The following is a 57671-nucleotide window of genomic DNA, read 5'->3' on the forward strand; positions in this document are numbered from 1 at the left end:
GCGCAGGCTGTCGCGCTGGGCCAGCAGCAACTCGCGCTGCTCGGTATCCACCGCCATGCTGTCGAGGGCTTCCTGCAATTGCAGGCGCGCTTCGCCGATGTTTTCGTGTTCCAGGGCGCGCTGTTCGCTGAGCTCGGTGAGTTCTTCATCGAGACGGCTGCGGCGCAGGGTCAACTGTTCGACCTTGGCTTTACCAGCCGACAACTGGGCTTTCAACTCACCCTGCTGACGCGCTTCGTCTTGCAGCAGACGGCGTAAATGTTCGCGGCCGTTTTCCTGCTGACGCTGTTGCGCCCTGAGATTCTGAAGCTGGGTTTCCAGAGTTTCAACCGTGGCTTCGCGCTCTTCGCGCTCAAGCCCCAGCCGCTGGATTTCCTGGCCACGGGCGAGCACGCCGCTTTCTGCCTCGCTGGCCCGACGCACGCGTAAAAAGTGCCTGCCGACCCAGTAACCGTCGCGGCTGATCAGGCTTTGGCCGGCAGCCAATTGCCCGCGCAAGGCCAAGGCCTGTTCAAGGCTGTCGACCGGCTTGACCTGCCCCAGCCAAGGCGACAGATCGATCTGCGCCTCGACCTTGTCGAGCAAACTGCCGGGCATGCGCACGCCATCGCTGGCCGGGCTGAGCAGGCGCAGATCGCCTTGGGCAAACCCGGCCAGATCGAAATCACCGAAGTCGTCCACCAGCACCGCTTGCAGGTCGGCGCCGAGCACGGTTTCCACCGCCAGCTCCCAACCCGCTTCAACTTTCAGGCCTTCGGCCAAACGCGGACGATCCGCCAGATGCTGTTCGCGCAGCCATTCGGCGGTGCCGGTGCCCGGATCGAGCGCGGCTTGCTGCAAGGCTTCCAAAGATGCCAGCCGACCGTTGAGCCGCTGCAAATCACCTTGGGCTTGTTGCTGTGCCGACAGCGCTTGCTGCAATTCCTGACGCAGTTGCTCGAGGCGTTCAACTTGCGCTTCTTCACTGGCCTGCAAGTCTTCCAGCGTCGCCTCGGATGCGGCCAACTGCTCGCTGAGTTCCATGATCGCCGCGTCTTCCGGGTCTGCCGAGAGCAGCGCGCGCTCTTCGGCCAGACGCTTCTGGCGATCGGCCAATCGCTCCATGCTGGTTTCCAGCTGCTGGATCCGCGACTGCTGAACTTCAGCCTGGCGACGCGGCTCGGCGGCGGTGAGGTTGAAAGTGTCCCACTGCTCCTGCCAGCCGTGCATGGTGGTTTCGGATTCTTCCAGTGCGGCGGCGGCTTCTTCGGCGGCGGCGCTGGTGACTTCCTGTTCCGGCGTGAGCATGTCCAGCTCTTCGCCCAGGGTCAGCAGCAAGGTGCGGTCATGGCCCAAGTGCGATTCGGTTTCCAACCGCGCGCGCTCGGCTTCTTTCAGATCGTCCTGCAATTGACGCAAGCGCTGCTGGCCGTGCTGGATGCTCTGCTCGACCCGGGCGATGTCGCCGCCGACCGAATAGAAGCGCCCCTGCACCAGATTGAAGCGCTCGGACAGGTCGTGATGCCCGTCACGCAGGCGTTCGATGGCCGCGTCGGCGTTGCGCTGCTCGGCCACCAGGGCTTCGAAGGTGATTTCCTGGGTGCCGATGATCGCTTCGCGCTGGCCAACCTGCTCGTTCAGCGCCTGCCAGCGCAGGGCTGACAACTGGGCCTTGAGCTGACGCTCTTCGCCCTTGTATTCCTGATACTTCTTGGCCGCCTCGGCCTGGCGGTGCAAGCGTTCAAGCTGACGCTCGAGCTCTTCGCGCAGGTCGGTCAGGCGGGCCAGGTTTTCGTGGGTGCGGCGGATGCGGTTTTCGGTTTCGCGTCGACGCTCCTTGTACTTGGAGATGCCCGCCGCTTCTTCGATGAAATTGCGCAGGTCTTCGGGCTTGGATTCGATCAGCTTGGAGATCATCCCCTGCTCGATAATCGAATAGCTGCGCGGGCCGAGGCCGGTACCCAGAAAAATGTCGGTGATATCGCGGCGGCGGCATTTGGCGCCGTTGAGGTAATAGGTGGTCTGGCTGTCGCGGGTCACTTTGCGGCGAATGGAAATTTCCGCATAGGCCGCCCATTCGCCGAGCAAGGTGCCGTCGGAGTTATCGAACACCAGTTCGATGCTCGCCTGGCTCACCGGCTTACGGCTGGTTGAGCCGTTGAAGATGACGTCGGTCATCGACTCGCCGCGCAAGTTCTTGGCCGAGCTCTCGCCCATCACCCAACGCACGGCGTCGATGATGTTCGACTTGCCACAACCATTGGGCCCGACCACCGCCGCCATGTTACTGGGGAAGTTCACCGTGGTCGGGTCGACGAAGGATTTGAACCCCGCCAGTTTAATGCACTTGAGCCGCACGCTTAAGCGACCGTCAAGGCAGAAACCACCAGATCGCAACTGCGCTGGGCATACGCCGTCAGCACCACGCGGATCTGCGCAAAGTCACGGGCCAGCACGGCGGCCAGCAGGCGTTCGAACAGTTCCAGGAACTCGCTCATCGAGGCCTTGCGCTGCTCCAACGCCAGGAAATACGCACGGCTCATGGCCGGCTGCAGATTCTCGACGGTTTCCTGCAAGTACGGGTTGTTGGCGAACGGATACGCGGCGCGCATCACGCTGAAGCTGTCGTCGACGAACGTGCGGATGTCCTGGCGTTCGTAGCTGGCGGTCAGGCGCTGCTGGATCTGCAGGAATGGCACCATGTCGGCCTGGACTTGCCAACCGCTGGCCACGGCGTTGCCGAGCAATATGTACAACTCGCTCATCAGCGTGCACAGGCTCTGCACCTTGTGCGCCGTCAGTTCGGTCACGTGGGCGCCACGTCGCGGCAAAATCGCGATCAAGTGGCGGCGTTCGAGGATCAGCAAGGCCTCACGGACTGAACCGCGGCTGACATTGAGGGCCAGCGTGACCTTCTGTTCCTGGATGCGCTCCCCCGGCTTCATTTCGCCGCGAATGATACGTTCGGCGAGGTGGTGAGCGATTTGCTCGGCGAGGCTGTCCGGCGCCTTGAACGTCATGGTTGTCCTTCAAACTCTTCGATCTGCACAAGCGGCGCAGTGTAGCGCAATTGAGGGGTCATGGCGGAGTGCCCACCCAGCGGTTTTTGGCACGATTCAAGCAAAAAGCAGGCTATCCCGTGAGGGTCAATAATGAAGGAACGAGTCGTTGATCGACAAAACGCTATTTCCTGACCTTTAAGTCAGAAAATCATTGACCGGAAAGTCAGACCTGATAAATTCGGTTCATGTCGGTTAACAACAATAATGAGTCTGCGAGGCCATCCGTGATCCAGTTTTTACTCAACCAGGAACTCCGTAGCGAGCACGCCCTGGACCCGAACCTGACTGTGCTCAATTACTTGCGCGAACATGTGGGCAAACCCGGCACCAAAGAAGGCTGCGCCAGCGGTGACTGTGGCGCGTGCACTGTGGTGGTCGGCGAGCTGCAGACGGATGACGATGGCCGCGAACACATTCGCTATCGCAGCCTCAACTCGTGCCTGACCTTTGTTTCGTCGCTGCACGGCAAGCAACTGATCAGCGTCGAAGACCTCAAGCACCAAGGCCAACTGCACAGCGTGCAAAAAGCCATGGTCGAGTGCCATGGCTCGCAATGCGGTTTCTGCACCCCGGGCTTTGTCATGTCGCTGTTCGCCCTGCAAAAGAACAGCGATCAACCGGACTCCCACAAGGCCCATGAAGCCCTGGCCGGCAACCTCTGCCGCTGCACTGGTTATCGGCCGATCCTGGCCGCCGCCGAGCAATCCTGCTGCGGCAAGCAACCGGACCAGTTCGATGCCCGTGAGGCTGACACCATCGCTCGCCTGAAAGCCATCGCCCCCACCGACATCGGTGAACTCAACAGTGGCGACAAACGCTGCCTGGTGCCGCTGACCGTGGCCGATCTGGCCGACCTCTACGACGCTTATCCACAGGCCCGCCTGCTGGCCGGCGGTACCGACCTGGCGCTGGAAGTCACGCAATTCCACCGCACCTTGCCGGTGATGATCTACGTCGGCAACGTCGCCGAAATGAAGCGCATAGAACGCTTCGACGAGCGCCTGGAAATCGGCGCCGCCACCGCCCTCTCCGACTGTTACGACGCTTTGAAGGCCGAGTACCCGGACTTCGGCGAATTGCTGCAGCGCTTCGCTTCGTTGCAGATTCGCAACCAGGGCACCCTCGGCGGCAATATCGGCAACGCCTCGCCGATCGGTGACTCGCCACCGCTGCTGATCGCCCTTGGCGCGCAGATCGTGCTGTGCAAAGGCGAGACTCGCCGCACCCTGGCCCTGGAAGATTACTTCATCGATTACCGGGTCACCGCGCGCCAGGAAAGCGAGTTCATCGAGAAGATCATCGTGCCTCGCGCCAGCGTTGAACAACTGTTCCGCGCCTACAAGGTGTCGAAGCGTCTGGACGACGACATTTCCGCAGTCTGCGCAGCATTCAACCTGCGCATCGACAATGGCGTAGTCGCCGACGCCCGCGTTGCTTTCGGCGGCATGGCGGCCATCCCCAAACGTGCGAAAAACTGCGAAGCCGCGCTGGTTGGCGCACCGTTCAACAACGCCACCATTGAACGCGCCTGCGCCGCACTGGCCGAAGATTTCACACCGCTCTCGGACTTCCGCGCCAGCAAGGAATACCGCCTGCTCAGCGCGCAGAACCTGCTGCGCAAATACTTCATCGAACTGCAAACACCGCACATCGAGACTCGGGTGACCGCTTATGTCTAATCATCACGCCGTAGAGAAGACCCAAGCCGAACTGGCTGAATTGTTCGCCAAGGACCTGACCACCGGAGTCGGCCGCAGCGTCAAGCACGACAGCGCCGCCAAGCATGTGTCCGGTGAAGCACAGTACATCGACGATCGGCTGGAATTCCCCAATCAGCTGCACGTTTATGCACGGCTGTCGGACCGCGCCCACGCGAAAATCATCAGCATCGACACCAAGCCCTGCTACGCCTTCGAAGGCGTGCGCATCGCCATCACCCACGAAGACGTGCCGGGCCTGAAAGACATCGGCCCGCTGTTGCCGGGCGATCCGCTGCTGGCCATCGATGACGTGCAATTCGTCGGTCAACCAGTGCTCGCCGTCGCCGCGAAAGACCTGGAAACCGCGCGCAAAGCCGCGATGGCGGCGATCATCGAATATGAAGACCTCGAACCCGTCCTGGACGTGGTCGAAGCCCTGCGCAAACGCCATTTCGTACTCGACAGCCACACCCATCAGCGTGGCGATTCGGCCAATGCCTTGGCCACTGCCGAGCATCGCATTCAAGGCACGCTGCACATCGGCGGCCAGGAACACTTTTATCTGGAAACCCAGATCTCTTCGGTGATGCCGACTGAAGACGGCGGGATGATCGTTTACTGCTCGACCCAGAACCCCACCGAAGTGCAGAAACTGGTGGCGGAAGTGCTGGACGTGTCGATGAACAAGATCGTCGTCGACATGCGCCGCATGGGCGGTGGTTTCGGCGGCAAGGAAACCCAGGCGGCCAGCCCGGCGTGCCTGTGCGCGGTGATCGCGCACCTGACCGGACAACCCACCAAAATGCGTCTGCCGCGTGTTGAAGACATGCTGATGACCGGTAAGCGTCACCCGTTCTACGTCGAGTACGACGTGGGCTTCGACAGCACCGGCCGCCTGCACGGCATCGCCCTGGAGCTGGCCGGTAACTGCGGTTGCTCACCGGATTTGTCGGCCTCGATTGTCGACCGCGCGATGTTCCATGCCGACAACTCGTACTACCTGGGCGATGCGACCATCAATGGTCACCGCTGCAAGACCAACACCGCGTCGAACACCGCTTACCGTGGTTTCGGCGGCCCGCAAGGCATGGTCGCCATCGAAGAAGTGATGGACGCGATTGCCCGCCATCTGGGCCTCGACCCACTGGCGGTGCGCAAGGCCAACTACTACGGCAAGACCGAGCGCAACGTTACCCATTACTACCAGACCGTCGAGCACAACATGCTCGAGGAAATGACCGCCGAACTGGAAGCCAGCAGCCAGTACGCCGAGCGCCGCGAAGCGATCCGTCGCTACAACGCCAACAGCCCGATCCTGAAAAAAGGCCTGGCGCTGACCCCGGTCAAATTCGGTATTTCCTTCACCGCCAGTTTCCTCAACCAGGCCGGTGCGCTGGTGCATGTCTACACCGACGGCAGCATCCACCTGAACCACGGCGGCACCGAAATGGGCCAGGGCCTGAACACCAAGGTTGCGCAAGTCGTGGCTGAAGTATTCCAGGTAGAAATGGACCGGGTGCAGATCACCGCGACCAACACCGACAAAGTGCCGAACACCTCGCCGACCGCCGCTTCCAGCGGCGCCGACCTCAACGGTAAAGCCGCACAGAATGCCGCGGAGATCATCAAGAAACGCCTGGTGGAATTCGCCGCGCGGCAATACAAGGTCAGCGAAGAAGACGTGGAATTCCACAACGGTCATGTGCGGGTTCGCGATCACATCCTGACGTTCGAAGCGCTGATCCAGCAGGCGTATTTCGCCCAGGTATCGCTGTCGAGCACTGGCTTCTACAAGACTCCGAAAATCTACTACGACCGCAGCCAGGCTCGCGGTCGGCCGTTCTACTACTACGCCTTCGGCGCGGCCTGCGCCGAGGTGATCGTCGACACCCTGACGGGCGAGTACAAGATGCTGCGCACCGACATCCTCCACGACGTCGGCGCCTCGTTGAACCCGGCCATCGACATCGGTCAGGTCGAGGGTGGTTTCATCCAGGGCATGGGTTGGCTGACCATGGAAGAACTGGTGTGGAACGACAAAGGCAAACTGATGACCAACGGCCCGGCCAGCTACAAGATCCCGGCCGTGGCGGACATGCCGTTGGACCTGCGGGTGAAGCTGGTGGAAAACCGCAAGAACCCGGAAGACACGGTGTTCCATTCCAAGGCTGTGGGTGAGCCGCCGTTCATGCTTGGCATCGCCGTCTGGTGCGCGATCAAGGACGCCGTGGCGAGTTTGGGCGACTACCGGCATCAACCGAAAATCGACGCGCCGGCGACGCCGGAGCGGGTGTTGTGGGGGTGTGAGCAGATGCGCCGGTTGAAGGCTTTGAAGCCTGTTGAGGCTGAAGCCGAGTTGGCTTCGCTGTAAGACCTAGGCGCGGCCATCGCAAGCAAGCAAGCTCCCACAGGTACGATGCATTCCTTGTGGGAGCGTGGCTTGCCCGCGATGAGGCCCGAACAGACAACAGAGATGTTGAGGTGAACCATGTACAACTGGATCGACGCCCTCGCCGACCTGCAAAACCGGGGTGAACCCTGTGTGTTGGTGACCATTATCGAAGAGCTCGGCTCAACGCCGCGCAATGCCGGCTCGAAGATGGTCATCAGCGCCACGCAAACATTCGACACCATTGGTGGCGGGCATCTGGAATACAAGGCCATGCAGATCGGCCGCGAGATGCTTGCCAGCGGTCGGCAGGACACCCATCTGGAGCGCTTCAGCCTCGGTGCCAGCCTGGGCCAGTGCTGCGGCGGCGTGACCGTGCTGCTGTTCGAACCGATGGGCCAGGTGCAAGCGCAGATTGCTGTATTCGGCGCCGGCCACGTCGGTCGGGCGCTGGTGCCGCTGCTCGCCAGCCTGCCCTGCCGGGTGCGCTGGATCGATTCGCGGGAAGCCGAATTCCCCGAACAGATCCCCCACGGCGTGCGCAAAATCGTCACCGAAGAACCGCTGGATGAAGTCGATGACCTGCCCGCTGGCAGCTACTGCATTGTCATGACTCACAACCACCAACTCGACCTCGAACTCACCGCCGCGATCCTCAAGCGCAACGACTTCGCCTACTTCGGCCTGATCGGTTCGAAGACCAAACGGGTGAAGTTCGAACACCGCCTGCGTGATCGTGGTTTCGACAGCGCCGTGCTGCAACGCATGCGCTGCCCGATGGGGCTGGGCGAAGTCAAAGGCAAGTTGCCTGTGGAAATCGCCATATCCATCGCCGGCGAAATCATCGCCACTTACAACGCGAATTTCGGCCAGCACACCGCCAGCGCCGGATCATCGATCGCCAAACTGCTGCCTGCTTCACGCCGCAGCCAAGCTTCTAACTGAAAAGCTTTGAACTAATTGAGAACCCCATGCCAATGACTCGCAAAGCCTACCGCGCCGCCATTTTGCACAGCATCGCCGACCCTGCCGAAGTGGGTATCGAAGCCTCGTATGAGTATTTCGAAGACGGCCTGCTGGTGGTCGAGAACGGCCAGATCAACGCCATCGGCCACGCCAGCGAATTGCTGCCAACGCTGCCGGCCAACATCGAGATCACCCATTATCAGGACGCACTGATCACCCCCGGCTTCATCGACACCCACATTCACCTGCCGCAAACGGGCATGGTCGGCGCCTACGGCGAGCAACTGCTGGACTGGCTGAACACCTACACCTTTCCGTGCGAAAGCCAGTTCGCCGACAAGGTTCACGCCGATGAAGTGGCAGATATTTTCATCAAGGAACTGCTGCGCAACGGCACCACCACCGCCCTGGTCTTCGGCAGCGTGCATCCGCAATCGGTGAACTCGTTTTTCGAGGCTGCCGAGCAACTGGATCTGCGGATGATCGCCGGCAAGGTAATGATGGATCGCAACGCGCCGGACTACCTGACCGACACCGCCGAATCGAGCTACGTCGAAAGCAAGGCGCTGATCGAGCGCTGGCACGGCAAGGGCCGCCTGCATTACGCCGTCACCCCGCGCTTCGCCCCGACCAGCACCCCGGAGCAACTGACCCTCGCCGGTCAGTTGCTCAGCGAATACCCGGATCTGTACATGCAGACCCACATCAGCGAAAACCTCAAGGAAGTCGAGTGGGTCAAGGCACTGTTCCCGGAGCGCAAGGGCTATCTGGACGTCTACGACCACTACCAACTGCTCGGCGAGCGCTCAGTGTTTGCCCACGGTGTGCACCTGTGCGACGACGAATGCGCGCGCCTGGCACAGACCGGATCGGCGATTGCCTTCTGCCCGACCTCGAACTTCTTCCTCGGCAGCGGCTTGTTCAACCTGCCGATGGCCGAGAAGCACAAACTGAATGTCGGACTGGGCACGGACGTCGGTGGCGGCACCAGTTTCTCGCTGCTGCAAACCCTGAACGAAGCGTACAAGGTCATGCAGCTGCAAGGCGCACGGCTGAGCCCGTTCAAGTCGCTGTACCTCGCCACCCTCGGCGGCGCCCGCGCGCTGCGGCTGGAAGACCAGATCGGCACCCTGCAACCGGGTACCGACGCGGACTTCCTGGTGCTGGACTACAACGCGACGCCGCTGCTGAGCTATCGCCTGAAGCAGGCCAATAACATTGCCGAGACGTTGTTTGTGTTGATGACGCTGGGGGATGACCGGACTGTTCTGCAGACGTACGCGGCGGGGAATCTGGTGCATCAGCGTTAAGGTTTTCAGGGCATAAAAAATCCCCCGCAATGATTGGTTGCGGGGGATTTTTTTTGCCTGTCAGAATGCCAAAAGATCGCAGCCTTCGGCAGCTCCTACGGGTGTACGCATTGCCCCTGTAGGAGCTGCCGAAGGCTGCGATCTTTTCGGCGGCCCCGACAAATCAGAGCTTGGCAGTCGAGCGCCCTGGCTTCTTGGTCTGCAACAGATGCGAGAACACCGCATGCAAATCATCCGACGCGCTTTCTTCGTCGAGGTTGAGTTTGCTGTCGATGTGGTCCATGTGATGCATCATCAGGTCCACTGCCAGCGTCGCGTCCCGCGCTTCGATGGCATCGATCAACTGGGTGTGTTCATCGTAGGAACAGTGCGAACGGTTGCCGCTCTCATACTGGGCGATGATCAGCGATGTCTGGGACACCAGGCTGCGCTGGAAGCTGATCAGCGGCGCGTTCTTCGCCGCTTCGGCCAGTTTCAAGTGAAACTCGCCCGACAGACGAATACCGGCACCGCGATCGCCACGGGAGAAGCTGTCGCGCTCGTCGTTGACCATCTGCCGCAAGTCGGCAATCTGCTCGGCAGTGGCGTGCTGCACCGCCAACTCAGTGATCGCCCGCTCCACCAGACGCCGCGCCATAAACACCTGACGGGCCTCTTCGACACTCGGGCTGGCAACCACAGCGCCGCGATTCGGCCGCAGCAACACCACGCCTTCATGGGCCAGACGCGACAGCGCGCGGCGAATGATGGTGCGACTGACCCCGAAAATTTCCCCCAGCGCTTCTTCGCTCAACTTGGTGCCGGGCGCCAGACGCTGTTCGAGGATGGCCTCGAAGATATGCGCGTAGACAATATCGTCCTGGGTACCGCTGCGGCCGGCTTTGCCTGCTCGCGGTTGTTTCTTGAGGGGTTGCAACTGTTCGTTCATGGGCACTCGAGTCGGGAGAACTGCGGCGAATTGACCGTGACTGTAATACGGCACAGTGGGTCGCTGGCAAGTATCGCGTAAAAAACACTGCAATTGTACACAATGGCGGGTGGCAACACGACTGTACGGCTGTTTGTCGCCTTTGCTGTATCGCAACGACCGGTTACGTTTCAGTTTAGGCTTGAACGCAGAATCCTGTAGGAGCTGTCGAGTGAAACGAGGCTGCGATCTTTGATGTTGATTTTCCAAGATCAAAAGATCGCAGCCTCGTTTCACTCGACAGCTCCTACACATCTTCACCCGTATAAGGAACACCGCTGTCATGACCGACGTCACGCACACGCAGCTTCGTCCCCTGACCGACACGTCGCCCTCGGCCATTGTCGCCGGGTTCATCGCCATGATGACCGGTTACACCAGCTCCCTGGTGCTGATGTTCCAGGCCGGGCAAGCGGCGGGCCTGAGCAGCGGGCAGATTTCGTCGTGGATCTGGGCAATCTCCATCGGCATGGCGGTGTGCTCGATCGGCCTGTCCTTGCGCTATCGCACCCCGATTACCATCGCCTGGTCGACCCCCGGCGCGGCGTTGCTAATCACCAGCCTGGGCGGTGTTTCCTATGGCGAGGCCATCGGCGCCTACATTACTTGCGCAGTGTTGGTGACCGTGTGCGGCCTGACGGGCAGTTTCGAACGGCTGGTGAAAAAGATTCCGGCCTCATTGGCGGCAGCGTTGCTGGCGGGGATTCTGTTCAAGATCGGCAGCGAGATTTTCGTCGCCGCCCAGCACCGCACCGGGCTGGTCCTGGGGATGTTCTTCACGTATTTGCTGGTCAAGCGCCTGTCACCGCGCTACGCCGTGCTCGCGGCGCTATTGATTGGCACCGCACTGGCCGGTTTCATGGGGTTGCTGGATTTCAGTGGCTTTCACCTGGAAGTCGCGACGCCGGTCTGGACCACGCCGCATTTCTCCCTGGCCGCGACCATCAGCATCGGCATCCCGCTGTTCGTGGTGGCGATGACCTCGCAGAACATGCCGGGCATCGCCGTTTTGCGCGCCGACGGCTACAACGTGCCGGCCTCGCCGCTGATCACCACCACCGGGATTGCCTCGTTGCTGTTGGCGCCGTTCGGTTCCCACGGGATCAACCTGGCCGCCATCAGCGCAGCGATCTGCACCGGGCCGCACGCCCATGAGGATCGCAACAAGCGCTACACGGCAGCGGTCTGGTGCGGGATTTTCTACGGGATTGCCGGGGTATTCGGCGCGACGCTGGCGGCGTTGTTTGCCGCGTTGCCTAAAGAACTGGTGCTGTCGATTGCCGCGCTGGCGCTGTTCGGCTCGATCATCAACGGTCTGAGCATTGCCATGGCGCAAGTGCAGGAACGCGAAGCGGCGCTGATTACCTTTATGGTGACGGCATCGGGGCTGACGCTGTTTTCCATCGGCTCGGCGTTCTGGGGGATTGTTGCGGGTGTGCTGACGTTGCTGATTTTGAACTGGCGTAAAAGCTAAAAAGATCGCAGCCTCGTTTCACTCGACAGCTCCTACAGGGCAACGCATCCGATGGTGGGTGCTGCGTAGGAGCTGTCGAGTGAAACGAGGCTGCGATCCTTTGATCTTCACAAAAAAAAACGGCGACCCTCTTGGGTCGCCGTTTTTTAGAACATCAGGCTACCGGATTGATCGGCTTTTCCGGGTACCAGACGTCGATCAGCGGGCTGACTTCAGCGCTGGTCAATTCGCTACGGCCCTTGAGCCAGGCTTCAACAGCGGCACGCTGTGCTTCGGTCACCGAGCCACGCTTCTGCAGGCACACCAGACCGAAGTCATCGCCGCCCACATAACCCAGACCGTTGGCTTCCATGGCTTCTTTCAGGAACGCGTCGAGGAAAGCATCAATGGCTTCATCAGCCAAATCTTCTTTGAAATCCAGGTTCAGTTCGAAACCCAGCTCTTTCGTTTGACTATTTAGCGATGGCTGTCATTATTGTCTTAACCGCTCTAAAACGGGCATTAAAGGCAAAATCCTCAGCTAGAAAAAAATGACAATTATCAAAAGCGCCTCTACTGTCCTCTACCATCCACTTACCGCGATCGACCCAGAGGTCGGCGACCTGATCCTTCAGGCTGGCGAGGTTTACCGACAGTCAACAAAGGCGAGAAGTTTTACAATTCGACCTGCTCTACAGGTACTCGAAGCGTACTGCGATATCACTGGTCAGCGGATCACGATGGAGACGCTTAGAGGCCCCGCGATCGAGACAGTCCTGGAAGGCTACGTAGCCGCCTTGGCTGGCGATGAACTGCTTGACTTGCCAAGTAAAGAATCAGTGAAGTTCTGTCGCCGCATCTATCAGGTGCTAGCCACAGCCCGACTCACGCACCCTGATCTTCATGCCGTTAGCTGGGACTTTGCCCTATTCAAACCTGATGCAGCCGTATGCGCGAAAGTGGCATCGGCGGACGATTTCAAGAGGTGGTACTGGGGAGGTTGGACGATTTTCCGTGAAGGTGGTGGGAGCTCGCACCTGAGACTAGCCCCTCTCGTGGCCGCTTATGGAAGGGCTTTTGTCGAGGGCATGTATGTCCAGCTGGAGAAACATTACCGTGGCCGAGGGGGTGATTATCGTCTCGAATGGGGCTTCATGTTCGACTACCTCCACAAACATCAAGCTCAATGGCCTCTGCGCACATTTGAGAGCGAACAAGGCGTGAAGCGATTCATGCACGCGTTCACCCTTGCTCATTTTTATAAGGCCAAGAAAGACGGCCACGACAGCAAATACAAGATCAAAGCGTGGAACAAGTTCCTCAACGCCGTTGAATCTTGCCTTTGCAAAACAGGCGTATGGGCAAGCCTTACCTCACCGATCCGACGCCCTCCTCCAGCTACCAAACATGGTTCGGAAACGAGGCTGCGTGAAGATGAAGGCGGCCTGCTTATACAAGAAAAGCTAATCACGAGTATTCCACTGCACGTAACCGATGCCGAGGCTATCGACGTGTTGTTCTTTCATATCAAGAACGACCTCGCGACGGTGCGTAACTGGGCTACCAAGCAGGCAGCAGATCTGAAATCCCGCTTTGCTCGTCGAATCTCACTAGCTAAGGAGGGCATCCCGATTATCGAGTACACCGGCCGTGGCATGGTCAAGCGGTATACACAGGCGGACATCTGCGCGACTTTGGAGGATATAACTTCTACGGTGCCACATAATTTTCTTTGCAAAGTTCACGAGCAGATCACGGGTGAGGGTTGCAGCGCCATGCACCTCGCCAGCACCTATGGCTTCCAATTGAAAGGGTGCCTGTATCCATTTCAGTGCCTTCTCGTGCTTGAACACCCAGAGATCACAGCGGACTTTCTCAATGGATTCGAGCTCTATAACCAGGCAGGTCAGTTATCAGGGTTTAACGAAGAGAAACGGCTGCTCATTGGCTACAAAGACCGTAAACAGTCGGATGTCCGGGAGCAGACCATTAAGCTCAATGACACCTCATTTTCCATCGTTAAAGACATCATCGAGATCACTAGCCTCGGTCGGCGAAAACTTAAGGCCCAAGGTAATGATGTCTGGCGCCAGCTATTTGTGAACTCCGCCAGGGGAACAACCGTCTTTGGGGCCGACGTTATTCCCCAATGGAATAAGAGTAGCTTTGCTAACAATAGCGGTCTGCGCGAGCAACTGATCGCTCAATTCACACCACACATCGATCTCCCAGAGACGCAGCTGGTGGACTTTATTCAGAGAGTGCGACTAGGGCGCATCAGAGCTTCTGCGGCGGTCGCAGTTTTCATTGCGAGTAAAAGTACTGAGGAGATGTCCAAGGCTCTTGGCCATGAACACTATTACCCAGACTTGCTCAGCCACTACCTCCCGGAGGCCCTGCTGGCTTTCATCAAGGCTCGATGGATCAGGATCTTCCAGAAGGCGATGGTCTGCGAGGCCATGAAGGACAGCCCGCACCTTCTTCGTGTGACGAAGTTCAACAACATGGATGAACTGGATACCTTCCTGGATAACCACCGGATCAAAGAGATTCCGCCCGAAGCTTCCGATCCTGAACGAAAAGAGCAGCTCAAACCCATTGAAACCAGCGAGGCCGTGCTTTCCATCGGAGTGCCGTTCCTCTCCTCCTTGCTCTCGCTGGAGGCAGCAGTCACGGGATCCAGCAATCGCGAGCGGGTATGCGGCAAGGCTGAGTACTGGGCGTCATTTGCAGGAAAAATCAAAGCCGAGATTTCCAGTGGTTATGACCGGCTGCTGAAGAAGCATCTGGACGCAGCGTTGAAACTGGTCGATGCAAAGAAGATGGAGGCGCTGATCTATGTCCCTGCTCACTGGTCGTGAATCCGGATATGAATTTCTTGATGACTTTGACTTGGTCGAAGCATCACCTCACACAACAGCATCCTGGCTGCGGTGCAAATTCGATGAGAATTCCTGGGCAATACTGACCAACCAGAAAAAACCCTACGAACTTGATTGGGGGGTTCGTCTTTGGGATGGCAGCCTCTTGACCGACGACAAGAATGAGATCTTGCTTCGCTCGCTTAAACATCTACTCATCATTAGCACAAATGGTGTCAACGATGAGTTTGCTACTCTCTCGCCCGACTCTCAAAACATGCGCTTAGCTTGCACATTGAAAGTCATCGACTACTTGCTGATTAATGCTCAAAGCTACGACCTTATCGCCTTCGGCCTAGGTGCTTTGAACGCTGATGACTTGAAGGGGATACTCAATCAACTGGCCTCCTTTGCGCGGTCTGAAGACTCCATTTATGCATGGCATGAGCGCGTGTCTGCGTTTTGCACGCTTCAACTAGGCGGCCTCAGCAACGCTGAGGCCGAGGAGTTTTTTGCCAAGTACCCGAGTATGCTGGAGGTCAGCGATGACGTCTGTGAGGATCTGAGCCTCGACATCAACGCCTCCGACATTCCGAGAGTTCGTGCAGCAATGATGAAAGCGAACCTGTATTACGGAAACAACCACAACGGCTACAAGATAAGCACTAAAGTGCTTTCTGAACGTCTGTACCCAGACACGCTACGAGGACGACAGACTGCAAAATCAGCGTTGGAGGCACTGAGCTTCTACCCTAACGAGCAGAACTACAAACGAGAGTATCCGTCAGTAAGAGTTACCACCGGCGAAGCCGAGCTTCTCCAAGAATCATTGTACTTTTACTACAGGTACACCCTCGTGAGCAGTGCATCGCTCAGTGCGCTAGGGCTACCTGCCCCCTCAGATACGATTACGATCAAAGAGTATACTCCAAAGCTTAATCAACCATCCCGATTTAGAAGCGTGCCCTCTGGAAACCTATTGAAACTGTTCCGTAGCAGCATGGAGTTCCATGTCGATCACGGAAGGAAAATTCTAAATGGATTCATTAGAGTCGCGAGCTACTGCCACGCCCAAAACATTTCGATGATCCGACTTGCTGACGCCGACTTCATGAAAATCATCGGCCCAGAGCTCGTAGATTTTGGCGTCAAAAAACTAGGTCTTTCTAGTCACCGCCAAACCGGGGCGAGATCCCGACGAAAAGGAGACAGGAATCAATACTTCAAGCGGATACGTGCAAATCACGGACTACTTGAATTGGTTTACGTATACCTCGGCAGCATACAACTGACCGTCGGGATGATCATGGCGCGACGCGTTGATGAGTTGGTGACTTTGGAGACTCAAAAGTGCCTGGACAGTACAAAGTCATGGCTTATCTTCAAGCTGGCCAAGTCCACTCGTAACGCCTTGGGCATTCGACAGCGCGAGTCTCGCCCCATCGACGCCATCGCCGTCGAAATGATTGAGGAGCTGCGTCGCTTCCAAAAGCTACTCAAGCGTCTTGGCGTTATCGACGACCTGACCGACCTGTTCGCGACTCCACCTTCTATGGGGCATAAAGTACTCCAGGACTGTTCACTGCACCTTTACAACCGTCACCTGGATTTTGCCTGCGATTATTTCGAAAGCGATGTCACAGAAAGTGGCGAGCGTTATTACGTGCGTCAACATCAGCTGCGGCGTTTCTTTGCCATCATGTTTTTCTACACCAACAGCTTTGGGGAATTGGATACTTTGCGCTGGATGTTTGGCCATCGCGACATCGAACACATTTGGCGGTATCTGACCGAATGCATGGAGCCTAAAGAAATTCGAGGCGCAGGCGCACGTTATTTTGCAGGCTTGGCAAAAAAAGGCCGGCTGGAGAACTACAAAAATTTGCGGGATCTGCTATCTGCACAGTTCGGCACTACGTCATTTGCGCTTGTCGATGAGGGGAAAATTGAAACCTACCTTGCGGCCATGCTGAACGAGGGGAAAGCCAGATTCGAACCGCAATTCTTCAAAGATGAAAATGGTACATCTATGAAAATTCTATTCATTGTGAGCTGAACAAAGATGAGCACAGTATCCAAGCGCGAGCAAATTGATCAGTCCATCGATAGCATTTTCAGATTGCTGGTTGATATCGCACGCTCGCCAGACAGTTACTCGCAAAACGAACAGGTGTTGAATGCACTCAAAAGCCAGGGGGGCCTATGCTCCTTGGATATGGAGTTCTCAATACGAGATGAAAACTTCTCGATCCGGCCTGTCAGCCTGAACACTTTGAAGAAAAGACTCACGCAACCAGATGCGGAGAGAGATTTTCAACATTTAGACCGGCTGCGGTCGCATGCGCAGCAAATGATATACAAATTCGAAGAGCAACAGGCTGCGCCAAAGAAGCGATCTCGAACCGCGCTGGAGGAACAGGTCGACGAACTGAAGGACACTATCTCCTCCCTGCAAGCCGTTAACATGGTGCTTATACAGGCACTGGAGGTTAACAGGAGGGACTTGATCACGATTGCTGACACGGCCAATACAGGATTGCGGCAAAAGCGGATTAAGGACGCCATCAACAGGGTCATCAAAATTCTGGGATTGAACCCTGCACCGTTTGATGACGTGACCATTCTCTCCATGAAGAAGCATTTGCAGCTGGTGCCCCATGATCAAACGACGCGTTGAGTACCCCGAATCCGCTCAATTATTTACACTGATTCCGAAACTGCGACTTTACGACTACATATCGCTGGATAGGCTGCATACGCTCGATGGCAGCAACATGCCTTTTATGACGTGGCCAAATGGAATGCCCTGCCTACAGGCCAATGCTTATATGATCAAGACACGTATGAAACCTGGCCGAGGTGGCAATGGCCCATCCAGAGCCGGAACCAAAGGGGGCACCTTTGGCGAGTACGCTGGGAAGATCAGCCACCTGATCAGATTCTGCTATTACAATAACCTCAGTTTTATCGCTCTATCCGATGACGACTTCTGCGAGTTCATCGACGGACTTCGCAGAGAAATGAAGCGCAATCAACCCAACCAGCGCAAAAGAACTGAGCGTACGATTGTTGGCATTGGTAGAAGGTGCTTAAGCTTTCTTGCTTACGTGGGTGAAATGAGCGGCTTACACAATTTCGTCGGTATAGATGGAACCATATCAATTTACATGGTGGACTCAGTTTACTATCGAAATGGAAAGGCCTTCACACGCTCCAGCGTTCACCACAGGTCGTTCAGGACACCTGAGGCGAAGAAGACTCGTCAGCCGATTGGAGAAGCCACGATCGAAAAATTGCGTAATGCTATTGATGAGATGTCGACGTCGGAATTTTTAAATAATCGTCGACACCTGATGATTTCATTATTCGAGGAATTAGGCGCGCGACGCGGCGAGATTCAACCCATTACAGTTGCCGAAGTGCTTGCCGCCGCCAAAGTAAAACAACCCACTATTTCAGTCACCACTCTAAAACGAGGCGGGATGGGGCTGACACGAGCACTTGAGCTTAGCCCTCCCATGATTGACGAGCTCATGAACTATATTCGCGGCGACCGCTTCATCATCATGAAGCGATTCAAAGGCGTCCCGGATCACGGATTCCTGTTTGTCACCGAGCGTGGTGGTCGCCCGCTTGGGATAGACACTTTCACAACTGAATTTTCTTTGATCCGTCGCGCTGCCGGAGTCGAAGAACAAGCCTGCGCGCACCTCTTCAGACATGCATATTGTACGAACATTGTCGCCCGGTTAATTGCCGAAACACAGGCACTGAGCCCAGACTCGTTCAGGCAGACGTTGATGACTAACAAGATGCTGGCCGAGCGAGCGCTAACCAAGAGCGGTCACGCCACACTGGAGAGCCTACTGGGCTACGTGGACACAGCATTCAAGACCAAATCCAAGTACGAGCAGATCATTCATAATGTTGAAGTGGCCAAAATTTACGAAACATATCAGAAGCGGAGAAAACGGTTGCTGGATGATTTCGCGAAAGAAAAAATCAGCAAAGAAATATACATTGAAAGGGAACAGTCTCTGACGGAATCCATGGAGCGCTTGCTTAAGGTGGCGTGAGATCCAGCCTTGGAGCCTTAGAGATCATTCTTGCTTTCAACAGAAGCTGCCTGACTGGATTACCGACTTCATCCGACAATTCACGAGGATGCGAGCGGTTGAGCTAAGTCTGCGCATCGCCGCGTGTACTCAGCCCCTTCTGATAATAGTACTGACATAGAGCACCACTACTTATGAATGCTCCAAGCGTCGTGCAGATGTAGTCGCGGATGTGAATAGATTTCGACTCAAACGGGTGAGAATGCCTTGAACATCTACAGCTCCGACAGGGGGGAATCCAAACCCTGCAAGTCGTAGCATTCATTGGCAACCTCAATTCTTACCGATCACGAGGTCGTTTTTTCGTCTGAATCTACCTTCATCACGGCGTCCTTGTTTGTAGCCTAGGAGATAGTATCACGGCAGAGCCAACCGGCGTTATGGATAGCGAAGTCAGGTATATCGATAGGCATTGGGCTGACATAAGATTTCTTGCAATCAGGTTGGCCAGGCCTGGAAACCCGGTAAAGCTTCAAGTACTTGCCAGAGACCCCAAAAGATTCATCCTGCTCAGCAATCTCCACCTGCCATCCAAATACCCTAAGCAAATCGATATTCAGTTGCTCTGCATTCCATACCGACATCCTCGATTGCGACTCTGTTTTCCTCTTTACTATGTCGATGGAGACTTTCAGCCAGCAACCTCCAATGCGGATTTCTCGCTACGGAATCAATTAATTTCAAACAAAGCCCTGCTAGCCATCAACAAGCCGAATACTCACTAACTCATCAGGCCATGACCTCATAGGTCAGCATATAAAAATCGAAAGCCTTTGATATCAAGTAAGCAAAGTTACCGGGGAATGAATGCAAGCAGCCAGCCCACAACCTACATTGCAAAATTCGCACATAGCCCCCCTAGAAATCTAATCTCTCAGAGTTGCACCGGTGTTTGCTCCCTCGTTACCATAAAATAAAAAAGAGAACATCAATGTCCGACCTAAAAATCAGCTTCAGCGTAACCCAAACGCCCGAAGGCTATAACCTCAATTCTTTTCACAGCATCAAAAAACAGGACAGCATAGATCATAGTGCATTCCAGTACATTGGACTGTTATATCACGGCATTGACGCGACCAATGAGTACGACTCAAGGTTTACGCCGGCAGTAGTCGAATCCTTCAGTGCTTCCATATTGAACCTTGGTTTTCCTGAATGCACACCAATGCATATGCTTTCTACATCCAATTGGAAAGAGCGGATGTACATTGTGTGGGGGTTTATATCCGAGAAATCTCAGAAAAACGCGAGAGCGCTAGATTACGAAGAGTTTCACAATTACTGGCCCAGCCTTGAGTTTTGCGAACCAGGCTGGGACAACGAAGTTAAAAAATGGATTTCTAGCCAACCTTGCTGCACGCATTTATGCGGATAAACCAAGTGGCCACCAAACTCAACAATGGTGAACACCAAGGGTGGCCCAGCAAGAATGTTTGGGAGTGGATCAACGCACGGCTTTAACGTTGACCGAGCCCACCTTCGCGCCTTTCGGATGCTAGCTTGCAGCCTTAGGGAACGCTCGATGAGCAGATCGTCCCGTGCTGAAGGACGCAGAGCCCAATGAGCTGAGAGTGCTCAGGCAATGCCTATGCTCCGTTCAGCATAGAAATCCTTGACCTTCTCCCACGTCATTTTCATGGCAATGCTCCGTGCTGATGTTTCATCGAGAAGATAAACCTCCACATCAGGATCCGTGATGGGTGAGAGGAATTTACCGATTCCCAATATCCGACCAGTCCCCACTGTACCGTCCTGGTTAAAAATTACTGCGGGGCGATGATCTCCCGATTCGAACAACGCCCTCACCCCAGACTTCAACCACTCCCAATCGACAGTCACGGGAAACGCTGGGCTAACGGTATGAAGAACGACGGGAACGATCGAATCGATCCCTTTTACGAGTGTGCCGGGAAACGCTCTGAGTAGCTCAAGATCTAGAATCTCATCAAGCACTGCGTCCAACCGCACGCCGTCGACGTCACCCCGCCCATCCAGACAAGAAGCCAAATGCGGCGCCAGGTATTCTTCGAGATCGCGATACCCCGCAGACTGTAAAAGCTGACCTTGACTGCCCTTCATCCTAGGAATCGCCCCTTTCAGGATGCGCCGAATTAACAAGGCCGCCTCGTGAGGTCGATCAGGAGGAAAGCGATGAATGCTTCCTTCCTCGGATAACCTGAAAAGCATTGCCTCACGCAAACCCAGAACAAAACACGCCTGATGGAACGGATGCCGATCACTGATCAGATCAGTCCGCACCCAATTCGCAAGATCCTCTGTCGCTTGAAGCCTTTTTGACGGGTCATTGGACAGCATGGGTATTGGAGTGGCGATTTCTTCCGTCACGTCATACATCTGTTTCATTTCGATCGCATAACGCAGCGCCTCCAACTGCGCCCATTCAACCACGGGCTCAAATCTCGCCGCGTGCACCTTGTCGGGAGCTGCATCGAAGGCGGCCAGAGCGAGATCACCCAACACCCGGCCCGCGAGGAACGCATCACTGCACTTAATTGTCCCCCCAGGGAACGGCATTCCCGCCGACAGGTTCTCCACCAATGGCATCGCCACTGCGGGCTCTGTCCAGTCGAGTTGGTTTCGACTCATATAGGGCATGTACCGGTTCCGCACGGCCGGGTTACAGACGAACTCGCGCGCGTGTTGGCCGAGACTTCCCCAGAAGTCAAACCTGGTAGGTACCCCTCTCAGACGAATTTGCCGCGCCTTCATTTGCCAACAAAAGTCGCCGTCGAACTCAGGCTCAAACAGCTCCTCCAGAATGGGGAAGGCGGCGTTAGCAAGGTCGTAGATTGTGGTAGGCGTCTGACCCGCGATGTCGGCCTTGCAGCTGTCCAGAAACAAAGAAGCCTCAGAATCTCGCTGTGGCAACCCGTGCTCCTTGCACCAGACGTACATTGAGTAGGGGTCGATGGCGCACAATGTGATGCACCACCGTCCTCGCCCGTAACCATTGACGTCCCGCCACAGCATCATGAAACCGTGTGATCCTGCCCTGTCGCCTGCACGAGCAATGATATCCATTGCGGTGATCACTAATCGTGGCGGCAGTCGTTCATCAGTGCCAGCCTCCTCTGCCCGCCCACCACCAGCCCCATCGCCAGTTCCCTCATCCTCGTAATAGTCGATGCCATCCGCTGATTTTTCGACCAGGTACAGATCGATCGAGGGCAATGCCTCCGGTGGCAGCCTCACGCTACCGGTGAGATGCCATGCTTCGGGCAGATGGGCCTGCAGTGCGAATGAGGATTCATTGGACACTAACTTGAGTGCCAAGCATTGCTTGCCCGACCATGCATTCATGCTACCGACTGCGTGTGTCAGAAGTGTCGTCCAGTCTGCTGCCACCACCACAAAACAAATGTCGAAATTGCCCAGGAATGGGAGCAGGTTCCGCAGCTCCTGTTCATAACCTGCAAGTTCGGTAACGGTCTGCCGCTCAGTCTCGCTCGCTCGTTTAACCTCAAAAACCACGAGGGTCTTCGACTCGGGATTAAAACAGAGAATGTCGGGACGCAGCACTTCACCGGTAGTAAGCGAAATACTGGTGTTGATTGAAATGATCTCCAGCAATCCTAGGCGGCCCAGCAAGTGCCCAGCAGCCTCCGCCGAGGCACGTCGAGAGATGTAATCGATGCCGAAAGACGGAATGAAAAAATCCTGCCCGATCGCATCCGTGATGGAGGTGATGATTTCCTGACCTTGAATGCTTTCGAGTAACTGGTCGTTTTCGATAAGCCTTTGCAGCCAGGTCACTACCTCAGACTCAGGAGGCAATTTTGGTTTAGACATGATCCTTCCTTGAGTTTCCAGGCTGCAGGTTTGAGCCATCTGAACACGATGGAGCGAGAGGTAATGTGCCAGCGCAGGTAAAGCCGCCGACGAATTCATCCTAGCAGAGCCATACCCCAAATACGGCAAACAGCCAGATGACTCCTGGCAGATTGAACGCATTTCTGGTACGAGATAGAGGCCTTCTACTCCCAGCTCAAGGACATGGTCATGGAACTCGTCACCCTAGCCCACATCACGCTGAATCGAATTGGATCTATAAATGCGTCGGGCTTCGGAGCTCGTCGAGAGCGAACATTCATCACAGAGGTTGTCGATTCGACAACCTTAACCCTGCAACAAATTGTCGTTGAAATCGCCGAAGCGAATGGAGAGCTTAAAGGGGCGCTACACAACCTCCGCGAGGAAAGGTATGGCTATCCGGCGGGTCAGGTGGTTTTCAATGTTCAAGGCATAAGTACCCAGTACAGTACGCCCTATGCCGTGTGCAAGGTGATTCCAGCTCTCAAGATCAACAATCGCTACTTCCAGCTTGAAGAGGTTGAGACCAAAGGGAGTACATTTTATCGCCCAGATGCCGAAGATTTTAAGCTGGAGCTGGCAGCCGAACAGTGACCAGCGCTGAGTCAATGACAAGCCTTACAGCAAACGGCTGCGAGGCCTGTCGTGCCCTTGATCCCAATGAGATCGCTATTAAGACGTGGGCTCAAGGCAGGTATCGAACAACGCTAAATTGAAAGCTTGCGAGCGAAGCGGAACATCACGTCCTCAAGCCAGCGGCTGTAGGTAGCCGGGGAAGCGGGGATCATGAGCTGGCGTTCTTCAAGGCTCTGCTCAGAACGGTGCGGCATCGAAAAACTGCTGGTGGAGCCCGTTGGTGGTTCAGCAAACTGCTTATAGGCCACACCATACAATCCGAGTTGGAACCAACCACCTTTCCCCTCGTTGAGCACATCAAAAGCCGCTTGTGCCATCTTCCTCACCAGCGACGGTGAGATGTAATACGAGTCGAAGTAGTTACTGGATGAAGATGGGGTGGCCAGGGAAATCGATAGCCAACTCATTCCACTATCGTGATGCCGCCATACCAGACCTTTGGTATCCAGCCCCGTGAGCTCGGCGCTATCAAAATCATCGTAACCCGCCTTGAGCGTACTCAGGCCGGCCTGATAGAGCTTCAGGAAAAATGCCTCATGTTGCGTATGAACGACGCGCAGACTACCCGCAAGCGCAGGCTGCGGCAGAAAGGCGAGCTCCAGGCGCGCTTCATCATTTCGGCTTCCCCACCGACTGTTGTTTGGTCGCTGCTGAAGCTGGTGGATGAACTCCTGCTCAGTAATGGCTTGGCGGCTGACCGTCAATTGGTTGAGGGCGCGGACGATACCGTCCGAAAGATCATGCTCACTGGCAAAGGTTGCCCGGAACAGACCATCAACGTAGTCAGACACTTCCCACTGGAACTGTTTCTGCAACCCCTCAACGGGTGTGTCTTGCAGAAACGCCAGGATTGGCTTTCCGCCAGCTTTTGCTCGACGGAATTCCTGCTGCGTCACTGATTCCCCACTACTGGTTTGAAAGCCAAAATCCGCTCCTAGAATGAGCACCACTACGTCGGCCTGATCAACCTCCGTCATGCACGCTTCCTGGGAGGAGTAAGGCCTTGCCCCAAAGTCCTCGCACATGACTGGGGTATGCCCAAGAAGCGACACGGCCTTCCTGGCTGCAGCACGATATTGCTCAAAATTCCGTACTACGGAGCTGACGAACACCTTCATAGAGATCCCCCAGTAAATGCCTACGCGCCCCATGTCGTAGAAGCATAGTGATCATACCGTCTGGCTGATGCGTCGTGTGACCGCCCTCACCTTTGCACCACCACCCCTCCAAGCAACGCGACAGCTGTATTTCAGGACTTCACACTGCATCTTCCTGGGTGGCGACCCCAAACAGCTTGCTGAGCCCGAGATTCGGGTAATTGCCTATAGAGTTATCGAACGCATACGTCCTGCTTTGCTCGCCTTCCGAGGTATTCCCGATTCTTGTCATGGACGATGCACTCACAAAAACAACGGAGGCGAGATGGGCGTAGTCCGGATTGGTTAGAAGTTTGCTGGCGCGCTGCGCTAACGAGTTGAGCTCCTGCTCTGAAAACGACTCCAGCGATGAACCAGAATGGCGCTCAACCCGGATGACGAGGCATCCGGGGCGCGTGCCCGTCATCTGATCACGGACGGCCCTTTTGGTCACTTCGCCAAGCATGGTTTCAAATTTACTCGGTACCCGACTTTGGATGTCGATGACGAGAAAGGTTTGCTCACCCAGTTCCTTGATTAAGCGATACCCGGGCCCATGCCCCAACAGATCGTTCGCAATTGCATACAGCTCTTCTACTCCGAACTCCTGCTGCACCGACTCAAAAGTGCCCATTCCAACACTGATTGTGCAGATCCCTGGCAGCTCCGACTTTTCCTGCCCGACCGCCTCTACAAGCTCGGCCGCCAATTTGGCGCGCTTGTTCGCCGAATCCGGAATTTTGCTACTGAGGGTAAAGGAGATGCCATAGACACACCTCTTCAGCGATCGAAGCTTCGGCTCGATATAAGGCAGGAGGAGACTGGTCAATACTTGGAAGGTTTCCTCGGTCAAGGACTCTCCCCTGTCGGCAGAGAGGCTTTTGCATTCGACCTCGACGGCTCCCACATCGGGAATCATCACCATCATGTCAAACACGCCGCCCCCGGTATCCTCCTCCATCCAGATGATTTCACACCCTTCACGACTAAGGTGGGTAGCTACTGTCAGCTCAAATTGCAGTCCGCGCATACCGTCTGGATCTTTGATCGCGTGCCGAACCCGACCACACAACTTGTTGGCATTTTCGGGAGAGCTGTGACAACAGATATACAGGATTTGTGAAGCGAAAATCATCGCCTGCTTGGAAGCCTCCCACGACTCGACATCGAGAGGTTGCATGCCATAGCAATCAAAAGCCCAAAGCCCGTACGCCAATACGTTCCGTTTCCATAGAAACAATCGCAACAGCGGTGTCTCGTTAATTTGATGCTGCAGGGCGGACACCCGTTTGAGCCAAGGCCGGTCAGGAAAAAGGACTACGAAAGCTTCGTACACTGCAGGAAAATCGCTGTCATTCAATTCCGTTATCATGACGGCCTCATGGGGTCTTCGTGCCCTCGAATCGAAAAGGCATCTACTGACCTTGATTCTTGTATCAAAGGGTCATCAATAGGAGAAGACAGAGTCGAGTTTTGCCTAAACGCAAACAGAATTCCAATACTTCAGAAAGTGCAGATTTTCGCTCGCCAGCCACCCTGCACTTCATTTGATCAGTACGCACCATTCTTCAACAGGAGGCCGCTTTGGCCACAAACATCATCACTCGCGGTGGCTACGATGCTCTGAAGGCCGAGCTCGATCACTTGTGGCGAGTGTACCGCCCCGAGATCACCCAAAAAGTCACCTGGGCCGCCTCACTTGGAGGTCGCAGTCAAAACGCGGATTACCAGTACAACAAGAAACTGCTGCGCGAGATTGATGAGATTTAATCCCAACTGTGACCTTGTCTCGGAAGGTATTGGATTTCGCGCGCCCAGAATGACTGCTCGAAACTGAAAGCACTCAGAGAGTTAAATGTCACCATCCAAGCTGGCGTCTTCTCTTGACGTAAGCGGCTAAGCATTGCCACATTAACCCCACTATCAGGGAGTCATCCTCACTGGTCTTCTGACCGGCCTTCCTATTTCAAAACATGGATCGGAGAGTCTGAATGGAAACCTCTCGGAGTTTGATGTACGAGCTTGTTGAAGCAGCGGTAAGCCAATTTCTGATCAAGGACGCCACCAGCATCAGAGACAATATTTCGGAAAGAAATCTCTGTGCTCGTCTCGCCATGCAATTCGAAAACCTGCTCCCAACCTACAAGCTTGAGGGGTATTACGCAGACCCCGAGTACAACAGAAAACAAGGTGGGCAGATCAAAACCATCTTGTCGGGAGAATTGGAAGTGATCAAAGTGACCTGTGATCTAATCGTGCACAGCCGTGGAGAGAGGGGGCGAGATAATCTGATTGCCATGGAAATGGCCAAGCCAGACAAAACGACTGAACAGATACACTCGGATAGGCTACGACTCATGGCTCTAACCAAGAAGAGCTTTGACGACACCTGGTCTTATGACGGTGTCACTCATCCCGAACACGTCTGTGGATACCTGCTGGGGGTGTTCATGATGGTCGATCGAGCCCAACAGGTGGTGTCAGTTGAGTACTTCGAAGATGGGAAACCAAAGGCCAATAGAAAAAAGTTTGCTGTGAAACTTGCCTGACCCCATCAGCGTTTCCGAATGGTGGGATGCTGATGCCTATAGCACCAATGAGTCTTCTTTGACTCAAACCATTCGATCAAGAAAAGCACCTTCAAAGCATTTCGCAGCGCGTACATCAGCCACCCAGTGCCAGTCGCTCCACCAGATCAACCACATCCTTGCGCTCCTTCCCTTTCAATAAATGAAAACACTGCAGCAGATGCGCCGTCTCGTCATCCTCGCAGTAAAAATACGGCACCGGTAAATTCAGGACAGCAGCAATCTGCTTCACGATGCTTTCACCAGGCTGGTGAACGCCCTTTTCGTACTGAGACATCCTCGCAGAAGCTGTGGCCGGCTCAATGCCCGCCTCAATCCCCAAACGTTCCTGTGAAAAACCTCTTATCTTGCGTGCCTCTTTCAAGCGCTTGCCAAACGTACCCATTTTCTCATCGCCGAAAGGCTAAGAGATTCTTAGATTCGCTTTGACGACATACTAAGTATTACTTAGTATTTGGCAGAAATATCCTTTTGCCATCACTTCAAACGCGAGACAGGGATCAAAATGAAGGAAATGCAAATCGTAGACGGCCGGCTCGACGAGAAATCGCGAGGGTTTGGCGGCGACGTGGTCAGCTACCACTACTGGAAAATTGACGGCAAGAAGCACGAAAGGCTCGAGATCCCGGACGTTCTCGATGCGCACGTTAAGGCGGGTAACCGGATTCGAGCGACGTATCAGCCAGGCAAAGACAACGTCAATCGGATCTGGGCCATTCAGCTCGACGATGAACCTGTCCGTTCAGTTGTCGACATTCCCTTCATTGCCGTCTCCCTGGGAAGGCTCAGCATCCTGCCTCTGGCGGTCGCCATCTTTACGATTTTTGTTGCCTACGGCTTTTGGGAGAACAGCGCCAACCATCGGAGCTTTCATGGCTCGTCCTACCAGTTGAGCTGGATCGCGCTCAATTTGTTCGTCAGCTACCGCTACATGATTAAGCCAATGCTGATGATCAAGCGAGGCATCAACGCGTTTCGCGAATATTGCGCAAAGGCTCCGGCATCGACCTCGACCGCTAGCTAAAACCGAGCGGACGCCGGCAAGTCTCCCGAGAGCCAGAAAATGAATTACGTCGAGCTGATCCAACACCAAGCCGAGCAGGTCTTTGGCAACAAATCGAAAGCAGATGTCTGGCTGAATCAGCCCATCGTAGGGACTGATGAATACTCACGGTTACAAGCAGCTCACAGTGAAGCGGGATACAAACTGGTAAAGGCTGAACTAGAAAGACTCAGTCACGGGTTTGCCTGCTGATGCGTCCCCCTCCTCCAAGCCCAGGACTCAACATGATTGTTTTTGATCTCAACACAAACAATGCGGAAGCCCTTCTCCGGCACGTCGAAGAATTCAAGCCGAGCTCGGGCGACCGGCGCGCGAGAAGCGTTGCTGGAATTGAAAGAAGCTTTGGTGTCGCATCTGGAAGACGCCAGCACGCCAGCTGACCCAAAACCAGAGCGACAGATTTAGGTCGAAACAGGAGCTCAAGCACATCATCATCCTGGCGTGTGTATGAAGATCACGACCTCTCTCGAAGGGCAGCTTTGGCAATTGGCTGTGGCCACGCTCGGCGCGCAAGGCTTGGAGCAGTTGGTGGCTGAACTGCTAAAGAGTCATGTAAGGACTCGCGCGGTGAACGTGTATGGATTTCTACGCCTCGAATGGCTCGACCAAGAGGCATTAGAAGCCCTGCGCAAGGGCCAGCGCCGGGCAGGAGCAGAGCTAGCGTTTTCTGGGGATGACCCGAGTAAAGTCGCGATACTTCACTGTCACTCCGGTCATCTGCTGCGAGGCATCGTCCAAACTTTGCCGCCGGAAGTACTGCCAGAGGACGTGCTTGAATGGCGTATGCAACTCGATATTGGGTTGTGATTTCATCCCGTAGCTCCTTGCGTCTGAAGTGCGCTTCGGCGAAGTTCATTGAACTGGCCTAATGATTTTGGACACCTCAAGACGAGTATCGGTAATCAAGATGAGGGAAATTTTGAACACAAAGGCCCCTCTCACCGCCCGCGAGGTCTACCAGGTACTGAAGGACGTCGCGCTAGGCACACGCATCATGAGAAGAACCAGCAACCAGTCATTGTGCGAACTCTACAACGACCTCATGACTGTTGAGATCGATGGCTGGCGTCTCACGCTTTTCAATGACGGCGGCACCTTGGATTACTGCGAGGATTGCAGGTCTCCTGACGGTCGCATCGGGTCTCTTGAAGACTGGCAACGCTATGGCACAGATCCAGTCGAGCTTTTGAGTGGTTGGGAGCGTGAGCAGCTTGAGCGTCTACTGAACGCGCTCTGACTCTGTGCGACCATCAATATCAGCGACAAGATCCTACTAAATTCACCTACTGCTACGCTTTCCTTTTTCCATGGAGGAATCGCAATGCAAAACTCAGACCTGCTCCCTTCCCTACTATTCAAGATCAACGAAAACCAGCAAGCCCTTGAGGCTGCCATTATGGAACTGACACTCTGGGTCGAGCAGCGTGGATCGGGTGAGGTTGGAGGCAATGTGCGCGGTGCCCTGGACGCGATCAGAACCAATGAAGAGTTCATCAACATGACGCTCGCTGTGTTGATGGCACCGGAATAATTCACCCCATATGTCGAAGAAGCCTGTTGGGTACCGATCCTGTCGACCTACTGAGTGGCTGGAAACGTGATCAATTTGGGCGTTTGCTGACGGCACTCTGAGCCCCTTAAAGCAAAAGAAACCTTTGCCGCGTCCATCGCCAAATCGATGAACGAAAAAAAACATCTGGCTAGGGAGGTTGGCTTTCTTCTGCAGTATATGCTTTGTGACGTTCATTGAGGGGTTCCTTTAGACAAATTAGAATTACAACACTTTAATCGGCGTAATTAACTTAAGCTGTAAAATACTCATTACATGGATCCGAAACTGCGCCCGCCGATGGACTGATGCTGCGAGAGAAACCAACACCAGCAACATATTACTAGGAAAATCATAACCTTACAGAGATCCATTGAATGCTTCAAAAAACATAGTGGCATTTTGAACGCCGCGCGCTACGCTGATTAAAAGTATGATGCGTGCACCCTACCTTTAAACCTTACCTTGGCCGTGTCATACCGGAGGCCAACATGAAAGGACTCAACTTCAAGCTTGCTTATACCCTCTTAAGCGTTGCATTGATATTAACAAACGGTTGTAGTTCGGGGACGACATCAACCGTGACTAAAGATTCCTCCTCGGATGTAGCTTACGCGGCACTATCTACTGAGCCAGTAAGTGAGCCGGTAGCAGAACACGCATTAGCCGAAAAACTAGCATTTGCTTCGCTCCATTCGCCAAACAAAGTCATGCCATTCAATGGCCGCGTCGTCAAAAGCAATGAATCCAAAGACATCAATGGCGACTCTTATTATGGCGTAACAGTACTTTATGGAACTAATCGAGCTTCAATAAAAAACGTGGGTTTTGGAGGGGGAATCTCTGACTCAATGTCATACGGCTCTGAGACCGTACTTATTCCAAAAAATCGCAAACGAGGAGAGTTCCGAGACAAAGACTCATTCTTCCATAAACTTAAGCTAATTTTTAATGGGGACGAAGAGAGCACAGGCTTTATTAAGCTAGACAGTGGTAAGTCTGAGGTATTAAGCGAAGACCAGCTACTTAAAAAACTGTCGTCACAAAATAGCATAGCGTATGGAGATATCCTTATATTCGTGCATGGCTTCAACGTGGGCTTTTATGAAGCAGTGAAACGCACGGGCCAAGTAGTTTATGATCTTGACCTAAATGTACAACCAGTATTATTCAGCTGGCCATCCCAAGCGGATCCTACTAAGTACGGGCCTGATAATCGACTAGCAGGGGAATCTGTAAGAGCGTTTAGGGAGTTTGTGCAACGCATATCGATGACGTCTAAGGGCAGAAAAATCCATGTACTTGCGCACAGCATGGGTTCTCAGATTGTGATTCCAGTGATGGCAGAGCTCTACTCTAAAAACCCAGTAAAATTTAACAAAAAATTTGGCAATATAATTCTAGCAGCCCCCGATTTTGATAGAGACTACTTCCGAAGAGAATACAGCCCTTCGTTTGAAAACTATGGTAAGGCAACGATATATATGTCTTCTGACGATCGAGCTTTGAGCATTTCATCTAGCTCACACTTAAACGATGGTCAGCGTCTCGGCTTCAGTGGAAAAGAAGGATTCGCGTCGCCAAAAATTGATGCAGTTGATATCACACAAGCAGTGGGTATAGATGACATGCTAGGCCACTCACGCTACGGAAACTCAAGTCGAGTATTGAACGATATGCACTACCTGATAGGTAGTGCATTAAGAGCTAACCAACGATTTGGAATTGATTTAAATGACAATCCGACTTACTGGATTTTAACTCCATAGACTCGGTAATGCCCCTTCCACTAGGCCAGCCCCATACTGGGCGGGGCCGGGCTACCAACGAGAGGTTGACTGCCCTAGCGTTGAGTAACTGGAGCTTACGTCCTCGTAAACTTGTACTGAATCGCAGGCTTCGACTTCAGATTGGAGCGAGGGAATCTACGCTGGTATCGAAACGCCCAGCGCCGGGTAACTATATGTACAAGATTAAAAATCGACTGCTTATTAAAGGAGTGGATCATGAAAAACACCCTAGTAGACATGACTGTATTGGTGTTAACCATCTCAACGGGAGCCCATGCAGATGATGCTAGGGTTAACACTCCTTACACACAACCAAGGGTGCAAGACGAATACGATATACAAATTAAACAGATTGATGAATATTCAAAATTGCTAAAAGGAAAGACTCTCGAAGAACTCGTAAATCAAAAGCCGATTATAAACGATGCAGGCCTCCAAGAGAGCAAGGAGCAAGCTCTAACCACTTGGAAAAACTCACTAAATACTCCATACGACCCTGGCCCACAAGTTATAAGAGAGCATTTAACTCGCAAGAATTTTGGGCTTCCAGACAGTCCTGACATCGCAACGATATCAGCAACAAAAAAAATACCAATGAATATTGACCCTCATATAACAAATAACGGGATTAATCAAATCCCAAAGCAAGCCTTCATATTGCCTAACTCTAAGATTCCTGGCGCCAATCAACAAACGATGGCGGGCAATAACACAGGAAATAAGTATGGAAAGACAAAACCATTTAAAAATGAGCTATCCGGCTATCAACACGGAGCCACCCTTGAAGATCTGGAAAAATTTAGAGCAGATAGCAAAAATTGCATTGGCACACTAACTAATTCTGAAGGCAACCCAGGTCTTTTCAGGAAGGACGTATACAAATGCTTTAAAACTCTTAACTCACCTAGTACTTTCGCATCCAGTGGATATCTTCAAGCGCTGAACCTCATCACATCAATTACAAAAAATGATGGCCTGCACTCTTGTATTGCCTCGTACTACAAAGAAGGAGAGTGGATCACTGCCGGCCATTGCGTCACAAAAAATAACTTGGCCGATGGCAGGAATTTAATTATTGGTGAAAAAACCCTCCCCCTTAATGAGTACAACGTCAGGCGCTGTTATTTACCAGGATGTGATGCAGCTATAATCTTGGCCAAAACTCCAGAAATTGACTATTCCAAATATGAACTAACAAATCCAAAATTACAACTTATTACAGAGAACTCCGAGGTTTTTATTCCTGGAATGGAAGTAGGAATGCCAATCATCATAACCCCAGAAGCACCATACAAGTACAACTTAATGTGGTCAGATGTCGGTCATGGCTACTGCAAAATATATAGAGTTGAGAATGGTTGTTTTAGCCACACCTGCAGCACTTTGACAGGATTTTCTGGTGCTCCCGTCTATTGGATAAATGCACCTAGCGGAAAGATTGAATTATTAGGGATTCACACGGGAGAAAGTACGGAAGGAACCACCTGCGCTGAAACAAACACCAACTATGCTGTGACAGCCAATTTATACAAAGGAATAATTCAATGAAGACTCTATTGATTTTTATAGCTTTGACGCTAGTTGCCTGCAGCAATCTCAACTCTACTTCTTTCGAGTCAAAAAAATACGACTATGCTGACCTCAATAAAAACCCACCAATCAAGGAAGTTCGGGTCTTCTCCCTAGTAGATAAAACCGGAAAATGTCCATTACAAAGTACTAAGGAGACTCCGCAGGCGCTTTTAATCTCTGGCATCGGATGGGGCGCCAAGGAACTTTTTGCATACGGAAAAAGCGAATTCGAAGCCCGGGCACAATACCTCGAAAGCGATATTAAACTTAATGGCCGATTGCTGTTAGTGTCAGATTGGCCTGTGACCCCGTCGGAGTCAGAAGGGCTTTGCCTCCTATTAGTAGCCGGTGAATTCGCGGCGATACCGGACTCGCCTGCCCTTGATGCATTCAGGGCTAACGTAGAACCAGACACCGTACTGGATGGCCAAGGTGGTTTCAGAGAAACAATGTCTAATTATGAGTTGCAGATCCCTGGCTCCGAGCCCATCGTGAACCCATTCACCGGCTTAAACGGAAATCCTGATTTTTTAATGGAGGTGCGGATCACATCAAAAACCGTCAGTGGAATTTTGAACTACGCTGTGACGCCTACTTACCTTCTCTATCCACATCCATTGCACAAGATGACCGTCAATGGGCCTAAGCGAAAACTCACAGTGGATCTTGGTCTTGGCGACGTAAAAGCTGCGTTGTCACTTGACGATTTTCAGAGTGGGCACGTTTATACAGCACATAGTTTAAAAACTCGGTACGCCCTGGCAGCAAGCTCCTCCGGCAAACCATTCGGTGCCATGACATTTGTAGTTACCGAAGGCCCTGACTCGCTACCTACTTCTAAGGCATTCCGTGCGGCTGCCGAGAAGACGGATGACCTCAACAAAATCGTCCAAGACAAGGTGAATGAAGCATTGGCTAAAGAAGCGGCAAAGGATGCAGCTAAAGCGGCAGCCAAGCAACCAGGGAAAGCTTGATCATTAGCGCAAGCCCAGCGCATGACGTGACGCTGAAGCATTCGACTGCTCGGTGGCGGGGTGCGCAATACCCTGCCACCAGGTTTTTCCGTGCATCAATTCGCACTATCGGCGACTAATCCGGAATTAGTGAGGGAATGTCATCGAGATCCTGAATGAGCTTCAGGTACTCATCCATCGCTGGCCGATACAATGCAACCTCGGATGGATTGATATTGGCCCCGGAGGTTTCAATCCGGTACTCTACCGTCTCAGTACACCTCCCTGCTGATGAAGGCCCTGCATGCCGGATTCCCCCCAATCCGGATCCGTCGGCACACTTGCCAAGCGCATTGTCCCCCTGCCCCACCTGCCGTTTATGGCGTCCATCACACCCATATTTTTCCGTAGCAACTGGCTGCGAGATCGAAAAAAGATCTTCGGTGCATTCACCCTTTTGGCAAAGGTTAACCAAGAGCACCTCCGCTTTGCTGTACTCGAAACCTGGTCAGTAGACCCGATCCACAGCTGTGGAGGCTTCCTCAATCATCGGGCCTGTTACGTGCCTCCGAGTTCATGGCTGCTCAGGTCAACCGAACGTCTCTATCACTGGTTTGAACAACGTATCCCGGTAGACAAAACATCCATGGTCTAAGCTTTCGATCACTGGAGTGACTGTGACAGCTAGCGCTGTAGGGTTCGTTGATGGGCATTTTTTCCGATCAGTAGCGCTGGGTAGTCCATAGTTCTAGAGATGCATTTATCGGATACCGCCATTGCGCCAGCCCCCACCTTTCAAGGTTGAAATACTCATGGCAAGGAAGAAGGCAAAAAACTCGACAGGCACCGGCATCCTGATCATTTTTGCACTGGCTTTTGGTGCATTCGCTTCGATCCCGAAGAATACATGGATCGCTATTGGCATCATCGCTTGCATCGTCGCCATTATGTGGTTGTTAGCCACTCGCACAAAACGACAGCTTGAACAGATTCAAAGGTCTGCTTCAGCGACAACGCACCTGCGGGAGCCGCGAAGTAAAGACGTGACCTTCTCCATGCATGAGGTTTCGTCGAGCAATAGGTCTGAAGAACCCTCCGAATTTTATACCGTCCAACTCGGCTCCCCCCCTTCCGCCTCCTTTAAAATTCCAAATGCAAGCAAGCAGAAATCCGATACCCACTGGGTTCCGGCGGGCGAATCGGTCACTGTGTCTGGTTTTTCACTTCCCGGTGGAATGCTCTATGTAGGAAGCGCACTGGGTCGATACGATGCGCAAGAACCATCACTGATCAATCCCAAACTGCGGATAGCTAAATCGTACGTTGATATCGAAGAGCGGCTGATGCCCTACTGGCCGAGTTTTCATTCCATTTCGCCAGAGGCTCGGCGCGGATACCTGCAGTGGCTAGAAGGTGGACGTCGTGATCCGTTGGCAGACACCGGCTATGTCTTTTTATTTTTTTATGGCCTTGAGCGCCGTGCACTTGTTGATGCAGTAAGCGATCCGCAGGTGAAGGCCGAGATTCCTCTGATCACCAAAGAAGTCCAACGGCTGCTGGATATCTATGAGGACAATCGATCGTTCAGGGGGTACGCGGAGGGCTTTCTGGACTACCTGAGCAATCAAGCGCTCGATCCTAACCTTTACCTTGGCCCACCTCCTGATGCCGTTGCTTACAGCTACGAAATGCCGCTTCCACTGCGCATAGGGTTAGGGCAACACGCAGCAAACAAACGGCCACTTGATGCCGACTGGGCATTGGCATGGGCGCTAGCCGACCCCAACATCAGCAAGCGCACCCCGGTAACTCGGTGTAAGGAAGTCTTCGCTGCATTGTTCAAACTCAAGTACGCGAGTACCCACCCTACCGGGCTAATTCTCGCGCAAAACAAGACCACGCTTAAAGCAAGCTATCGACCGGCCTCCGCAGTGTTAATGGCCCCCGCAGTTAACCTGGGGGATCTTCCTGATGTCATGGCTACGTCAGGAACGCGTAAAAACCTGCAATTGATTGTTGAGCTTTGCACCAGCGAGTTGGAACCCTATAGCCGCTATCTGGGCCGAAACCCTGAAAGCGCAGAAGCGCTGGAGGGCCTTTTGCAGCTTCCTGTCGCGCTATGGCCGGCGCCGGCCCGTGCAGAATTGGACGATCTTCAACACAGGATCGGTGATGACTTGATCGACATGAGTTTTGGCGAACTCGCTGGACGGTTCAAGAGCGCAGGGGCGTTGTCTCGCGACAAAGTACTGGCACTTGCCCGCGCGCTGGAGTCACTCCATATCGGTATGGAACCTGACGTTCTGGCAGGCAGCAAAACACCGAAAGCCGAAGATAAAATTGCATTATTTGTGACCCAACCAGAGGACGGATCACTGCGAGCTTCGGCGGTCTATAACGCGGCCTCGGTCACTCTTGACCTAGCCAGTGCAGTGGCATCTGCCGATGGGGATACTTCGAATGAAGAATTCACAATGCTGGGTCAGCACATTGACTCATGGAGTCACCTGAGTGTTGCCCATCGCAAACGTCTCAAGGCGCATTTACGAATCCAAATTCAGCAACCTCCAACACTCGCAAGTTTGAAGAAAAAGCTCGACCCTTTGACCGTCGAAGCAAAGCGCGCGATTGCCAGCTTCCTAGCCCACCTCGCACAAGCCGATGGCACCGTCAGCCCATCGGAGGTGAAGCTTCTGGAGCGAGTGTATAAAGCGTTGCAACTGGACAGTCAGCTGCTCTACAGCGATCTTCACGGTGCTGCATCCGGAGCAAGAGTTGCATCCGTCATACCACCCGCCAACACCACTCAGTCCGAGCCTGGGGTTCCCCTCCCAGTTAACGCCAAGCAAGGGTTCGTGCTCGATCATGAGCGAATTGCTGAATTGCAACGAGAAACAGCTGAGGTATCCGCCCTACTTGCTCAGGTGTTCACTGATGACCGGGTTGAGGAATCTGAGCAGCTTATTGAGGATGCCGAATCGACTTCAGCGTCGAGTGCTGACGTTGCGGGCCTCGACTTGGAACATTCTGCGTTCCTACGCCTATTGGTCTCACGTCCAGAGTGGAGTCGATCTGAACTTGAGTCCGCTGCGAGCGACATGGAGCTAATGCTCGATGGTGCTTTGGAGCAAATCAACGACATGGCCTTTGACCGCTTCGATATGCCCATCACCGAAGGTGATGATCCCATCGAAATCAATAAAGACATTCTGGAAGAGTTAGCCTTATGACCACTATCAGAGCCAAGGATCGCGACGCGGTCATCCAATCGCTACGCGCCGGCGTCGTCCCTCGTGTCGGCCAACACTTGATTCAGGTCGGCCGGGTGGGCGAACTCGATGCGCTGATCACCGACGTTAACCGCCTGGTTGAAAGCGGCTCAGCATTTCGCGTCGTGATTGGCGAGTACGGCGCCGGCAAGACGTTTTTTCTCAACCTGGTACGAGCCATTGCGATGGAGCGCAAACTCGTAACCATGCACGCTGACTTAAACCCCGATCGCAGGCTGCATGCCACTGGGGGACAGGCACGCTCACTCTATTCCGAGCTGGCCAAGAACATGTCGACACGCACAAAGCCTGACGGTGGGGCTATGCAAGGCATCGTCGAGAAATTCATCTCCCAAGCCAAAACAGAAGCCAAGGCGGCGGGTACTGACAGTGAGACTGTCATCCGTACACACCTTGCTGAGTTGACCGAGATGGTCAACGGCTACGATTTCGCTGAGGTGATCGCTGCGTATTGCCGAGGTTTCGAGGACGGCAATGAGCAACTCAAGGCTGACGCCATCCGCTGGCTGCGTGGTGAGTTCACCACCAAAACCGATGCGCGTGCGGCTCTGGGTGTGCGAACGATCATTGATGACGCCTCCGTCTACGATCAGCTCAAGCTGCTGTCGAGATTCGTCAGGCTCGCAGGTTTTGGCGGCCTGATGATCTGCCTCGACGAGCTGGTCAACCTCTACAAGCTGGCCAACACGCAGGCACGCAATGCCAACTACGAGCAGATCCTGCGCATCCTCAATGATTCGCTGCAGGGATCGGCTGAGGGGCTTGGATTCGTCCTGGGTGGCACCCCTGAGTTCTTGATGGACACTCGCCGAGGTCTGTTTAGCTACCCAGCCCTGCAATCGCGCCTGGCCGAGAACTCGTTTGCTAAAACAGGGCTGGTGGATCTGTCGGGCCCAGTTATTCGCCTGACCAGCCTCACCCCCGAAGACTTCTATGTACTGCTTCAGAAGCTGCGCCATGTGTATGCGGGCGGCGATGCTGAAAAATATCTACTGCCTGACGAAGCGCTCCCGCTGTTTATGGCGCACTGCAATCAGCGCTTGGGGGAAGCCTACTTCCGCACGCCGCGCACCACGATCACTGCTTTTATCAATCTGCTGGCCATCCTGGAGCAAAACCCGGGAGCTGATTGGAGGGTGTTACTGGGAGGTGTCGAGGTAGCTAAAGACCTGGGCGGAGAAGACGACACGAAGGTCGACGCGGACGATGAACTTGCCACCTTCACACTCTGAGTCATCAGGTTTCGACCAGCTAGAACCCCGTATTCAGCGATGGATTTGGGCTGAAGGCTGGACGTCCTTGCGTGACGCCCAAGAATGGGCAGTGCCTGTTCTAGTGGACGCAGACCAGGATGTCATTATCGCCGCCGCAACGGCGGCGGGGAAAACCGAGGCCGCGTTCCTCCCCATCCTCACCCATTTACTCAACCACAATGACCCTCCCGGCTCTGTGCTGTACATCAGCCCACTCAAAGCCTTGATCAACGATCAATGGGGCAGACTCAGCCGTCTATGTGAGCAACTGGAAATTCCTGTAGTTGGCTGGCACGGGGATATCTCATCGAGCAAAAAGCACCGATTTTTGAAGTCGTCGGAGGGGGTGCTATTGATTACCCCTGAGTCCCTTGAAGCATTGTTCGTCAATCGAGGCTCAAGCCTGGCTGGAGTTTTCCAAAACCTGCGCTACATCGTCGTTGATGAACTCCATGCATTCATTGGTAGTGAGCGAGGAAAACAGCTGCAGTCCCTGATGCACCGGGTCGAGCTCGTAGCAGGACGTCGCCTTCCCCGAGTTGGGCTATCAGCAACATTGGGCGATATGAGATTGGCGGCGGAGTTCCTTCGTCCGGCCGGCGTCGACACGGTAACCGTGATCGAGTCCAAAAACTCCAATCAGACTCTCCAGGTGCAAATCCGTGGTTACATCCAACCGCCGATGAGCGAGCTAAGAAAGACTCCCATCCAGTCCCCTGATGAGGACGGCGATGAAGACGAAACGGAAAACAAAGCAAGCCCTGACTTTGCGATCGCCGATCATCTCTACAAGGTTTTGCGAGGAAGCAATAACCTGATATTCCCGAACAGCCGCCAGCAGGTTGAATGGTACGCAGACCAACTGCGTCGGCGCTGCGAGAAAGACGGTCTACCCAACGAGTTCTGGCCTCACCACGGTAGCCTTTCAAAGGACTTGCGTGAGCAGGCTGAGCACGCGCTTAAAGCCGGTAACCAGGCGGCATCGGCGATCTGCACCACGACGCTTGAACTGGGAATAGACATCGGGAGCATCAAGACGGTTGTGCAAATTGGCCCTCCCCCCTCAGTGGCGAGCCTACGTCAGCGCTTAGGTCGCTCAGGAAGACGCCCAGGAGAGAATGCGGTACTGCGCGCGTACTGCAAAGAGTCGCCTCTCAAAGATGGATCGAGCCTTTCCGATCAACTGCGCCAAGGCTTGGTGCAGACCATTGCCATGGTTCGCCTGCTGATTCGAGGGTGGTTCGAACCCCCGAGAGCCCAAGGCGTTCACGCCTCTACTCTGGTTCAGCAAGTCCTTTCCATCATCGCCCAATGTGGGGGTGCATCAGCGGCAGCTTTGTGGAAAAGCTTGATCGCCGAGGGGGCATTTTCCAAAGTCGAAAAATCCGACTTCGTGGGGCTGCTCAGGACATTGGGAGAGCATGAACTCATTGTTCAAGACAGTTCGGGATTGTTGCTTCCCGGGACGGTTGGAGAGCGTCTGATAAACCACTACGAGTTCTACAGCGCGTTCAGCAGCGATGAAGAGTTTCGCCTCGTGTGTGATGGGAAAGCCCTGGGGTCAGTACCGGTAAGCCGCCCGCTTACCAAGGATCAACGAATCATCTTTGGGGGGCGACGATGGCAAGTGCGTGACGTTGATCTCCAGGCCAAGGTCATTATTGTTACTGCCGCACGCGGCGGTGCTCCTCCCCAGTTCGATGGTTTGGGTGCAATGGTGCATGACACCGTCCGTGAAGAAATGCGTGCAGTGCTGGCAGATACTTCGCACTGCCAGTTTATTGATCGCGGCGCCCATGATCTGCTCGACGAGGCTCGGAAGACATTTGTCTCATTAGGCCTCGGTGAACGCTACATCATCGAGTCGGGCAGCAAGTGTTATCTGATCAGCTGGCTAGGTGATCATGCCAACGATGCACTGCGTCTGTTGCTCAATCATGTAGGCCTATCTTGCGATAACTCAGGCCTTGCCATTGAGATTGACGCCAGCCTCATTCGAACCCAGGCAGCGCTGGAGGATGTCGGTAGATTGGATGCAGGCGATCTCGATTCGATTCTTGCGAATGTGGAGAACATGCTGCGCGAGAAATGGGATTGGGCATTGCCGGAGTCATTGCTGATGAAATCGTTTGCTTCTATATCGCTGGATATCTCGACTGCAATCTCTTTTGCACAACGCCAGTCTTTGGCTAAGTAGAATGGCGTGACCATGCCGTAGATGCATTTCAAACCCATTTCGCGCTTACACGCGGCCTCTATGTAGGCCCGAGCAGCGTGAGACGCTGGCGCAGTAGATTCGGTAAATACAGAACATTCAACACGCCGACAACTTCATTTTTGCTTCTGAAGCAAAGCAAAAACATTTAGTGGGCTGGAGGCTCCCAACTCTCAAAATGCTTCAGTGCGTTCAAGTCTCCGATTAACTCTTTCGCTTTGGTCAGTCGCTCTAGGACAGCTTTACGATCGGCATCCCCCAATCTTTGTGCAGATTGCTCGATGTCGTCGAAGAAGGCGCGGATACTGTTCACCTTCGCCCAAGTCTGAATCACAGACTCAAGTCGATCACGGCTTTCCTGGATCACCTTGAGTCGGCGCTTTTCCTCTTCTTGTCTGCGCCTCTCCTCACACTCCAATAAAAACTTCTGATGCTCGCGCTCCCTCCGTTCACGCTCAACTTCGACTTTGTTGGCAAGCACAGGAGCCTCGTCAATCAACAACTTGATGATGCCAGCAATTTTGCTGACTAAGTCGCCAGGCTTGTCCTCAATCCAACGACGTACCCATTCTGCGCCGTAGTAGGGAGAGTAGACCTGCAGGCAAAGACGGCCAGTAGGCATGTCATCGCTCATCACCCAACCATCATGAAACGGAGATCGTCGTTGACTCGTAGGAAGCGAGCTCAGTCGAACGTATTGCTTACCAACACTCTTCACTGGCACGTATTCACTGACTTCGTAGATGGTCAGCCCGAATTGGAAACTACCAATGTGAACCACGGTAGGTCGCTGCGGCTTCCAGAGTGAAGGATGAACGTACCTTTTCGACTCCTTTTCTCGGTGATCCACGGATTCACGATTCATGTATGTTTCGGCATTTGAGAGTGCTACGGAGAAACCTTTTTTCATCAGCCCCAAGTACAGCTGATTGGCAAAGTCCACGGCATGAGTGAGTCCGGTGCGGCTCACGATGAGATCTGCCATGGAACGTTTTGTCGGTCGTAAATAACCGTTTTCGCTTTCCCTCACCTTCAGGAAATGCTCTTCGATACCCAGCAACAATGGGTGTTTCCGAGGTAGCTCCACATCGATCTTATTTTTTTGCCGACCCAGCTTCCGGGGTGCTTTCGGTAGGGTCTGTGAAACCTTGAGAGGCGTGCCATTTCGACTCCAGGCAATGAGAGTGCCTGGCAACGCCGTTGGCAGAGGTGGGCGTGGCTTTCCTTTGCCCGCCGCAACCTGAGCCCAATACCCCACCGGCGGTCGGGGTACATTCAGGCTGGAATAGATCCGAGCCAGGTAGCTGGAAGAAACACCATATCGCTCCCCAATTTTGGTCATTGGCATCGACCAGGCTAGTTCGTACAACGACTCTCTTGTCACCACGTCTTCGGAGGAGTCATCGGCTGGAATGTTTGATTCTGGCGTGTCTTCCATGGATAGGCGCTTCGAGAAAGGTGATCAGGAAGTAGGCTGTTGCTAAGTCATCCTAGCCTAGACGTTATGACGATCCGATGCGGGAGCAGGCTGAGTCATTGAGCGATTCACACCCGCGCCACGTTCGCTACCTCAAATGAAAAGCATCCGAACCCTGAGTAAACGAGTGGGTAATCTGCGCAACTACCAATAGTTGATTCAAAGCTGCAATGCTCGCTTCGCGCGCGCGTCCATCCAGTAAAATTCGGTGCACCCAATTGCCCTTATGCTGATAGCGTAGCCAACACGAACCGCGAACTGATCTACGTATACCGTGATAAGGAATCAATGTTGGAAGCCGATCTAAAGACCTTATGGCTACGCGAGCGGAAGCGGCGCGAGCTGCTGTGGACGCTAGAACACTTACGCCCTGGTTCGGAAGAAGCAAAACCACTGCTTGCCGAGCTTGACGACATCGATCACCAAGATTTGGAAAACCCTGTAGGTGCGGCCTGTTCGATGTCGATTGATGAGTTACGCGAACGCGTCCCGGACACCCCATTCAAGGGAAGCGATGGTCACCTTTTCGTTATCGTGCTTGACCAGCACATCCCACAGCCATGGCACGCGCGATTCGAAGCGGCGAGCGCTCTTTCTTCACGGCTGCAGCAAGGAAGTTATGCAAGTGACTGGCGTCGGTTTCTTCGATGCTGGACACGAGATATGCAACACCTTGCGGCGCATAGAGAGAGCGGCAAGATTGATTGAGTTTGATTTGAACACAAACGATTGTGAGTCCCTGATCCGGCATTGCGCGAGAGTTTCGTGCCGGCAGGAGATGATCAAAGGGAAATGTGGCGCATATGCGAAATTGCACTCCTTATGACCACCCGTTTGCATTCGACATGACCAGTGAATTGCGTTCGTTCTGACCACCAATTGCATCGGATTTGATCAGCATGCTTCGTGGCAATGACCGGCAGAGAACGGCCAGAAGCGGCCCTTCGTGACAGGCAAAAATCAGCCAAAAGTGTGCTTCATCTGATCACGAATGAAGCACACTGGCGTGTTGTTGCCCACGATGCTCCAGATGCCTCGTCGAGGGGTTTGTCAGCCAACGGGCTGAAACAGCTTGGCGCTGGTGTACTTCCTCTACCGCTCGACTCGGAGTTTTGGCTGTGCCCGAAGCGTGATTGCTATGGCGAATTCAGCCAGTTTGCCGAAAGGTGCTCTGAGCAGGCTAGGTAGGCTCCAGCGACCTTGGACGAATATTCCCTTGGCATGGCTCATGGAGCGAAAACCCTCGATGCCGTGGTAGGCCCCCATACCGCTCGGCCCTACACCGCCGAATGGTAGATCATCCACGGCGACGTGCAGCAGAGTGTTGTTGATGCCGACATTCCCGGATGTGGTGCGCTTGAGCACAGCCTCGCTGTCGGCATCCATATTGCCGAAATAGTAAAGCGCGAGTGGGCGCGGCCTGGCGTTGATGTAGTCGATTACTTCGTCGAGAGAGCGGTAGGTACGAACCGGTAGCAGTGGGCCGAAGATTTCTTCCTGCATGACCAATGCATCGTCTTCGGCTCCCACGATCAACACCGGAGCCAATGTCCGCGGTCGCTCTGTCGCACGCTCTGGGGTCACTCCTACCTCGATCACGTCTGCTCCCTTGGCGCGTGCGTCTTTGATGAGCGTATGCAACCGCATGTAATGCCTGTCGCTGATGATCGAGGTGTAATCGGGACTGGCTGGGCCTTGCGGATAAGTACGGGCAACAGCGTCGCGGTATTGGGTGATGAACTCGCCGAGGTCGTCTTCATGAACCAGGGCGTAGTCCGGTGCAACGCAGGTCTGGCCAGCATTGGATAATTTGCCGAAGACAATGCTCTCCAATGCGCTGCGCCCTGCATGGCCTGGCGCTACGACCACGGGACTCTTGCCACCCAGTTCAAGGGTCAGCGGTACCAGATTTTCACTGGCGGCACGCATTACCATTCGACCTACCTGAGTGCTGCCGGTGAACAGCAGGTGATCGAACGGAAGGCCGCTGAAATAGGCGCCTGTCTCAGGGCCGCCGAGTACCACTGCTACCTCATCGGCAGAAAAACAGCTCGCCAGCATGCGTTGAATCAATTCACTGGTGCGTGGCGTCAGCTCGGAGGGTTTGATCATCACCCGGTTGCCAGCCGCGAGCGCAGTTGCCAATGGGATGAAGGTTAGGGAGAACGGGTAGTTCCAAGGCGCCATGACTCCGATCACACCTTTAGGCTGGTACTCCACATAGGCACGGCCGGCGCGATGAAACGCAGCGACATGACGACGTTCGGGCTTCATGAAACGGCGCAGGTGTCGCAACAAATAGTCAATGGACTGCACCACGCCAAGCAGTTCCATGATGTCGGTCTCATGCCTGGAGCGATTGCCGAAATCAGTACTAATCGCATCCTCTACTTCACACCTGTGAGCGAGAACCACCGCGCGCAATTTGACCAGGTTGGCCCTGCGTCGTTTGAGGCTGGGTGGCCCGTCGTTAAGAAATGCCCTTCTTTGTTGGTCGAGCGTATTGGCGGTGTCGATAACTGGGGAGTCCTCTACAGCGACGGTCATCTTGCGTCTCCCTGGCCGTTGTAATGCGCAGACGTTTCAATCCATTTCCGATACTGGCGAGTGCGAAAGGCCATGAAGAGCTGTTGCAGGATCAGCGCGCGCAACGGTGAAACGCTCGGATCGGGCTTTTTAGCCCGGCTGAGTTTGCGCAATTGAAACTTCACTACTGCCATGTTCGCCAAGGATGCGATGGCTTTGTTTTTCCAAGTGATCGGCGGCAATTGAGGGGCATTGTCTTTGCCCTGCAACCAGTCACGAGGCAAGTGCGGATCGATGGCTAACGCCGTTCCGATGCCCACCATGTCCACACCACTCTGCACGACGCTTTCGGCCACCGGGCGGCGACGAATACCGCCGGTGACCATCACCGGCATTTGGGCGACGGTTTGGAGATCACGGGCGAACTCGAGGAAATAAGCTTCGCGAGCGAGGGTGCGACCATCGCGCGCGTCACCCTGCATGGCGGGTACTTCGTAGCTGCCTCCCGACAACTCCACCATGTCCACGCCCAGGTCGTTGAGCAACTCAACTACCTTTTTCGCGTCATAGGCGGTGAATCCTCCGCGCTGGAAATCGGCGGAGTTGAGTTTGACCGCCACTGCAAAATCCGCAGAAACCACAGCCCTGACCGCCTTGACGATTTCGAGCAGCAGGCGTGCCCGGTTTTCTAGAGAGCCACCCCACTCGTCCGTCCTTTGGTTGGTCAACGGCGAAAGGAACTGGCTCAACAAATAGCCATGGGCAGCGTGAATTTCCACGCCGGTGAATCCGGCTTGTTCGCCCAGGCGTGCGGTGTTCGCAAAGCGCTGAATGACTTCTTCGATCACGCCAGGGGTCATCGCGTGAGGCGTGGCAAAACGCTTGGACATTTTGCCCAGTTCCAGCGGCACGGCTGACGGTGCCCAGGTTTTTTGCCCAAGATTGGACTGCATCTGCCGACCTGGGTGATTGATCTGCAACCAGAACTGCGCACCGCCGGATCGACCAATACGCGCCCAGCGCTTGAACTTGTCCAGTTGCTGATCGTCCTGCAACACCACGCCACCCGGCCCGGTCATGGCGCGGCCGTCGACCATCACGTTGCCGGTGATAATCAGGCCTGCACCACCGTCGGCCCATGCTTGATAGAGACGCATGAGTTCTTCGGAGGGTGCCTGGTCAGCATCCGCCATGTTCTCTTCCATGGCGGCTTTGGCGATTCGGTTCTTGATGGTCGAACCGTTGGGAAGCATCAGGGTGTTGAACACATTCATCGAGCAGTCCTCAACTGGAGATGAGGTCACCTTAAGCTTGAAGTAAACTTTAAGGTCAATACCTTTTTCAAGGTCAGTCGATGTTCAACGCGCCAGACCCTGGCAAGCGCGTCACCAGATGGGCGCCCAACAACCGAGCGGGTGTGTAGGCGCCGCCAGCTGGGCGCGTCTGTAGCAGGTAGTCGACCACAGCCAAGGCTGCGTCGACCGTCAGACTGTAGACGTTCGCGGTGTGCACGCGTGCGACTTTGCATTCGCCGCGAGCGTTTCTAGCCTCACCCCATACATAGGTGCCTTGATCGGCACGCTTTTCCTGATCCGGGCCGACTACTGTCTTGCCGATGCGCGCCTTGAGCAGGCTCTGCACGAAGGACAAACCCAACAGTGGACGAATGAAATTGGCGAATCTGGCGCCGCGAATCATCCCCGCAGAGCCTGGAATAAACACTTCGATATTGGCAATACCAGTGGTATGCCAAGCTGTGGAAACGTCGCCCCAAGGAATGGTCATGGCCAATTTCTCTCCGGCGCCAAAGTCGATACGCCGTACCCGATACGCCAGCGGTACCGAGACGATTTTGCCGTCACGACGAACCTTGCCGCCCTGCGCCATGCCTTCAATCGAAGTTTTGGCAGTACCGGGTGAAAAGCTCGAGCGCGAATCAAACCCCAGCGCCAGGTGCGTTGCATCCGGCAGTGCGTTTTTCAATGCGGCGGCGACACAGTCAGTCGGCACCACATCAAAGCCGACGCCGGGGCAAATGACCACGCCCGCCGCACGCGCCCGTTCACTCAAGGACTGGGCGTGCTCGAATACGGCAATTTCGCCGGTGATGTCCAGGTAGTGCGCATTGGCGCGCAAGCAGGCTTCCATCATAGGGGTGGCGGTCGCTGAAAACGGCCCTGCGCAATGCAGAACCAAGCCATGGCCTTTGATCTGAGCAAGCAACCGCACCTCATCCTCCAGTCCGAACACTCGGGTTTCAAGGCCCAGCTCCCGACCGAGGGCTTCGACCTTGTCACGGTTGCGTCCCGCCAGCACAGGTTTAAGTCCACGCTTTACAGCATCACGAGCGATCAACTCGCCGGTGTAGCCATTGGCGCCATAGATCATCCATTTGAACTGCATATCCAGGTTGTCTTGCTGACTCATGCATTGCTCCTGACGGTATTGATGTCGTGCGTTATTGCCTTGCCCAATCAGTGCCAGACGCTAGCGTTAAAGTCAGGTTGAGGGTCAAGCGGAAGTGAGCAACTTCCGGCGGAAATTATTTGCAGCAGTGGGGATTGACCTTAAAGCGAGGTTTAAGGTGAGCATGCGCTGACCTGCTTGATTGATGGAACCCGGATGATGCTCAAGACCTTTGTTTCTTATGCGTTGGTATTGATAGGTAGCGCTTTCATGACATTTGTAAATGCTAATACCGCCCCTTCCACAATGACTGCCAAGAATCGCCAAATTCTGGTGATTCTGACCAATCACGCCAGCTATCCCTCACGAACCGATACCACAGGGTTGTGGCTGACTGAGCTGACGCATTTCACCGATGTAGTGGAGGCGGCTGGCTACAGCACAGTTTTTGCCAGTCCCAAAGGCGGCGCGGTGCCTCTGGATGAGCGCAGCCTCGGCTGGCTATACATGGACAAGGCCGCCCGTGAGCATTTGCAGTCCCCGGCCTTTCGCGCTCGCCTGCAAAACACGCTGCCGATCGCCGATATCGATCCGTCCCAGTTCAGCGTCATCTACTTCACCGGGGGCCATGGGGTGATGTGGGACTTCCCCAATAATCCCGACCTGCGGCGTGTCGCCGAAACCATCTACAACCAGGGTGGCATCGTCTCGGCCGTCTGCCATGGCGTAGCGGGTCTGTTGGATCTGAAGGATGAACAAGGCCAGTTGATCATCAAGGGCAAGAACATCACCGGCTTCTCTGATCGCGAAGAGCTGTTCTCCGGCATGAAAAGCCAGGTGCCCTTCTTCCTTGAGGACAAGTTGGTGAGCCAGGGTGCGCGGTACCGCAAGGGCTGGCTGCCATTCACGTCATTTGCCATCACAGATGGAAGGCTTGTCACTGGCCAAAACCCTCAATCGCCCAAAGCCGTAGCTGAAGCCGTGATGGCGGTGCTCTCTGGCGAAAACGTAACTCGCTGAACCCTCAAGTAGTTCCCACCACCCGGAGAAAGACCGATTGAAACTCGCAAGCGCCGTATTAACAGGATTGCTGTTCAGCTCAATTGCCAACCATGCGTTGGCGGGGACGCCTGAAATGCTCAGCCCGACTGAAACCAACACAATCGATATCGCAGGCCACACAGTGCCGGTCGTCAAGGGCGGCCTGTACGACCGTTATCGCTCGAACCCGCCCTTGTCGGTGATTGCAGCAGAACTGCCGGATGTTGATTTGAGCTGGTTCAAAGGACTGGAAAAGCACAAGGTCGACATTGGCTTCGAGTCATACTCCCCGAACTTTTACTACCAGAACAGTCGCGTTACGGCAGTCTATACGGCCGATCTGGATGCACTGCGGGCCCTGATGCCACCGGAAGTAATGGCCACCGTGCAACCCCTGCAAGTCTGGCCGGGCCGGGGTTTGATCGCATTCACCGCGTACACCTATGAACATTGCGATAACGACGCCTATAACGAAGTGGCCGTGTCGATCATCACCAACAAGCCCGGCAAATCGAATCTGGGGCCGCTCACGCTGATTGGCCAGTCGATGTCTGGCGATTTCTGGGGCTATGTGCTCAAGCTGCCGGTCAATACAGAGCTTGCGCGGGTTCGTGGTGTCGTCGGCTATAACCTGCCGAAATGGCTGACCGGGATTGACCGCAAAGAAGATGCGCAATCGGTGGTCTATGACATCACCGACAGCCAGACCGGCAAGGTCGATGTGTCCTTCAAGGCGAAGAAGCTCAATGGCCTCTCGCATGATGTCGATATCGTCACCAGCAGCTTCACCAACCTCGATCATCAAGGCCGACTGGCCTATGGGTACGCTGTTTCCCGCCAGCTCAGCCACGGCTCCAGCCGCGATGCGGATTCGGCCACCCTCACCCTGGGTGACGGCAGCCTGTCGAATTATCTCCGTGCCCTGAAACTCGGGAAAATGATGAAGTACGAATACGTGCCTGAGTTCCAGAGTGCGCTCTACGCGCCTAAACCGCTTGCCACTCTGGTTGGCGAGCGCTGAAACCTGTTACGCCTGTCAGGCCCCGGAAGCCTGGCGGGCGTTTTTTCTCGTGGAAGACGTTACCGCACGCTTGCCGGAAGCTTGGCCAACCCCTTCTTCACGCAAACGATTTATCAGCATTTGCGCGTTGTCCACACACGCCATGCCTTCGGGCTTACCCTCGATGCCCTTGATGACGAGCAGAAGTTGCGCTTTGTTCTGGGCTAGACGTTCTTGTAGAACACCGATTTCCTCAACCTTTTGCTTGAGCCCACTGAGCAACTCATCGTGCTGCCAGCCGCTGGCATTCATCGGCATCAATTGCCGGATTTCTTCCAATGAAAAACCCGCCGCCTGCGCTCCGGTGATGATATCCAGAACCCACTCGGTATCAGGCGCGTAGTCCCTGTAGCCATTGGACTTGCGTTCAACGGATTTGATCAGGCCGCTTGCCTCGTAAAACCGGATGCGTGACGGCGCCAATCCGCTGATTTTCGCCAGTTCGCCTATTCTCATAACCCACCCTGAAAAATCTATTGACCTTAAAGCTGACTTTAAACCTAAAGTCATCGGGCGGCCAAGCAGCACAAATGCAACGTGTTGCTCAGCCGCTATGGAAGTCATGGGGCAGGCGCAACAATCCACAATCGCGCCCTCTGAACCGCCTATCGGATGGGCTGCACTTTGTTCATTCAAGGCCATGCTCCGAACGCGATTCGGTATAGGCCTTCACTTCATTCTGGAGATACGAACATGGGGTATGTCGCTACGCAGGACGGTGTTGAAATCTTTTACAAAGACTGGGGGCCACGCGATGCCCAGGTAGTCTTTTTCCACCACGGATGGCCGCTTAGCGCGGACGATTGGGACGCGCAAATGCTCTTTTTCCTGGCCAACGGCTTCCGGGTTGTAGCACACGACCGACGTGGTCACGGGCGATCCAGCCAGGTCTGGGATGGACACGACATGGATCACTATGCCGATGACGTCGCGGCAGTGGTTAATCATCTCGGCGTGCAAGGCGCTGTCCATATCGGTCATTCCACCGGCGGAGGTGAAGTCATCCATTACATCGCGCGCCACGGCGAAGACCGAGTGTCGAAAGCAGCCATCATCAGCGCTGTGCCACCGCTAATGGTTCAGACCCCGAGCAATCCTGGCGGCCTGCCGAAATCAGTTTTCGACGACTTGCAGGCACAACTACAAGCGAATCGCGCACAGTTCTACTACGACGTTCCAGCGGGGCCTTTTTACGGCTATAACCGCCCAGGTTCAAAACCGTCCGAGGGAATCATCTGGAACTGGTGGCGACAAGGCATGATGGGCTGTGCAAAGGCACACTATGACGGAATCGTGGCGTTTTCTCAGACCGACTTCACCGAAGATTTGAAGAGCATCAAGATCCCTGTCCTGGTGATGCATGGTGACGATGACCAGATAGTCCCTTATGAGAATGCCGGTGTTCTGTCGGCCAAACTTCTGCAAAACAGTACGCTGAAAATCTACCCGGGCTTCCCGCACGGAATGCCTACAACCAATGCCGATATGATTAACGCCGATCTGCTCGCATTCGTAAGGAGCTAATCAATTATAGGGCGGTGGGTAACCCCCGCCCTATATTTTTCAAAGCCACCAAATCGACGCGTTTAAATTCAGCGAAATGCCGTCAAAACTGTGCCATATGGATAACTGCTTTTTAGCCCAAAGCGGTGGTTGGCGAGCGTCTCCTTTGGGTCGCTCTATGCCGGTCATTACCACGAATTTTGCTGTTTAAATCTGATGCAAATGACTGGTTAGGTCAAATGCAAATGTGTGGGCAAGTCCGTGCAGTCGCGCAGCCTACCTCGACGTGGATCAATCACATCAAATTCCACCTGCGAAACGTATCTTCGAGACACCTGAGCGGAATCATCGGCGAGCGCCAGGCTTCCTGGCGCAGTCCTAGATCCTGTAGCAAATCCGGTAACGCCAGCAATAGTTGAGCATCTGACTTTAAGCGATCGAACAACCATTCCGGATCTGCCCTATGCGCGAAGCGAGCACACACAGCCCCCCAATCGACTGAACCTAATCGTTCAAAATTTGTTGGCCACCGTGTGATCCGCACAACGCCCTCGATATCCATCACCATCGGCGCAACATCGTAGATGGGTGCGAAGCTAACTCGCTCCTTGCCCCGAAGGATCGAGAGATTTCCGCCATGGTTGTCGGTGTTCCCGAGAGCCTGGTTGATCAAATCCCGTCGCAAGTATTCGCTAAGCATGTCCGGTATTTCAGACTCTTGGCCGGCAGCGATCCATGTTTCCGCTAGCCGATCCACGACGTCGAAATGATTCAAACAGCCACCTCGATTGCCGACGCCACATAATGAATACATTGACTCTACTGCGTTGCGCTCTACTCCCCCCAAAGAGACCTTCCGATCGAATCTTTGCATCCAAATGCTAGGTATCTTCGCTGCTTCGTGGGTCAGACCATCGGCGGCGATCGTGTCGATCCCCAGCTTGCCCAGCGCGCGGTAAAAACAGTATTCGGAATGCAGGATGGTGCGGTCTAACTGAGTGGCGGTGTTACGCGGGAATTTAACAAACCAATGTCGACGCACATCTGCGTCATCTAGCGCCCCCTCTGGATAAAGCTGACCCGAGGCATCCTCCACCAGCAGCACTTTTGGAGCTTCACCGCCGGCCCCAAGAGCACCGCTTATTGCCATTCCCGATTCCCTGGCCTGGTCGAGAAAGCTGATACCTTCCTGAATAACCTCTTCTCGATTAAACCCACCAGTCAATTTTTGTGCGGAACACAGCGCTCCGGCCGCACTTTTTATACGCATATGCCCAATGGGAGCAGCAGCGAATTGCTGCAGCAGAAAGAGATCAATCGACATCCCTGGCGGTACTACCATTCTCGACAAGATGTGCCGACGTCCAGCACCGGCCGGGATGATATCGTGCAAAAAAGCTGGGGCAGGCTCACGCCGAATATCCCACTCCAGAGGGAGGTTCGCACTGACGGCAGGCGCTTTAACCGAACCCAGTTGAATGTGCTGATCCACAAGATATTCGGGCTGGTAGTTGATCGTGCACCGGCTTCGCAGGCTCTCTCTAGGTGAATCGAAGCTGACCACCAGTGCATCGCGCCAACGGCCATCCGAGTGAATTTGAAGAGTGATGGATTCCATACGTCTCGGCGAATTGCCGAAGCCTCACTGTGCCTTGATCAATATAAGTCCGCAGAGTGCCTGGAGTGTTGCCAGTCTCCCTGGACAGATGAGAATAGATTCTCGATCAGCGTCTCTGATTCAATCCAAGGGCAAGCAAGGCATTCCGCCCAAACAGGGAATTTTTCCCAACCTCCCGAAAGCCTACGAGGCGAGCCCTGGCAAACTTTCATGCAGTGCTGCTTTCGCCACTCGTTCATTAACGTCAGCATTTTTAAAAGCACGTAACGCTTCAACAGCAGGCGCACTCACGTGCTTTCTCGCGCCACGGCCGGCCAAGATGTACAACACGTCTTTGCTTTCGAAAATGCAGTTCTCAAAATCGCTCTGAAAATCGCTGAGGACGCTGTCGCCTGAATGGAGGTTTTTACTGCTATCGAACACCACTGCTTGGGCATACAAGACCGTTGCTTCAAGGCCTTGTGCTTTCACTTCCTGCTCTTGAAATTCCGGGAGCATGACATCCAACAACATCCATTGCCGAACGACACAGAATGGCTTTTCTGTGAAGGTAACGGTGGCCAGTTCGATCAACTCATCGTCCTCAAGCCTTGAGCCATCCAGGACTCGTGCTGATCCGAATAGCAACTCACCTAGCAGCTCAACATCTGAAACAACCATATTTCTCAATACCACCCTTATCTGCTCGTCCTTTCGATAGCCCAAGCAAATATTAATTTTCCTGCGTCGTTTTCGATCGCACGCAATAGCTTCAACTTCCAACCAGAAATCTGCCTCCCGCTGATCGATCAGTGGTAAACGCGATTCATGTAAAGATTGCTCCCGGGAGGTATCCAGCTCACTACGACGTAGAGGCTTCCACCGACCGTCTTGAACAACGAGTGGCCCTCGATGAAGAACGCCTTTTTTATCCTTGATGTCCTGATACTGGCACCTTCTCTAAATCGCCCCTTCGTATCGCCAAACACCGTTCCCATGAGTATCGGTGGGGTATCAACGGCGGCCACCAGATAAGCCGTGATAGGCATTCCGAAATCGATCGCCATAGCCGCTGTCACTACGGCGGGAATGCTCGGTGAAAGCTCATTCATGCGGGGTTACACCTGAGCGCTGAGGCTGAGAAGTTTTTGTGTGCATGTGTCCCTCCCCGCACGCTTTTCAACCCGTCACTGGCTGCCCTTGCACAACACATCGAGGACAAGTGTTTAAACGGTGTGCGCGTCAAAATCGCTGAGCAGATTGATAGAAGCCCTAAGTCGACGGCCATCTCAGTGAGTTCAAGAAAGGCTGATGACAAGGCCTGGATCGAAACCCGTTTGCTCATCTAGATAACCCCTAGGATTCGAGACCACACGGCAGCGGCCCAACATCACATCAACGGCCCGGTGGGTGTGCCCAAAAATCCAAAGATCCACTTTATTCAGAAGCCCGTACCAACTGTTTGAGTAAGCAGCACTCAAGTGGCCTTCATGCTTGTCGCCCATGACTTCAGGAACGGGCGCGTGATGCGTCAAGACGACGGTTTTGCCATCGAAGGGCTCATCAAGCGCCTTGGTCAACCAGGCGAATGACGCATGGTTTCGACTGATCAGGTCGGACGGGCGCAACCGACGATAATTTTCTCCAGTTCGAATGACTCGAAAATCATTCATCCAATCCCATGCAGTTTGGGTGGCTGCAGCGATGTTCCCGCTGGACGAAAAGTCAGTCCAGCCCGTTGCACAAAGGAACCGTGCTTGGTTCCAAACAAAGGTCTCGTTCTCTAAAACATGGACATTCGGTAGAGCCTGCTCCTTCATTTTTTGCAGCGTGTAATCAATGTGCCCACCATAAAATTCGTGGTTACCGCACACGTAAATCACCGGGCGCGCAAAGACCTCATTGGCCCACCTCACCCCTCTCGCCTTGACATCGATATCACCCACCAGCACGACCAGGTCGTAATCCCCTGGCACAGGCTCGAACGGAGAAAATTCGTTGTGCAGATCTGAAAGCACGTAAAGCTTCATCTGTATTCCGATCTCGATTTACAGCTAAATTGAAATACCTGACGACAGGTGCGTGGCTGAGCCCCCATAGATTGTTAACGCACAAATGAGCCGCTAGATCCACTTATATGAATATATACATTTGAATGGATCATGGCAATCACGGCATACAGCTCTGTTTTTACGGAACGGAAAAATGTCTGTCCGCACTGCATTTGCCGTAGCGCTGAAGCTTTTGCGAGCAAAGCGAGACCTCACACAGCAAGAGCTGAGTAAAAAGGTCGATCAATCGCATGTAAGCCGTATCGAAAATGAAAAGACCTCTCCCAGTCTCGACGCCATCATTGAGCTCGCCGACGCTTTGGAGATAAGTCCCGTTGCGCTGATGGCACTCGTTTGTGGAGCGCAGGACGAACTGAGCGCCGGTGACGTCCTGAAGATCGCTGAAAAGGATCTGAAATCGCTCGCGTTATTGAAGGTCTTGATCCCGCTGGAAATTGAGCAAACACCTCACCCTCGTGTTACTGCTGCGACCCAGGCACGAAAGACCGTCCAGGCGCTCAAGGAGCAAGGCTTTTCGCGGGCTGAAGTCGCGAGGAAGCTGGGGATGGCAAAGACCACGGTTCAGCGTCATTGGCATCGCTCGGAATAAGCTTTTTGTTCTTTCTTGCTGACGCCCTCGCCCGTTGGCCATTCCTGGCCACCATCGAACCACTGCTATGCTTTGCTCTCCATTCGAACGGAGTCGAGTCATGGCCGAGCAATATTCCCTTCCCGACGTACTGGCAAGAATGTACGAAAATCAACTGGCGATCGAAGCAGCGCTGATGGAGCTCGTCCTGGTGGAGGAGCAGCGGGGGTCATCTGAGGCTTGTGAGAATGCGCGCGTTGCGCTTGAGAGGATTGGTGAGAACGCCGGGCATATCAAGCAAGGGATTGCGAGGTTGGGGGGAGATGCGGGGACGTCCCTATACTGATCTTTAAGAGGGAGTTCGCGACGACTGCCACAAAATACTCATCTGACTTACCCCGCGCCAATCGCATTTCGACATCATTTTGATATGCTGCCCTTCAGTTTTCTGAGAGGGAATGCAGATGCGTCGGTTGATGTGTGTAGCACTAATGGCGGGGATATTGGCTGGTTGCGGTGAGCCGAAGCTCGACGGTAGTTCACAGCAAGCTTTTAAAGACTCTGCGGCAAAGGTTGCCGCGAGCCTGCCTGAGGACAAGCGCAAGCAATTCGCCTCTGACGTAATGGTACTTGCATTCCAAGGGCTCGATATATCTCAGTTTTTTCAGGGTAAGAAAAATGCTGAAGACGTGTCGGCAGACATGCTTGCCGCTCTTAACGGGAAGACAGCCCAGCAGATTTCTGATGAAGCGAACCAAGTCCGTCAAGCACGTGCAGAGCGAGAGCGGCAGCAGGCATTGACGGAAATTCAGGAGCTTGCCGAAAAGCAGAAAAAATCCGAAGCAGCCAAAACCGAGTTAGCAAGCTTTGAGGTTTCGAAGTCTCGCTTCTATCAAAAGGCCAAGGAGTATGGCCTTGGCAACCAACCTATTATCGAAATAACGGTGACCAACGGAACTGCTAGCGCCGTATCGCGAGCGTATTTCAAAGGTACTATTGCTTCTCCGAGACGCTCAGTGCCTTGGCTTGTCGAAACGTTCAACTACTCAATCAGTGGTGGTCTGGAACCAGGCGAAACCCAATCTTGGAACCTCGCACCTAATCAGTTTTCAGACTGGGGCAAGGTGGAACCACCAAAGGACGCGATTTTCACTGTAACTGTCGAACGACTTGATGGTGCTGATGGAAAGCCGTTATTTGATGCCGGCTCATTTACCGAACGAGATGCCACCAGGCTCTCAGCGCTCAAAAGCAAATACGCACAATGACGCGCCCTGTAAGACACGCTTGACTAGATACACCATGTCAGCGAGCCGATTCCCCCTACAATCAGCGTCACTCAATCAGGCAGGCATCTCGCTTAGCTGGTAAGATGCGCGGCGTTATTACTTAAGAGGATTGTTTCAATGGCCACTAACCGTTCCCAGCGTCTGCGCAAAAAGCTCTGTGTAGACGAGTTCCAGGAATTGGGCTTCGAGCTGAACCTGGACTTCAAGGAAGATTTGGCTGACGAGGCAATCGATGCATTCCTCGACGCATTCCTGAAAGAAGCCATGGAAGCCAACGGTCTGGGCTATGTTGGCGGCGACGACTACGGTCTGGTTTGCCTGCAGAAGCGTGGCTCGGTCAGCGCCGAACAACGCGCTGCCGTTGAAGCCTGGCTCAAAGGCCGCACCGAGCTGACCAGCGTTGAAGTCAGCCCACTGCTGGACGTCTGGTACCCGGAAAAGCCGATCAATCCGGTAGCTTGATGTTCAAAGGGCCATCCATCGTGATGGCCCTTTTTGTTTCTGGCTCATGAAACGCGCTTTTTACCACCAAATTGAGTCCTCCCCGAATCCCTCCCGTATTCGAGCCCGCCACCGCCCGCGATCAATCACGGGGGACACCCCGGTTCTTGTCATTGCCTGCCGGCATTACCGCCTCTCCATTCCCCTCACAACGAAATACTGCGCTTGGAACCCTGGTCTCGCCCGCTAGATGACTTACCCATGATTACAATATGATGGCCACTCTCATATAAGCGCTGCTCCGCCTGCGGCGTCGATCCAATGAAGGGAAGCTCAGGTTATGTCCGTTGACAGTAGAAGCAGGGTTGCGATTTCGAAGTTTTTTGCAAACCCAGCTGGCTCAATCATCCTGACGCTGGTTTCAGTGTTAAGCGCTGGGTACATCTCCATCTGCAGCTCTCCGATCCTCATGCAGTGCCAGGCCATTCTCGGCACGCTCCCCAAGGAAACACCCCCTCCAGATACCTATATCCACTCAATCGTCGCACTGGCTTTGGCAGTTTTTGCATTGCTGATGGTCTGGCTCCGCGAGAGAGGCCTGGCTGATATGGCGATTCGCAAGGAAGAAAGATTGGAGGCGCTCGCCGTTGAGAGGGAGGGTTTGATCAAAAGCGAGAATACGGCGATGGAGGGTCGCTTGACCAACCTCCCTCCGCGTCAGTTCATGAACGATTACGTCCAGACACTTCGAGAGATTGGCGAGCTCCGACGTCTGACCAAGAACGAAATAGCGTCATTAACCCCGGAGATGATCATCAAAAGGGTGCAAACCATGATGTCGGGTGTGCTCAGCCTGGCCAGAACATGGGATGACATTTCGGCCTCTCACAAATTCGTCTCCTATCACGCCAACATCATGCGCATTTTCTCCAGCGACGAAATCGCGCTATCTCCAGTCGTTGATCTGGCCTTGGATCAGGCCACGACTGACGATGAGGGCAAGAACGGTGGCG

At 54.2% G+C, this 57671-nt stretch carries 50 protein-coding genes and 2 pseudogenes (2 of these 52 running past the window's edge); 34 read left to right on the top strand and 18 right to left on the bottom strand.

Annotation, left to right across the window (positions count from 1 at the left end; genetic code table 11):
• Positions 1-2337, bottom strand: the 5' portion of a protein-coding gene (smc, locus tag ACEN9A_RS20130; protein WP_258670185.1) for a chromosome segregation protein SMC. The gene continues 1152 nt to the left of window position 1, outside the view; 2337 of the gene's 3489 nt are visible here — the first part of the coding sequence; it begins with the start codon at positions 2335-2337; its stop codon lies beyond the left edge, outside the window.
• Positions 2338-2339: 2 nt separating this feature from the next.
• Positions 2340-2999 carry a GntR family transcriptional regulator gene (locus ACEN9A_RS20135; RefSeq protein ID WP_019648276.1) on the bottom strand — a complete coding sequence of 220 codons (660 nt, stop codon included), beginning with the start codon at positions 2997-2999 and terminating at the stop codon, positions 2340-2342.
• Positions 3000-3265: 266 nt separating this feature from the next.
• On the opposite strand from ACEN9A_RS20135, the gene xdhA reads away from it, so the two are divergent.
• From xdhA to guaD, 4 genes are all read left to right on the top strand, one after another.
• Positions 3266-4720 carry a xanthine dehydrogenase small subunit gene (xdhA, locus tag ACEN9A_RS20140; protein ID WP_258670188.1) on the top strand — a complete coding sequence of 485 codons (1455 nt, stop codon included), beginning with the start codon at positions 3266-3268 and terminating at the stop codon, positions 4718-4720.
• Entirely contained in the window at positions 4713-7112 is a 2400-nt protein-coding gene (xdhB, locus tag ACEN9A_RS20145) for a xanthine dehydrogenase molybdopterin binding subunit (protein WP_258670190.1), read from the top strand. Before xdhA ends, xdhB begins: the two co-directional genes overlap by 8 nt.
• A gap of 117 nt (positions 7113-7229) precedes the next feature.
• Complete coding sequence (gene xdhC, locus ACEN9A_RS20150) at positions 7230-8075, top strand: xanthine dehydrogenase accessory protein XdhC (RefSeq protein WP_019579882.1); 846 nt, start codon at positions 7230-7232, stop codon at positions 8073-8075.
• 32 nt (positions 8076-8107) lie between these two features.
• Positions 8108-9406: a guanine deaminase gene (gene guaD, locus ACEN9A_RS20155; RefSeq protein ID WP_258674206.1), complete on the top strand. Its 1299-nt coding sequence runs from the start codon at positions 8108-8110 to the stop codon at positions 9404-9406.
• A 163-nt stretch (positions 9407-9569) separates the two neighbouring features.
• Here guaD and ACEN9A_RS20160 read toward each other — a convergent pair whose 3' ends face one another.
• Positions 9570-10334, bottom strand: coding sequence for a GntR family transcriptional regulator (locus ACEN9A_RS20160; protein ID WP_007941070.1), 765 nt, complete (start codon positions 10332-10334; stop codon positions 9570-9572).
• Positions 10335-10656: 322 nt separating this feature from the next.
• Between ACEN9A_RS20160 and ACEN9A_RS20165 the strand changes: the two genes are divergently transcribed.
• On the top strand, positions 10657-11847 hold the full coding sequence (locus ACEN9A_RS20165; RefSeq protein WP_019648272.1) for a benzoate/H(+) symporter BenE family transporter: 1191 nt from the start codon (positions 10657-10659) through the stop codon (positions 11845-11847).
• Positions 11848-12001: 154 nt separating this feature from the next.
• Here ACEN9A_RS20165 and ACEN9A_RS20170 read toward each other — a convergent pair whose 3' ends face one another.
• Positions 12002-12286, bottom strand: a complete 285-nt coding sequence (locus tag ACEN9A_RS20170) for a 50S ribosome-binding protein YggL (RefSeq protein ID WP_026331760.1) — start codon at positions 12284-12286, stop codon at positions 12002-12004.
• 91 nt (positions 12287-12377) lie between these two features.
• Between ACEN9A_RS20170 and ACEN9A_RS20175 the strand changes: the two genes are divergently transcribed.
• The 5 genes from ACEN9A_RS20175 (at position 12378) to ACEN9A_RS20195 (ending at position 20177) form a co-directional block, all read left to right on the top strand.
• Positions 12378-14687, top strand: coding sequence for a hypothetical protein (locus ACEN9A_RS20175; protein ID WP_413386139.1), 2310 nt, complete (start codon positions 12378-12380; stop codon positions 14685-14687).
• The gene (locus ACEN9A_RS20180) at positions 14665-16743 is read left to right on the top strand and encodes a hypothetical protein (protein ID WP_028941139.1); all 2079 of its coding nucleotides are present in this window, start codon (positions 14665-14667) and stop codon (positions 16741-16743) included. The genes ACEN9A_RS20175 and ACEN9A_RS20180 overlap by 23 nt, the downstream gene beginning before the upstream one ends.
• Positions 16744-16749: 6 nt before the next feature.
• Positions 16750-17364, top strand: coding sequence for a hypothetical protein (locus ACEN9A_RS20185; protein ID WP_028941138.1), 615 nt, complete (start codon positions 16750-16752; stop codon positions 17362-17364).
• Positions 17345-18763: a site-specific integrase gene (locus ACEN9A_RS20190; protein WP_028941137.1), complete on the top strand. Its 1419-nt coding sequence runs from the start codon at positions 17345-17347 to the stop codon at positions 18761-18763. Before ACEN9A_RS20185 ends, ACEN9A_RS20190 begins: the two co-directional genes overlap by 20 nt.
• Before the next feature lie 970 nt (positions 18764-19733).
• Positions 19734-20177: a hypothetical protein gene (locus ACEN9A_RS20195; protein ID WP_028941135.1), complete on the top strand. Its 444-nt coding sequence runs from the start codon at positions 19734-19736 to the stop codon at positions 20175-20177.
• A gap of 200 nt (positions 20178-20377) precedes the next feature.
• Here ACEN9A_RS20195 and ACEN9A_RS20200 read toward each other — a convergent pair whose 3' ends face one another.
• Complete coding sequence (locus tag ACEN9A_RS20200) at positions 20378-22612, bottom strand: hypothetical protein (protein ID WP_413386136.1); 2235 nt, start codon at positions 22610-22612, stop codon at positions 20378-20380.
• A 210-nt stretch (positions 22613-22822) separates the two neighbouring features.
• On the opposite strand from ACEN9A_RS20200, the gene ACEN9A_RS20205 reads away from it, so the two are divergent.
• The gene (locus ACEN9A_RS20205) at positions 22823-23227 is read left to right on the top strand and encodes a hypothetical protein (protein WP_413386134.1); all 405 of its coding nucleotides are present in this window, start codon (positions 22823-22825) and stop codon (positions 23225-23227) included.
• Between the two features lie 113 nt (positions 23228-23340).
• Here the strand turns inward: ACEN9A_RS20205 and ACEN9A_RS20210 are convergent, their stop codons facing one another.
• Together ACEN9A_RS20210 and ACEN9A_RS20215 are read right to left on the bottom strand one after the other, a co-directional pair.
• Positions 23341-24387 (bottom strand): DUF4062 domain-containing protein, encoded by a 1047-nt coding sequence (locus ACEN9A_RS20210; RefSeq protein WP_413386132.1) that lies wholly within the window; start codon positions 24385-24387, stop codon positions 23341-23343.
• A 139-nt stretch (positions 24388-24526) separates the two neighbouring features.
• Complete coding sequence (locus ACEN9A_RS20215) at positions 24527-25777, bottom strand: hypothetical protein (protein ID WP_413386130.1); 1251 nt, start codon at positions 25775-25777, stop codon at positions 24527-24529.
• Between the two features lie 212 nt (positions 25778-25989).
• Between ACEN9A_RS20215 and greB the strand changes: the two are divergent.
• Together greB and ACEN9A_RS20225 are read left to right on the top strand one after the other, a co-directional pair.
• Positions 25990-26166, top strand: a pseudogene (greB, locus tag ACEN9A_RS20220) (transcription elongation factor GreB); the annotation flags it as partial.
• A gap of 230 nt (positions 26167-26396) precedes the next feature.
• Positions 26397-26954, top strand: a complete 558-nt coding sequence (locus tag ACEN9A_RS20225) for a hypothetical protein (protein WP_413386128.1) — start codon at positions 26397-26399, stop codon at positions 26952-26954.
• 115 nt (positions 26955-27069) lie between these two features.
• On the opposite strand, the gene ACEN9A_RS20230 is transcribed toward ACEN9A_RS20225, so the two are convergent.
• Complete coding sequence (locus tag ACEN9A_RS20230; protein WP_028941133.1) at positions 27070-27378, bottom strand: helix-turn-helix domain-containing protein; 309 nt, start codon at positions 27376-27378, stop codon at positions 27070-27072.
• A gap of 120 nt (positions 27379-27498) precedes the next feature.
• Between ACEN9A_RS20230 and ACEN9A_RS20235 the strand changes: the two genes are divergently transcribed.
• The 9 genes from ACEN9A_RS20235 (at position 27499) to ACEN9A_RS20275 (ending at position 33941) form a co-directional block, all read left to right on the top strand.
• Positions 27499-28017 carry a hypothetical protein gene (locus ACEN9A_RS20235; protein ID WP_054597287.1) on the top strand — a complete coding sequence of 173 codons (519 nt, stop codon included), beginning with the start codon at positions 27499-27501 and terminating at the stop codon, positions 28015-28017.
• Between the two features lie 39 nt (positions 28018-28056).
• On the top strand, positions 28057-28248 hold the full coding sequence (locus tag ACEN9A_RS20240) for an antitoxin Xre/MbcA/ParS toxin-binding domain-containing protein (RefSeq protein WP_054597286.1): 192 nt from the start codon (positions 28057-28059) through the stop codon (positions 28246-28248).
• 32 nt (positions 28249-28280) lie between these two features.
• Positions 28281-28436, top strand: coding sequence for a hypothetical protein (locus tag ACEN9A_RS20245; protein ID WP_237142924.1), 156 nt, complete (start codon positions 28281-28283; stop codon positions 28434-28436).
• Positions 28437-28503: 67 nt separating this feature from the next.
• Positions 28504-28863: a hypothetical protein gene (locus ACEN9A_RS20250; RefSeq protein WP_054597285.1), complete on the top strand. Its 360-nt coding sequence runs from the start codon at positions 28504-28506 to the stop codon at positions 28861-28863.
• 100 nt (positions 28864-28963) lie between these two features.
• Positions 28964-29293, top strand: coding sequence for a DUF7693 family protein (locus ACEN9A_RS20255; protein WP_413386198.1), 330 nt, complete (start codon positions 28964-28966; stop codon positions 29291-29293).
• Between the two features lie 84 nt (positions 29294-29377).
• Entirely contained in the window at positions 29378-29587 is a 210-nt protein-coding gene (locus tag ACEN9A_RS20260) for a hypothetical protein (protein WP_054597284.1), read from the top strand.
• A 509-nt stretch (positions 29588-30096) separates the two neighbouring features.
• Positions 30097-31374 (top strand): alpha/beta hydrolase, encoded by a 1278-nt coding sequence (locus ACEN9A_RS20265; protein ID WP_413386124.1) that lies wholly within the window; start codon positions 30097-30099, stop codon positions 31372-31374.
• Between the two features lie 237 nt (positions 31375-31611).
• On the top strand, positions 31612-32943 hold the full coding sequence (locus ACEN9A_RS20270; RefSeq protein ID WP_413386122.1) for a trypsin-like serine peptidase: 1332 nt from the start codon (positions 31612-31614) through the stop codon (positions 32941-32943).
• Positions 32940-33941, top strand: a complete 1002-nt coding sequence (locus tag ACEN9A_RS20275; RefSeq protein ID WP_413386120.1) for a hypothetical protein — start codon at positions 32940-32942, stop codon at positions 33939-33941. The genes ACEN9A_RS20270 and ACEN9A_RS20275 overlap by 4 nt, the downstream gene beginning before the upstream one ends.
• A gap of 294 nt (positions 33942-34235) precedes the next feature.
• Here the strand turns inward: ACEN9A_RS20275 and ACEN9A_RS20280 are convergent.
• Positions 34236-34428, bottom strand: a pseudogene (locus tag ACEN9A_RS20280) (DUF4113 domain-containing protein); the annotation flags it as partial.
• A 304-nt stretch (positions 34429-34732) separates the two neighbouring features.
• Between ACEN9A_RS20280 and ACEN9A_RS20285 the strand changes: the two are divergent.
• Genes ACEN9A_RS20285 through ACEN9A_RS20295 form a run of 3 tightly spaced genes read left to right on the top strand, consistent with a single transcriptional unit; the run spans position 34733 to position 40660 of the window.
• Entirely contained in the window at positions 34733-37150 is a 2418-nt protein-coding gene (locus ACEN9A_RS20285; RefSeq protein WP_413386118.1) for a tellurite resistance TerB family protein, read from the top strand.
• On the top strand, positions 37147-38442 hold the full coding sequence (locus ACEN9A_RS20290; RefSeq protein WP_258612068.1) for an ATP-binding protein: 1296 nt from the start codon (positions 37147-37149) through the stop codon (positions 38440-38442). The genes ACEN9A_RS20285 and ACEN9A_RS20290 overlap by 4 nt, the downstream gene beginning before the upstream one ends.
• Complete coding sequence (locus ACEN9A_RS20295) at positions 38417-40660, top strand: DEAD/DEAH box helicase (RefSeq protein WP_413386115.1); 2244 nt, start codon at positions 38417-38419, stop codon at positions 40658-40660. Before ACEN9A_RS20290 ends, ACEN9A_RS20295 begins: the two co-directional genes overlap by 26 nt.
• Positions 40661-40826: 166 nt before the next feature.
• Here ACEN9A_RS20295 and ACEN9A_RS20300 read toward each other — a convergent pair whose 3' ends face one another.
• Positions 40827-42116 carry a hypothetical protein gene (locus ACEN9A_RS20300; protein WP_054597260.1) on the bottom strand — a complete coding sequence of 430 codons (1290 nt, stop codon included), beginning with the start codon at positions 42114-42116 and terminating at the stop codon, positions 40827-40829.
• Between the two features lie 327 nt (positions 42117-42443).
• Between ACEN9A_RS20300 and ACEN9A_RS20305 the strand changes: the two genes are divergently transcribed.
• The gene (locus tag ACEN9A_RS20305; protein ID WP_495688521.1) at positions 42444-42863 is read left to right on the top strand and encodes a hypothetical protein; all 420 of its coding nucleotides are present in this window, start codon (positions 42444-42446) and stop codon (positions 42861-42863) included.
• A 384-nt stretch (positions 42864-43247) separates the two neighbouring features.
• On the opposite strand, the gene ACEN9A_RS20310 is transcribed toward ACEN9A_RS20305, so the two are convergent.
• From ACEN9A_RS20310 to ACEN9A_RS20320, 3 genes are all read right to left on the bottom strand, one after another.
• Positions 43248-44702, bottom strand: a complete 1455-nt coding sequence (locus ACEN9A_RS20310) for a coniferyl aldehyde dehydrogenase (protein ID WP_413386111.1) — start codon at positions 44700-44702, stop codon at positions 43248-43250.
• Positions 44699-45955, bottom strand: coding sequence for an NADH:flavin oxidoreductase/NADH oxidase family protein (locus tag ACEN9A_RS20315; RefSeq protein ID WP_413386109.1), 1257 nt, complete (start codon positions 45953-45955; stop codon positions 44699-44701). The genes ACEN9A_RS20310 and ACEN9A_RS20315 overlap by 4 nt, the downstream gene beginning before the upstream one ends.
• Before the next feature lie 73 nt (positions 45956-46028).
• Positions 46029-47108 (bottom strand): saccharopine dehydrogenase family protein, encoded by a 1080-nt coding sequence (locus tag ACEN9A_RS20320; RefSeq protein ID WP_413386107.1) that lies wholly within the window; start codon positions 47106-47108, stop codon positions 46029-46031.
• 195 nt (positions 47109-47303) lie between these two features.
• Between ACEN9A_RS20320 and ACEN9A_RS20325 the strand changes: the two genes are divergently transcribed.
• Together ACEN9A_RS20325 and ACEN9A_RS20330 are read left to right on the top strand one after the other, a co-directional pair.
• Positions 47304-48107 carry a type 1 glutamine amidotransferase domain-containing protein gene (locus ACEN9A_RS20325; protein ID WP_413386105.1) on the top strand — a complete coding sequence of 268 codons (804 nt, stop codon included), beginning with the start codon at positions 47304-47306 and terminating at the stop codon, positions 48105-48107.
• A gap of 115 nt (positions 48108-48222) precedes the next feature.
• Positions 48223-49149 carry an acetoacetate decarboxylase (ADC) gene (locus ACEN9A_RS20330; protein ID WP_413386196.1) on the top strand — a complete coding sequence of 309 codons (927 nt, stop codon included), beginning with the start codon at positions 48223-48225 and terminating at the stop codon, positions 49147-49149.
• 15 nt (positions 49150-49164) lie between these two features.
• On the opposite strand, the gene ACEN9A_RS20335 is transcribed toward ACEN9A_RS20330, so the two are convergent.
• A complete protein-coding gene (locus ACEN9A_RS20335; RefSeq protein ID WP_413386194.1) occupies positions 49165-49644 on the bottom strand; it encodes a MerR family transcriptional regulator in 480 nt (159 codons plus the stop codon).
• A gap of 237 nt (positions 49645-49881) precedes the next feature.
• On the opposite strand from ACEN9A_RS20335, the gene ACEN9A_RS20340 reads away from it, so the two are divergent.
• On the top strand, positions 49882-50712 hold the full coding sequence (locus ACEN9A_RS20340) for an alpha/beta fold hydrolase (RefSeq protein WP_413386103.1): 831 nt from the start codon (positions 49882-49884) through the stop codon (positions 50710-50712).
• A gap of 274 nt (positions 50713-50986) precedes the next feature.
• Here the strand turns inward: ACEN9A_RS20340 and ACEN9A_RS20345 are convergent, their stop codons facing one another.
• The 4 genes from ACEN9A_RS20345 to ACEN9A_RS20360 all read right to left on the bottom strand — a co-directional run bounded on the left by ACEN9A_RS20345 (position 50987) and on the right by ACEN9A_RS20360 (position 54318).
• Entirely contained in the window at positions 50987-52309 is a 1323-nt protein-coding gene (locus tag ACEN9A_RS20345; RefSeq protein ID WP_413386101.1) for a type II toxin-antitoxin system HipA family toxin, read from the bottom strand.
• Between the two features lie 183 nt (positions 52310-52492).
• A complete protein-coding gene (locus tag ACEN9A_RS20350; RefSeq protein ID WP_413386099.1) occupies positions 52493-53071 on the bottom strand; it encodes a DUF6957 family protein in 579 nt (192 codons plus the stop codon).
• Positions 53072-53097: 26 nt separating this feature from the next.
• On the bottom strand, positions 53098-53400 hold the full coding sequence (locus tag ACEN9A_RS20355) for a hypothetical protein (protein ID WP_413386097.1): 303 nt from the start codon (positions 53398-53400) through the stop codon (positions 53098-53100).
• A 186-nt stretch (positions 53401-53586) separates the two neighbouring features.
• Positions 53587-54318 (bottom strand): metallophosphoesterase, encoded by a 732-nt coding sequence (locus ACEN9A_RS20360; protein ID WP_413386095.1) that lies wholly within the window; start codon positions 54316-54318, stop codon positions 53587-53589.
• A gap of 175 nt (positions 54319-54493) precedes the next feature.
• Between ACEN9A_RS20360 and ACEN9A_RS20365 the strand changes: the two genes are divergently transcribed.
• The 5 genes from ACEN9A_RS20365 to ACEN9A_RS20385 all read left to right on the top strand — a co-directional run.
• Positions 54494-54949 (top strand): helix-turn-helix domain-containing protein, encoded by a 456-nt coding sequence (locus ACEN9A_RS20365; RefSeq protein WP_028941097.1) that lies wholly within the window; start codon positions 54494-54496, stop codon positions 54947-54949.
• 100 nt (positions 54950-55049) lie between these two features.
• On the top strand, positions 55050-55274 hold the full coding sequence (locus ACEN9A_RS20370) for a hypothetical protein (RefSeq protein WP_028941096.1): 225 nt from the start codon (positions 55050-55052) through the stop codon (positions 55272-55274).
• Positions 55275-55392: 118 nt separating this feature from the next.
• Positions 55393-56196 carry a DUF6694 family lipoprotein gene (locus ACEN9A_RS20375; RefSeq protein ID WP_413386093.1) on the top strand — a complete coding sequence of 268 codons (804 nt, stop codon included), beginning with the start codon at positions 55393-55395 and terminating at the stop codon, positions 56194-56196.
• Between the two features lie 138 nt (positions 56197-56334).
• On the top strand, positions 56335-56679 hold the full coding sequence (locus ACEN9A_RS20380) for a YggL family protein (RefSeq protein WP_007971486.1): 345 nt from the start codon (positions 56335-56337) through the stop codon (positions 56677-56679).
• 319 nt (positions 56680-56998) lie between these two features.
• Positions 56999-57671: the 5' portion of a hypothetical protein gene (locus tag ACEN9A_RS20385; protein ID WP_413386091.1), read on the top strand. 644 nt of this gene lie beyond the right edge of the window; only the first 673 of its 1317 coding nucleotides appear in the window; its start codon is at positions 56999-57001; the stop codon falls past the right edge of the window.

Source organism: Pseudomonas sp. Pseusp18, from assembly GCF_059506005.1.

Bases quoted from the DNA above. Each gene is read 5' to 3' on its own strand.
- ACEN9A_RS20135 (WP_019648276.1), bottom strand. From the start codon at position 2,999: ATGACGTTCAAGGCGCCGGACAGCCTCGCCGAGCAAATCGCTCACCAC.
- xdhB (WP_258670190.1), top strand. From the start codon at position 4,713: ATGTCTAATCATCACGCCGTAGAGAAGACCCAAGCCGAACTGGCTGAA.
- xdhC (WP_019579882.1), top strand. From the start codon at position 7,230: ATGTACAACTGGATCGACGCCCTCGCCGACCTGCAAAACCGGGGTGAA.
- guaD (WP_258674206.1), top strand. From the start codon at position 8,108: ATGACTCGCAAAGCCTACCGCGCCGCCATTTTGCACAGCATCGCCGAC.
- ACEN9A_RS20160 (WP_007941070.1), bottom strand. From the start codon at position 10,334: ATGAACGAACAGTTGCAACCCCTCAAGAAACAACCGCGAGCAGGCAAA.
- ACEN9A_RS20165 (WP_019648272.1), top strand. From the start codon at position 10,657: ATGACCGACGTCACGCACACGCAGCTTCGTCCCCTGACCGACACGTCG.
- ACEN9A_RS20175 (WP_413386139.1), top strand. From the start codon at position 12,378: ATGACAATTATCAAAAGCGCCTCTACTGTCCTCTACCATCCACTTACC.
- ACEN9A_RS20180 (WP_028941139.1), top strand. From the start codon at position 14,665: ATGTCCCTGCTCACTGGTCGTGAATCCGGATATGAATTTCTTGATGAC.
- ACEN9A_RS20185 (WP_028941138.1), top strand. From the start codon at position 16,750: ATGAGCACAGTATCCAAGCGCGAGCAAATTGATCAGTCCATCGATAGC.
- ACEN9A_RS20190 (WP_028941137.1), top strand. From the start codon at position 17,345: ATGATCAAACGACGCGTTGAGTACCCCGAATCCGCTCAATTATTTACA.
- ACEN9A_RS20195 (WP_028941135.1), top strand. From the start codon at position 19,734: ATGTCCGACCTAAAAATCAGCTTCAGCGTAACCCAAACGCCCGAAGGC.
- ACEN9A_RS20200 (WP_413386136.1), bottom strand. From the start codon at position 22,612: ATGTCTAAACCAAAATTGCCTCCTGAGTCTGAGGTAGTGACCTGGCTG.
- ACEN9A_RS20205 (WP_413386134.1), top strand. From the start codon at position 22,823: ATGGAACTCGTCACCCTAGCCCACATCACGCTGAATCGAATTGGATCT.
- ACEN9A_RS20210 (WP_413386132.1), bottom strand. From the start codon at position 24,387: ATGAAGGTGTTCGTCAGCTCCGTAGTACGGAATTTTGAGCAATATCGT.
- ACEN9A_RS20215 (WP_413386130.1), bottom strand. From the start codon at position 25,777: ATGATAACGGAATTGAATGACAGCGATTTTCCTGCAGTGTACGAAGCT.
- ACEN9A_RS20225 (WP_413386128.1), top strand. From the start codon at position 26,397: ATGGAAACCTCTCGGAGTTTGATGTACGAGCTTGTTGAAGCAGCGGTA.
- ACEN9A_RS20230 (WP_028941133.1), bottom strand. From the start codon at position 27,378: ATGGGTACGTTTGGCAAGCGCTTGAAAGAGGCACGCAAGATAAGAGGT.
- ACEN9A_RS20235 (WP_054597287.1), top strand. From the start codon at position 27,499: ATGAAGGAAATGCAAATCGTAGACGGCCGGCTCGACGAGAAATCGCGA.
- ACEN9A_RS20240 (WP_054597286.1), top strand. From the start codon at position 28,057: ATGAATTACGTCGAGCTGATCCAACACCAAGCCGAGCAGGTCTTTGGC.
- ACEN9A_RS20245 (WP_237142924.1), top strand. From the start codon at position 28,281: ATGATTGTTTTTGATCTCAACACAAACAATGCGGAAGCCCTTCTCCGG.
- ACEN9A_RS20250 (WP_054597285.1), top strand. From the start codon at position 28,504: ATGAAGATCACGACCTCTCTCGAAGGGCAGCTTTGGCAATTGGCTGTG.
- ACEN9A_RS20255 (WP_413386198.1), top strand. From the start codon at position 28,964: ATGAGGGAAATTTTGAACACAAAGGCCCCTCTCACCGCCCGCGAGGTC.
- ACEN9A_RS20260 (WP_054597284.1), top strand. From the start codon at position 29,378: ATGCAAAACTCAGACCTGCTCCCTTCCCTACTATTCAAGATCAACGAA.
- ACEN9A_RS20265 (WP_413386124.1), top strand. From the start codon at position 30,097: ATGAAAGGACTCAACTTCAAGCTTGCTTATACCCTCTTAAGCGTTGCA.
- ACEN9A_RS20270 (WP_413386122.1), top strand. From the start codon at position 31,612: ATGAAAAACACCCTAGTAGACATGACTGTATTGGTGTTAACCATCTCA.
- ACEN9A_RS20275 (WP_413386120.1), top strand. From the start codon at position 32,940: ATGAAGACTCTATTGATTTTTATAGCTTTGACGCTAGTTGCCTGCAGC.
- ACEN9A_RS20285 (WP_413386118.1), top strand. From the start codon at position 34,733: ATGGCAAGGAAGAAGGCAAAAAACTCGACAGGCACCGGCATCCTGATC.
- ACEN9A_RS20290 (WP_258612068.1), top strand. From the start codon at position 37,147: ATGACCACTATCAGAGCCAAGGATCGCGACGCGGTCATCCAATCGCTA.
- ACEN9A_RS20295 (WP_413386115.1), top strand. From the start codon at position 38,417: ATGAACTTGCCACCTTCACACTCTGAGTCATCAGGTTTCGACCAGCTA.
- ACEN9A_RS20300 (WP_054597260.1), bottom strand. From the start codon at position 42,116: ATGGAAGACACGCCAGAATCAAACATTCCAGCCGATGACTCCTCCGAA.
- ACEN9A_RS20305 (WP_495688521.1), top strand. From the start codon at position 42,444: ATGTTGGAAGCCGATCTAAAGACCTTATGGCTACGCGAGCGGAAGCGG.
- ACEN9A_RS20310 (WP_413386111.1), bottom strand. From the start codon at position 44,702: ATGACCGTCGCTGTAGAGGACTCCCCAGTTATCGACACCGCCAATACG.
- ACEN9A_RS20315 (WP_413386109.1), bottom strand. From the start codon at position 45,955: ATGAATGTGTTCAACACCCTGATGCTTCCCAACGGTTCGACCATCAAG.
- ACEN9A_RS20320 (WP_413386107.1), bottom strand. From the start codon at position 47,108: ATGAGTCAGCAAGACAACCTGGATATGCAGTTCAAATGGATGATCTAT.
- ACEN9A_RS20325 (WP_413386105.1), top strand. From the start codon at position 47,304: ATGATGCTCAAGACCTTTGTTTCTTATGCGTTGGTATTGATAGGTAGC.
- ACEN9A_RS20330 (WP_413386196.1), top strand. From the start codon at position 48,223: ATGCTCAGCCCGACTGAAACCAACACAATCGATATCGCAGGCCACACA.
- ACEN9A_RS20335 (WP_413386194.1), bottom strand. From the start codon at position 49,644: ATGAGAATAGGCGAACTGGCGAAAATCAGCGGATTGGCGCCGTCACGC.
- ACEN9A_RS20340 (WP_413386103.1), top strand. From the start codon at position 49,882: ATGGGGTATGTCGCTACGCAGGACGGTGTTGAAATCTTTTACAAAGAC.
- ACEN9A_RS20345 (WP_413386101.1), bottom strand. From the start codon at position 52,309: ATGGAATCCATCACTCTTCAAATTCACTCGGATGGCCGTTGGCGCGAT.
- ACEN9A_RS20355 (WP_413386097.1), bottom strand. From the start codon at position 53,400: ATGAATGAGCTTTCACCGAGCATTCCCGCCGTAGTGACAGCGGCTATG.
- ACEN9A_RS20360 (WP_413386095.1), bottom strand. From the start codon at position 54,318: ATGAAGCTTTACGTGCTTTCAGATCTGCACAACGAATTTTCTCCGTTC.
- ACEN9A_RS20365 (WP_028941097.1), top strand. From the start codon at position 54,494: ATGTCTGTCCGCACTGCATTTGCCGTAGCGCTGAAGCTTTTGCGAGCA.
- ACEN9A_RS20370 (WP_028941096.1), top strand. From the start codon at position 55,050: ATGGCCGAGCAATATTCCCTTCCCGACGTACTGGCAAGAATGTACGAA.
- ACEN9A_RS20375 (WP_413386093.1), top strand. From the start codon at position 55,393: ATGCGTCGGTTGATGTGTGTAGCACTAATGGCGGGGATATTGGCTGGT.
- ACEN9A_RS20380 (WP_007971486.1), top strand. From the start codon at position 56,335: ATGGCCACTAACCGTTCCCAGCGTCTGCGCAAAAAGCTCTGTGTAGAC.